Source organism: Mesorhizobium sp. L2C066B000, from assembly GCF_000502335.1.
Classification (GTDB): domain Bacteria; phylum Pseudomonadota; class Alphaproteobacteria; order Rhizobiales; family Rhizobiaceae; genus Mesorhizobium.
The window spans coordinates 111,293-168,645 of the sequence record NZ_AYWZ01000011.1 but is presented as its reverse complement, the minus strand read 5'-3'; the positions used below and the strand labels follow the sequence as shown (position 1 = coordinate 168,645).

Here is a 57,353-nt window from a genome sequence, read left to right as displayed (position 1 = left end):
ATTGTGGTGCCGCCGATCGGCGCACAGTTCGAGACGCCTGAATTCCTCGCCGAGATCAGCGCCCTGCTTGATGAGGCCTATCCCGACTACGATTTCACGATCACCACCATAAGCAAGTTTCGGGATGACAGCTTCGTGTTTATCCCGCTGCTCGGCAGCGTCGGTGGTGAAGGCTCCGTTTTAGCGGCTTACCCGGATATGACGGCAATGCAGGAGATGGGCAATCTCCTGTTCAAGCACATCATCGGCCATCACCATCGCGACATTAGGTGCCGCACGTGGCCCCAATCCGTTCCCGGACCTCCGTCTCACATCTGCCCTGGCGGCTAATCCTTTAGCGCATCCGCGCCGCTATCGTGGTCGCGATGACGTTGACGAAGGCGCTTCAGCAGATCGCGTGAGGCTTGGATCGCCCTGCGCGATTGATCCATGTTCTGGCGAAACGTGGCGCGTTCCTCCATGGACTTCTGCCACTTCAGCAAGGTGGCCGTAGTCGCAGTGGCCGCTTGAGCGNTGAATCGCCCTGCGCGATTGATCCATTTCTGGCGAAACGTGGCGCGTTCCTCCATGGACTTCTGCCACTTCAGCAAGGTGGCCGTAGTCGCAGTGGCCGCTTGAGCGATATCTATGGGCGTTGCAACCATCGCATCCTCCCAAAAAGGCAATGGTAAACGCAATCGTTATAGGCCCAACGAAACCCTTTCTTCAATCAAAAACGAACATACGGCACATGGCAAAATGGCTATTCGTCGGGCCGCTCGACGGAGGCTTCGTCGACCTCGGCTTCCATCTCGTCGTTGACGGTCTTGGTCTATCCAAAACCAGCCATCGGCACACCGTCAAAACCCTGCAGCCACCCGTCGGCATGTTCCTGCCAGTAATGGCACCTCACGCTCCTTGCCATCCTTGCACGCTTGGGCGCCGTACATCCAGGCGTAGGTGGCGCGCTCCTGATCTTTCTTAGGCACGGCGATTTGTGTCATCCTCAGCGAACGCCGGCTTGCCCGCTTCACGCTCGACGCCGAGCAGATCGAACTCGTCGTTCGCAAAGCACTTGGCCTTCAGCCAGTTGGTCGACGGTATTTGCTGTCCTTGCGCTTCGACACCTTGCCTTCAAGTCCGGCCTTGTCGAGCAAGTGAAAGATGGTCTTGGCTTCCCCCCGGCAGAGGCTCGCTGAACTGAATACGCCCGCCGGGCGCGATATAGCGCGGCCTCGGTCAGTCAGCCAAGCGGCATCGCGGTGCACGATAGCACCGAGAATCGCCGCGTACACGCTGCCGACTTCCTCTGCGCAGGATATGCCCAGCTTGTCCGCGCGGTCTTCCATCGCTTGCTCGGCCAGGTCGCTGATGCCAACGCGATTGTCTGCTGCGGAAGGACGCTGACTGTAAAAGCCCGCCCAACCTTTCGGCGGACGGGCTTCCACTGTCGGAACTGGAGAGTGTCATGTCGACAGCCCCGACAGGTCGGAAAGGGGTCGCTGGTTAGCGGCGCGAGATCAGCAAGCAGAGCCGGCGCAGCTCACGATCATAGGTATCTTCGTTGCTAAGCACTTCGACGCAGCGCTTCTTCATCCGAGTGACCTGGGCGTTCGACATATCGCCGACAACNTAGGTGTCTTCGTTGCTAAGCACTTCGACGCAGCGCTTCTTCATCCGAGTGACCTGGGCGTTCGACATATCGCCGACAACGCTAGCCAGATTCGGGTTGCTCGAAGCGGTCGGGTTGCTGGGGTTGGCGGCTGGATTGGTTCCAACGCCGACATTTACGTCGGTACCAACCCCGGTGACGACACCGACATTGGCGCTGCCGGTTCCGATGGAAGCAGTCGCTCCGCCAGTGTCGCCGACGGAGGCTGCGGCATTTGCCCCAGAACCGCCTAGGGACACGCTAGCCGTAGCGCCGCTGTTGCCGCCCACATTAGCGCTGGCGCCTCCGCTGCCGACGGATACCCCNGGGTTGCTCGAAGCGGTCGGGTTGCTGGGGTTGGCGGCTGGATTGGTTCCAACGCCGACATTTACGTCGGTACCGACCCCGGTGACGACACCGACATTGGCGCGGCCGGTGCCAATGGAAGCAGTCGCTCTGCCAGTGCCGCCGACGGAGGCTGCGGCATTTGCCCCAGAACTGCCTAGGGATACGCTAGCCGTAGCGCCGCTGTTGCCGCCCACATTAGCGCTGGCGCCTCCGCTGCCGACGGATACCCCGCCGACGCCTCCGACACTAATTCCAGCTGCTGTCGCTGGCATGCAAAGAGTGACGCACTAGAGTTTAAAAAACAAGCTAACGGCCAGCGAAAGATGCGTCTTCGGTCATTACTTGGTAATAGCAAGAGTCAGATATAATATAATTTTACTTTGACTAGGACGTGATTCCTCTACTTTGTCGTTCAATATCCTTGCCTAAGCACCCCATCGTCAATAATATTGTGCGGTGCAACAAGATTCAGAGATGGACCATGCGACGATCAGTAAGCGGCTAATACCGCCGATCTGACATACAATGCTATATTAGCTCCTCTTGACGAACCCGACCGGCGGGCGGAATCAGAATCCCGTCAGCGCAACCCTACAAAATCGCACTGGTCTGCCTGAAGCATCGCGACGATGGCCGACGATTTCTTTCGGAGATTTGAATGTCGCACAACGTGCTGCCCACCAAGCCGACCGCCGCGCTGAGCTCCGCGCAGTCACCGGTCTTGGCTACGGCCGGATCTATGATCAAAGCCCTGAGCCGGAGCCATCCGGGGTCTACGCCTGCCGCCCCGTATTTATTGTCACAACAAGGGGAACAACGGCAGCTCGGCCGTGTTGGGCCAGTTAAGCAATATTGCAGGAGCACAACATGCATTTCGTCAAAGCGCTTTTGGCTGCGATCACCATCGGTCTCATCAGCCCGGGGGCAATGGCTCAGACCGCGACGACGTCCCCGCAGGAATTTGTCAAAGCAGCTGCGAGTTCAGACATGTTCGAGATCCAGTCGAGTGAGTTGGCGCTGCGGAAATCGAAGACATCACGAGTGAAGGAATTCGCTCGCATGCTGATCAAGGACCACACGACTTCTTCCAAGCGGCTCATTGCGGCGGCAAAGAAGGACGACGTCGCAGTGGCGCCGGAGATGACAAGCAAGCATGCTGCCCAATTGGAAGCGTTGAGCAACGACAGCAGCGGGGCGTTCGATAACGCCTATATCGACGCCCAGGTGGCAGCGCACCAGGAAGCCCTGACGCTGATGACCTCCTATGCAGAAAACGGTCAGGCAAAACATCTGGCGGCTCATGCGAAAAAGACCGCGCCGGTGATCCGGCAGCATTTCAAACATGCCCAGCAACTGAGCAAGAGCGGTTCTCAGGGCTGAGTGGATCTGGCCATGACGTTGGTTCTTCGCGGCGCTGTGGAGTCTGTGGCCAACACTGCCTCCGCCCTCAGGGACGCTGCAACCTTTAAGCGGTGGTCGATGCAGGAACTCTAAAGGTGCGTCGCTCAGGTAGTCCGGCGTGCAAGCACCAGCGTCGTCGAAGTTGCCAAACGAACAGGAGACCTGACATGCCAAAGCTAAACGAGACCTCGCATTCGAGACGAAGTGACTTCGCCAATGATGAACCCATTCGCCCGGAGGATGCCGCCGTGTTGGACAGCCCCGTGGGCCACGAAGACAGGCACGGCGCGGAGCCAGGTTTCGTGGGAGCCGACGATGTCGACCAGCCGCTCGGCGCAAGGCCCCGCAGCGAAATTACGGGTCGTCATGATGAAGGGGCAGGCGCCAATGAGACGATGGACGGCTTAAGCGAAACCGAGGAACTGACCCGCAGCTACGCCGAGGACATACCAACCGGTGACAATGATGAGGACGAGGAAGACATCCCTGTCTTCGAAAGAGGCCGAAGCAACACCGACCTCTGAGCGGCGCCAAGTCTGAACCCACGGTGAGGAACATGACAATGAGCACATTCGCACTTCGGATTGTGTCTTTGGGGCTCCGGGCTTTTTTGGGGCTGGGGGCCTCGCTGATTTTGGGCGCCCAGGCATCTGCGCAGACAAGTCAGCCGGCTCAACAATCCGGCGACTCATCGCAAACAGGCAAGCACGATCGTCTGCCGGCGCAAGGATCGTCGCCGACCGCCAAGGATGATGTCGGCGTTGACGTCTCGCTCGGCCGGCCGGAGGTGAAGCAACAGGTTGCAAGACATCTAGGAGTGGCTGAGACCGAGTTGCCACTGGCGGTGCATGTGCCGATCGCGCTCGCTTCGCAAGTCTGCGGGCAAGAGGTATTTACCGCCCGCGCCAATGTAAACCGAAGCTGCACCGCGACGAAGTTCATTCCGGAAATCGCCGAGGCGGCACGCAACCATCCACAAACCTCCGCGGTACCGGAGCAGTAGCATCGAAATGTCCGAACCCGGCGCGACGGTCGCGCCATGCTTACCCTAGGATAGCGCTCCAACCCGGCGTAAATCAGCCCCACCGCCGTCTGTTGGCGGCATGCATGATGGCGTTCGCCGCCGTCTCTTAACCAATGTGAATGCTGTCGCTCCGCAGCCACGCTACGAGATCCTGTCCGAAGCGGAGGCAGGCAGATGCCACTGGAGTCCCTGATCGATCAAAATCTGAGCAGCCGCAAGCGGCGGGGTCTTTTGTCGACACGGCATGCTCTCGAGGCGTTGAAAGAGGCCCTTCCGGCGCTGTCGATCGGCGAAAGCCATCTTGTCAATATGATCGCCGAGCGAGCGCTCGCCTTTGGCCTCGCCATCCACTTCGATCATTCGGGCGAGAATGCCGGGTAAGACATCCACGAGAGCGTCTGCTGATGCCACAGGACGAGGAACTCGGTGTCGCGTAGTTCCATCTTCATTGCCTGGCGGTCGGGCAAACATTCCGAGGCTGCTCCCATCCGTGTTCTGGGCGGGTGGTGAAAGTCGCCGAAGCGATGCCACGGCGTGCGCCGAGCCCACCCCGGCATTGGACAAGCTCCCCCAGCTTTCGCCAGCTGGAGCTTACTTCTACTCACAGCAGCCCTAGCGAGGCTCGATGGGCCTTCGCGTACGGCGGTTTCGGAACTTTTGCTCCAGCGGGCGGTTCGGGCCGACGAATTGAGGTTGAAGGAGAAGATGATGACGGACAACAAAAGCGAGCGTGATTTTGGCGACAGGAACCGGGTCTCGTCCAACGAACGCAACGAACACTTCCATTTTGCCCAGCAGAACGGCATAACGCCTGAGCAGGCGATGGAGCTCATCATAGCCGCCGGGAATGACCGCGCCTCGTTGCGGCTGCGAAGGAATTGAAGTCAGTTTCCCGGGGCGGCTCGCTTACGGCATGTCGCTATCGAGGAGGACCTTGAGCCGTGGTGAGAATTTGAGTGTATCGTCATGCTGACGCACACGCGGGCAGGTCGAGCGTGAAAGTGACAATTGTACCCTGCCCAACATGCGGCAAGCACTGGAGGTTCGAGGCTGCGCAGATCTCCTATCGTGACCCCGAACCATAATCCACTCCAACCCGAGTCCTGGACGCACGGCGTAGCAACGAGCCTACTTCCTGCCGTCGTTCAATAATAATCCCGCGCCGCAGTCAGCCACGAGATCACCGTCGTCTGCCGGACGCGTGTCGGCTTCCAAACTGACAAACGCACCGCCTTTGTAGCGACGCTTTCCAGCCACGATCACCTGCGCAGCTTTGCCGCGCTCGCTGCGCACCAATAATTTCCATCTCCTTCCCTCAAACTGATCTTGCGCAGGCGGTCGTTTTGCCGCTGGCAGGCGCTGTCCTTCCGCTTCGATCGCGGTAGCGCCCAGTATCAACGCTGGCGGATCAAACCGCACAATCAGCACCTCAAAGCTGATCAGCAGAAGCAGCAGTGAATCAGGATCTTGTCGATCAGGGTCCAAAGGGGCCGAGCACATATGTCTGGGCACGGTGACCGTGGCATAGCCGGCGCTGCAATGACGGCGTCGGCGCCCGGAGCCGGAAAGCCCAACTAAGAAAATCGTCGGCGGTGCCGATCTCGAAGAAATTCTAGCCCGGCACGGTGAACAGGCTGGGGGCCGCATCGCGATATAGGATTCAGCACAGCTCTGGCGGCACCGAGTTGATCGACCCACTCCCGCTCGACGGCCCCGGCTACGTCCATGGTCAGCACGCGCAGCATGGTCAGCTGGCGCTTCATCGCGCGCAGATCGCGACGGTCGGCCTCTTTCGGCTCATGAAAACGTCGCTCTGTGTTTGCTAGACGCGGTGCTGGATCGGTTACCACGCGTCAGATCTGGATCATCACGTTGCCGGCCTCGATTCTCACCGGATAGATCGCGAGATTGACGCAGACCGGCGCGCCCTGGCCTGGCCGGTGTTGTAATTGAAGCGGCCATTGTGCTTCGGGCATCGATGACGTCGTCGATCACCAGCTTTCGGCTAGATGCGCCTTCTCATGCGTCCAATATCCGTCGGTGGCGAAGAACTCGTCATCGGGCGAGCGGCAAACCGGGAGGATCGAAGCAGATGACATCCTCTTTGGAGATGTCGTCCACCGCGCACGCTTCGATCCAGTCAGCAATCTCCGGCTCCGGCAAAATTCGCTGTCGCTATTCAGCGGCCGCCGACATATCCACCTGGTGAAATTCGCCGCGATAGGGTCTGGCTGTCGGCGGCAATTTCCGCTTAAGATAGAAATCCTCATATTTCAGCTGTCGAAGCAGCACCGGCCAGACCTCGCGATAGGCATGCCACATCGACGGGTTCGCCACCGGCAGGTCGTGCTTGATCAGCTCGTGCAGTCTTGGCAGCGCATGATAGGGCACCATCGGGAACATATGGTGTTCGACGTGATAATTCATGTTCCAGTAGATGAAGCGGCTGACCGGGTTCATGTAGACGGTGCGCGTGTTCAGCCGGTGGTCGACGACATTGTCGGCCAACCNGGTAGCCGGCCAGGATCGACGGCGTCGGCGCCGGCAGATCGTGCTTGATCAGCGCATGCAGTTTGGGCAGCGCATGATAGGGCACCATCGGGAACATGTGGTGTTCGACGTGATAATTCATGTTCCAGTAGATGAAGCGGCTGACCGGGTTCATGTAGACGGTGCGCGTGTTCAGCCGGTGGTCGACGACATTGTCGGCCAGGCCGATATGCTGCAGCAACCCTGTCAGCACCATGTGCCAGCTGCCATAGAGGCGCGGCAGGCCGATCAGCACCAGCGGCAGCAGCGACCACGTGAACAACGCCAGCCCGACTGTCGCCGCATAGATGGCGACATGCCAGCGCGCAGCGATCACCGCCTTGTGCTGCTCCATCTCGGGGATATAGCTCTTCTCTTCATCGGACAGCTTGCCGAACGCCTGGCGCACCAGCGTCGGCAGCGAATAGCGGAAATCGAGAATACCGGTGAAGGCGAGCGCCGCCCGCAGCAGATCTGGGGGGCGCATGACGGCGATTTCGGCATCGCGGCCGACGATGATGGTATCGGTGTGATGGCGGGCATGGCTCCAGCGCCATTGCACTGGGTTGCGCATCAGCATGAAGCTTGAGATCTGGTAGACGACATCGTTCATCCAGCGCGTCCGGAACGCGGTGCCGTGGCCGCATTCGTGCCAGCGCGAGTCGCTCGACGAGCCGTAAAGCACGCCATAGACGAACAGGAACGGCACCACCCACCACGTGCCCCAGAACCATACGATGCCGGCGGCCGACACCAGGATCGCCGCGACCCAGATGATCGTGTCGCGGATCGCCGGCCCGTCGGAGCGTTGCATCAACTCCTTGATCGCCTTGCGCGGGACATCGGTGTGATACCATTCGGCCGAAGCCAATCCGGTCTCGATGGCGCGCTTGGTGCTTTCACCGACCAGGCTGTAGTCGCGCTTCCTGCTTGCCGTCATCGTCATCTCCGTTTCCCGCCTGCGCTCCGCAAGGGCCGCCTGGGGTCGGCCGGGCCGCGCCTGCTTCCGTATTCCGGCGCACTTCCCGCCCGCCGCGGCAACCGATCGTGTGTTTCAAGCCGGTCACGCCTGCAGTCTCGCAAAAGCGCCCGACGGCGCAGGGTAATCCTGTTGCGGCTGCCGGGCGATCGACCCTATCCTCGCTTCCGCTTGGGCGATCTGACCGGCACCGTCGAGCACCCGGAACACGGCGTCATAGGAGCGGCTTTCGCCATGGTCCAGCCAGATCATCTCGCCCCGTTCGCGCGCGGCGAGATTGCCCAGAACATGATGCGTCGAGGGTTCGATTCCCAACGCATATAGGCCGGCCTGGAAGTTCTGCCACTGATAGGTGCAGGGCAGCTGATCCTTGCGGGTAACGACCTCGAAGCCGAGGCCCAGGTGGTCATTGACGACGGCCACCGGCACCTCGCCCGCCGCATCGGCGCCAAGCTCGTGCTCCCAGACCTGCTCGCTGAATCCGAGCTGCGGCGCCGGCACGGTTCGGTAGCCGACCTTCTGCGCCTCGTAGCGTTCGCCGGCGTGCGCCGCCCAGACGACATCCCGGATCGGCGCCAGGTAGCGCGAACCCTCGTCGAGCAAGGGATGGCTGACGTTGACGTGATAGAAATACATATGCGGCGTGCGGCTGAAACCGTGATTGACGACGCGGTCCGACAGGCGGATCTCGCTGCCGCCGACATCGGCCTCGATGCGGCGCAGCAACTGGAGATCCTCGCCGAACACGGTTGCCTGCTGGACAATGCCTTCCGCCCACAGCACGCACCGGTCGCCGTCCCAGGCCTCGCCGTAGCCGGTCAGCCGCGCCGGCACGGTGCCGATGCGGCCATGCAGCGAATGCAATACCCGCTTGCGCCCCGGATAATTGTAGCTTTCGGCCGGCACGTCTTCCCGGCCCAGTATATGGTCGAGGCCGCAGGTGACGAGCAGCCCCGAGAACGACCGGCCAAAGGCGAAGCCGTCCTCCCCTTCATGCTCGTGCAGTCCGGGGTGGCGAAAGCCGCTCGGCGAATGCCAGCCGATCGCCTGGCCCCGGAAGTCGCAATCGGCGATATCGAGCGCCCGGTCGACCAGCGCCGTGAAGCGCAGGCCGGAGCCGGTGCGGAACTCGAGCATCCGGATGCCGCGCTCCACGCCGTCGCCGAGCGTCATCAGCCGCACGCCGGCAAACTGCGACAGCATGCCGGACCGCTCGGCCACCTGCCTTCGCGACAGCGTCTTGCCGTAAAGCTCTACCATGCGACGTCCTTCACTTTGCCCTCGCCTCCTTGAGCAAGGCCGACATGTCGGCGCCGGTGATGATGCTTTCCACCGTCAACAGGTCGGTGTCGGCGACCGTCTGTTCCGCGACGATTTCGCCGCGGCGCATGACGATGATGCGGTCGGCGACCTGGAACACGTGGTGGATGTTGTGGGTGATGAGCAGCACCGAGTGGCCGGCGTCGCGCACCTCCTTGACGAAGCGCAGCACGCCGTGGGTTTCCTCGACTCCAAGATTGTTGGTCGGCTCGTCGAGTATGATCACCTTGGCGGCGAACTGCATGGCGCGCGAGATCGCGATCGATTGCCGCTCACCGCCCGAGAGCGTGCTAACCAGTGCATCGGCATCGAGCTTTTTCGAAATGCCGACCCGCTTCAGCAGCGCCGAGGCGGCGTTGCGAAGCTTGGCGAGGTCGAGGGGCGCGAACACGCCGAGCCAGCCGAAATTGACCGGCTCCCGACCCAAGAAAAGATTGCGCGCGATGCTGAGGTCCGGCGCGAGCGATGTGTCCTGATGGATAGTCTCGATGCCGAGGTCCATCGCGTCGCGCGTCGAGCGGATCGACGCCTTCTCGCCGCGCACGAAGATGTCGCCGTGGTCGGCCGGGAAGACGCCGGAGATCGCTTGGATCAGCGTCGACTTGCCGGCGCCATTGTCGCCAAGCAGGGCAACCACCTCGCCTTCGTTGAGGGTGAACGAGGCGTTCTTCAGCGCACGCACGTTGCCGAAGGACTTTTGCAGGTCTTGCAGACGCAGCACTTCCATCCTCAGCTCCTTGCGGCGTTCTTCTGCAGCAAAGCGTGCAGGATGAGCATGGCGAGGATGATGACGCCGACGAAGATGTTGTATGCCAAGCCCGGCACACCGATCAGCACGATGCCGTTGCGGATGGCGCGCAGCATCAGCGCGCCGACGATGGTGCCGAGGATGGTGCCGCGCCCGCCGGTGAGCGCCGTGCCGCCGACCACCACCATGGCGATCACTTCGAGTTCGTAGCCGGTGCCGGCCACCGGCGAGGCGGCCGAAATCCGGAACGCGCTGATCATGCCGGCCAGCCCGGCCACCACCGAGGTCAGGATGAACAGCCAGATCTTGACCGCGTCGGCCGGCACGCCGCGCGCCACCGCTGCGTTGCGGTTGCTGCCGATGGCGCTGATCCAGTTGCCGAGCTTGGCGTAGCGCAGGATGTAAATCGCCAGCAGCGACAGGCCGATGAACCACCAGAGCGAGGTGTAGAACCGGAACGAGCCTACATTGAAGCTGCCGGCAAGCAGCGTGACGAAGAAGCCGGGCTGGTCCCACGACTTCAGGGGGAATCCCTGCGTGATGTAGAGCGCCGCGCCGCGCACGACGAGCAGCATCGACAGCGTGACCAGGAAGGAGGAAATGCCGATCTTGGTGACGATCAGCCCGTTGATGGCGCCGATCGCGATGCACAGCACAAGCCCGGCCAGGAGGGCGACGCCGATGTCGATACCGCCATTCTGCACCAGCAGCATCACCACGACGGGCGCAAGGCCGAACACGGCGCCGACCGACAGATCGAACTCGCCCGCCGTCAGCAGCAGCGTCATGCCGAGAGCGATGATGCCGAGCTCGGGCAGGAACGCCATCATGTTGGATATGTTGAGCGGCGACAGGAAGTTGCCGTCGGCGATGGCGAATACCACGAGCAGCACGATGAGGATGATGAGCGAGGAGAATTGCGGCGAACGCAGCAGCGCAGACCTGCCCTTCGCTCGCTGCGTGTCGTCGTCTGCTGTGATTGCCATATCTGTCAGGACCATGCGTTTCGTCCGGCGCCCGCCATTTCGGGGCGGGCGCCGATTGTCGTCACTTGTTGTAGAGTTTCAGGATCGGCTCGACGCTCGAGGCGTCGTAGAGGCTGAATGTGTGAATGTCGTAGCCGATCGGCTCGCCAGAGGCCGCAAGCCCGAGCAGCGCCACCGGCATGAAGCCCTGCGCCGACGGGTACTGCCAGGCCGCAGCATTGACGAAGCCGGACTTGACCGCCTCGGCCGTCTCCTTTGAGTTGCCCCAGCCGACGACCGGGACCTTGCCGGCCGACACACCGGCCCCGTCGAAGACGCGTTTGATGCTTGCTGCCACGGAATCGCCGAGTGCAATGATTGCCGGCGGATTGTTGGCGACCATGTAGTCGGTCATCTTGGCGATGATGCCGGCCGGGTCGGTGCCGCAATCGACCACGTCGTACTTGATGCCGAGCGGATCGAAGACGCTGGCGATGCCCTCGGTCTCGAGCTGCTGGTAGCTGGCGCCCGGCACTTCGACCGGCAGGAACACCTTGTCGCCCTGCTTCACCATCTTGTGGTCGACGAGATACTTGGCCCAGATGACGCCCGCTTCCCTGAGGTCGGCCCCGACATAGGCCTGCCGCCCGGTCGCCGGATCATCGGTGTTGAAGAACACGATCGGTATGCCGGCGGCCTTGGCGGCCTTCACCTCCTCCGTCCACAGGCCGGGCTGAGCCGAGGTGGTAGCGATGCCGTCCGGCTTGGCGGCGAGCGCCGAGTTGAAAGCCTCCTTCTGCGCCGCCATGTCGCCGCCGCTGAACGAGATCTTGCAGGTCACCTTGAGCTGGTCGCAGGCCTTGGTCGCGCCGGCATTCCAGTCGATCCAGAACGCGTCCGAAGGGCCACCATGCGACAGCAGATAGAAGGTCTTCTGGCCGTCCTGCGCGAATGCCGGCAGGCTCAAGGAGACCCCGGCCACCAGCGTTGCCGCGGCAGCCACTTTCAATGCGAATTTCAACATTCATTCCTCCCTTGGTTGGAGTTGCGCCGCCATGCGCCGGCGGCGCAACCGGCGCTCACAGGCCGTTGGCGCGGAACTTCCCGTCGAGGAATCTCTTCGCGCGCGGCACGTCGTCTTCCGAGAGATGCTCGATGATGACCGGGATGTTTGGGTGCTTTTCCGCCAGCCGCTGCAGATAGAGATCGTAATTCAGCGATCCCAGCCCGGGCGCCGGCAGCTCGATCTCGCCGACGCCGCGGAAGGTGTGGCTCTCCATCGCATCCTCGTCGCCGATGTCGGCATGCTTTTCCGACTTGTCGCTGCCCGAACGCTTGACGTCCTTGGCATGCGCGATCTTGATCTTGTCGGTCAGCGTATCGAACACCTGGTTCAGGATCTGGTCCATCCTGTCGATGTTGTGGGTTTCGAAATAGTTGGTCGGATCCATCAGCAGGCCGAGGCCGGGATGGTCGACGTGGGCGAACATCTTCACCGTCTCCTCGACCGAGCCAACGACGTTGTTGACGTAGGTCTCGAGGAGGAAGACCGCGCCGTGGTCGTAAGCCGTCTGGGCAAGGTCGGCGATCACCTTGCGGCATTCCTCGAATCCTTCCTCGGTCTTGTTCTTCGGGTGATGCACCCAGTCGGATTCGGTGTTGTATGTGCCGGTCTCCGAGATCACGTAGGGCGAGCCGAAGGCGCGCGCATTGCGGATGATTTCCTTGAGATAGCCGACGCGCTTGTCGCGCTCGGATTTGTCGGGATGAANTGTGCCGGTCTCCGAGATCACGTAGGGCGAGCCGAAGGCGCGCGCATTGCGGATGATTTCCTTGAGATAGCCGACGCGCTTGTCGCGCTCGGATTTGTCGGGATGGATGATGTTGGTGTAGCCCGACACGCAGCAGATCGGCAGGTTGTTGTCGCGGAAGACGTCGCGCACCTGCTTGGCCTTTTCCTCAGTGATCTGCCCGGCCGACAGATCGATATCCCTAAAATGCAGGTCGAGCTGCACCGTGTTGAAACCGAGCCCGCGGATCTTCTTTGCCGTCTCTTCGAGGCCGTACGGGAAATAGCCCGTGAAAATACCTGCCTGCATCATGATGTGAATTCCTCCCTGTAAGCGATTCAGTTGGCTGATTTTATCGAGATTTCGGAAAGCTTGACGGTGCGGCCTTGCGCCATCGAGCGATAGCCGGCCTCGACCAGCGCCATTGTCTTGACGTTGTCGGCGACGGAGAGCGCCGGCGGCGCGCCTGTCTTCACCGCATGCTGCAATTGCTCCATCACGCCGATGAAGGCATGCGGGAACCACATCGTGTCCCAGCTCGGGCTGACCCATTCGCCGCCGGTCGTCTTGGTCGACGCATAGGTCAGCGTCGAGGCCACGCCTTTCGGCCAGCCGATCGTGCCTTTGGCGACACCCTTGGTGCCGTCGACGCGCCAGTTGATGTGCTGGTCGTCCTCATAGCCCTCCTGGCGCGGTCCGGACCAGACATCCTCCAGCGACACGGCGAGCACGCCGGAGGGAAAGCGCAGCGTCGAGACGGTGATGCCGTCGCTATGCTCGAATGTCGTGCGCGGGTCCTTGCGCGTCAGCGTGGTGATTTCCGAGGGATCGCCGAACAGAAAGCGCAGCACGTCGAGATGATGCACGCTCATATTGGCGAGCGTCAGCCGGTCGTAGTCCTGAAGGAAAGTCTGCCAGTGCGGGATGGCATGCATGTCGATCTGCGCGAAGACGATGTCGCCCAGCGCGCCGCTGTCGATGATCTGCTTCAGAACGCGCATCGACTGGTCGTAGCGCATGTTCTGGTTGACCGAGAGGATCTTGCCGGACTTTGATGCTTCGTCGCGCAGCTTCACGGCTTCATCGACCGACAGCGCCAGTGGCTTCTGCGCCAGGATCGCCTTGATGTGAGGCTGCTTCAGCGCATGGCGGATCAGCGCCGGCTGCTGGTCGGGCGGAAAGGCAAGGTCGACGATCTCGACCTCAGAATCCTCGATCAGCTGTTCCGGCGTGTCGTGCACGGTCGGGATGTCCCAACGCGTGGCGACCTTCTGCGCATTGGAACGGGTCCGCGAGGCGATCGCCATCACGTTGAACCCCGCTTCGCGATAGGCTGCCAGATGGCACTCGGCCATGATCATGCCGGCGCCGATGCAGCCGATCCGGTATTCGCTGGTGCGGACCTTCACGTCCGGCTCGAAGCCTTCGCTCGCCATGTCTTCCTCCCGCAATTCTGTTTTCGCAGCCGCGATCATCTCGCCAACGCGCCTCCGTCCTGCCCGAAATAATGCACCCGGGCCGGCTCGCAGGAAATCGCTACCACCGCATCCGGCCTGATGTCGGGCTGGCCGCGCAGCAGCGCCTTCAGCCGCGCCTCTCCGGCGGCGAGCGTTACCACCGTGTAGCCGCCAAGCGGCTCGACCTCGAACACGCGTGCCGGGCGGCCAACGCCCCCGTCGACCCAGGGCCGGACCTGGATGTCCTCCGGCCTCAGCCCGATTTCGATCGCGTCGGCCGGAGCAGCGCGATCGGCGATGCTGACCGTGCCTTCTGCGGCCTCGATGCCACCGTCGCCGCGAACGGATTTGAGGATGTTCATCATCGGCGAACCAAGCAGTCGCGCCACATAGGTGTTCGCCGGGCGGTCGTAGATCTCCGCCGGAGCGCCGATCTGCCGGATCCTGCCATTCTCCAGAATGGCGATGCGGTCGGCGATCGACATCGCCTCTTCCTGGTCATGGGTGACGTAGATCAGCGTCTTGCCGAGTTCGCGCTGGATGCGCTTGAGCTCGACGCGCGTTTCCTCGCGCAGCCGCGCATCGAGCGCAGAGATCGGGTCGTCCATCAGATAGGCGTTCGGGTCGCGCACCAGGGCGCGGGCTATGGCCACGCGTTGCCGCTCGCCACCGGAAAGCTGCGCCGGCGGCTTGTGAAGGATGTGGCCGATATGCAGCTTGGCGGCGACGTCGGCGACACGCTTTTCGATCTGGGCCTCGGCGACCTTGCGCTCGACCAGCGGGAAACGCACATTGTCGCGCGCGCTCATATGGGGGAACAGCGCCAGGTTCTGGAACACCATGGCGACATTGCGCTCGGCCGGCGAGACGGTGTTGACCGGTTTGCCGCCGATCAGGATCTCTCCGGCGTCAGGCGTCTCCAGCCCGAGCACGAGGCGCAGGATTGTCGATTTGCCCGCCAGCGGCGGCCCGAAGAAGCAGAAGAATTCGTTGTCATTGACGGTGAACGAGGCGTCGTCGACGGCGAGCGTCGTGCCGTAACGCTTGCTGACATTGCGAAAGACGATATCGGCCATGTCAACCTGCCTTCATCGCAATGCCGCTGCGGGCATCGAAGACACGCACGGACGATGCCACGGGGGCGACGACGGCAAGCTCGCCGATCGACAGTCCGACATTATTGTCGAACACCGCCTTCACGGCGGTCTCGCCATCGCCGAGATGGACGATGGTCCTCGCGCCGATCCGCTCGACGAAGCTCACCGGCATGGCGAGGCCCTGCCCGCTCTGCACCAGCGACACCTGTTCGGGCCGGAAGCCGTAAAGCACCTCAGAGCGCGATCCACGCAAGGTGGCGGCCAGCGCATCCGGCAGCGTCGGCGTGACCCCCAGCTGCCCGAGATCGACCACCAGGCCCCGGTCGCTCTCCGTCGGCCTTCCCTTCAGCAGGTTCATGCCCGGGGCGCCAATGAAGCGTGCGACGAAGACGTTGGCCGGATTGTTGTAGACTTCCAGAGGCGTTCCCACCTGCTGCAGCACGCCGTGATCCATGACGGCAATGCGGTCGGCCATGGTCATGGCCTCAAGCTGGTCATGGGTGACGTAGACCATCGTCTGCCTGAACTGGCGCTGCAGCTGCTTGAGCTCGGTCCGCATTACCGCCCGGAAGGCGGCGTCGACATTGGACAGCGGCTCGTCGAGCAGGAAGATGGCCGGCTCCATGATCGCCGAGCGTCCGATTGCCACCCGCTGCAGGATGTTGACCGAGAGCCGGTCGGCCTTGCGGTCGAGCAGCGGCGTCAACTGCAGCAGCTCGGCGGTGGCGCCGACGCGGCGGTCGATCTCGGCTTTCGCCGCACCACGCATCCGCGGCCCGTAGCCAAGGTTCTGGCGCACCGTCATGTGGGTGAAGATGGCATAGTTCTGGAAAACGAAGCCGACGCCGCGCCGGCCCATCGGCACGCCGGCCATGTCGCGCTCGCCGAACAGGATCTTGCCGCTGGTCGGCTCCTCCATGCCGGCTATCATGTTCATCGTTGTCGACTTGCCGCAGCCCGAAGGCCCGAGCAGCGCCACGAACTCGCCATCGGCGATGTCGAGGTCCATGGTCTTCAGCGCCGTGAACTCGCCAAAGGTCTTGACCAGGTTGCGCAGCTGGATCGCGCTCATGCCGGCACCAGCCTTGCGCGCGCCATGCGCTTCATGGCCAATATCGCAACGATCGAAAGCACGACCAGGATGGCCAGCGCGATCGCCGCCACATAGCCCCAGATCAGGTCCTGCGTCGTGACCTTGTAGATGTAGACGGAGATCGTCTCCGTGGCGACGCCGGGGCCGCCGCCGGTCATGATGTAGAGCGTGTCGAAGATCTTGAAGTTCTCGATGACACGGATCGCCAGCGCGATGATGATGATCGTCTTCATCTTCGGCAGCACGATGGTGACGAAGCGCTGCCACGCATTGGCGCCGAGCAGGGTCGCCGCCTTGATCTGGTCCTGCGGCACGCCGACCAGGCCGGCAAGCAGGATCAGGAACATCAGCGGCGTCCATTGCCAGATGTCGGCGATGATCACCGCGATCAGCGCCAGCGTCGGGTCCGACAGCCAGGCGATGGTGACGCGTGACCCGCTGAGTGCCGACAGGATGTCGTTCAGCGGTCCGCCCGACTGGAACAGCATGAAGAACATGTAGCCGGCCACCGCCGGAACCACCATCATCGGCATCAGCAGGATCGAATAGAAGATCCGCTTGCCCGGAAAATCGTCCGCGAACAGCGTCGCCAATGCCAGGCCAAGCAGGAATTCGACAGGCACGCACAAGACCATGACGATGGCCGTGCGCCTCAGCGCGCTCCAGAAGCGCGCATCGGCGGCAAGGTCGGTGTAGTTGGCGAAGCTGTTCCACATCTCCCATGCGTTCCACCAGCCCAGNCGCATCGGCGGCAAGGTCGGTGTAGTTGGCGAAGCTGTTCCACATCTCCCATGCGTTCCACCAGCCCAGGCCGGATAGCGGCGACCAGTCGGTGACGCTGATGTAGAGCTGCATCAGCAGCGGGAAGACGGAGATGAAGAGCACCAGGATCTGCGCCGGCAGCGTCAGCCGGAATCCCAGCCGCGCTCCCTCGTCCCGCAGCGCGGGCTTGCCAAGCGCGGCCTTTGCGTCCTTTGAGACAGTCACGGTCACCGCGCTCATTGCTTGAGCGCGCCGAAGGTCAGTCCGCGCACCAGATGGCGCTGGATAGCGATGCCCATGATGACCGGCGGCACCGCGGCGACAAGACCGAGCGCGGCCTTGGCGCCATAGAGCTGCCCGGTCATCGAGGAGGACAGCGAGGCCATGTAGACGGGGATCGTCACCCATTCACGCGTCGTCAGCAGCAGCGCGATCAGATAGTCCGACCAGTTGAGGATGAAGACGAAGAGGGCGGCGCTGGCCAGCGGTGCGCGCATCATCGGCAGCGTGATGCGCGTGAAGACGCGCAGCCGCGAACAACCTTCGACAAGCGCCGCTTCCTCGATCTCGCGCGGCATGTCGTCGAAGAAGGTCTTCATGAGCCAGAAAGCGAACGGCAGGGTGACGATGCCGTAGATCAGGGCCAGGCCAAACCAGCTGTCGGTGAAGTTCAGGAAGGCCCACATGATCATGACCGGGATCATCACCGCCATTGGCGGAAACAGCCTGAGCTGGATCAGCGCCAGCGGCAGGTTCTGGCCCGAGCCGAAACGCGACAGCCCGTAGGCCGCAGCCGTGCCCGCCGACATTGCGATCGCCGTGCCGAACACCGAAGACAGCAGCGACGACAGGATCGGCTTCAGCGCGGTGCGGTCGAGCGCCACGATCAGATTGTTGTTGGACTCGCCGAAGACGAACTGGAAATTGCCCAGCGTCGGGTTCTTCGGCCACCATGTCAGGTCCGCGCCGGTCGCCGACCATTCGGCGATCGGCTTGAAGGCCATCGACACCATCCAAAGGATCGGCACCAGCGTCACCGCCATCGCCGCGAAGATCGCGGCGTAGCGGAATATCTCGAAGGGGACGGAACGCTTCATCTGGCTGCTTTGCTGGTGGCGTTGACTGCGGCGGGGAGGAACAGATGCTCCTCCCCTCCAGCGCTGATCCAGGGAGACGGATCAGCTTATTGGATCGAGAACAGTCGGCCAGGCCTCCTTGTTGGTCCTTATGGCTTCAAGCAATTTGTCCTCGCCGATGCGGCGGGCGATCTTCTTCCACTCCGCTTCCGTGTCGGCCATCGCCTGTTCCGCCGTCTTGGCCTTGGTCAGCGACGCCATCAGGTTTTCGTCCAATGCGTTGTGGAAGGCGGTGGCGCCGGGATAGTTGATCGTCGGCACCGTGCGGGCGACGGTCTCGCGCACCACGTCGATGTGGTAGGCGTGGTAGGTCTGGCGCACCAGCGGATCGGAGAAATCCGAGAGCCGAAACGGATCGAGATAGCCGCCCGGATTGGCGCTCATCCAGGCATATATGCGGGCGGAGCCCAGCCACTGCAGCAAAAGGTAGGCGACCTCCTGGTTTTTCGACTGAGACGAGACCATGCCGGTCAGCGAGAACCACAGCACGGAACGGCTGATCAGCTTGCCGCCGACTTCGCGGCCGGGCGGCAGCATCGAGCCGATCTTGCCGGTGACGGCTGAATCCTTGTTGCCGGCATTGTCGAGGAATTTCGGCAGGTTCGAGAAGGCGCAGGTCATCGCCGCGCCGCCCTTGGCGAAATTTCCATACTGCTCCGGCCAGCCCCAGGAGATCGCGTCCGGCGAGTGATGAACGAGCGAGCCGACATATTCGTTGGTGGCGGCAATGCCGTGCTCGGAATTGATCAGCGGCTTGCCGTCGTCGCCGAACAGGAACTGGTTGGGCGATGCCATCGAGACATAGCGCTGATACCAGTTGGTGTAGCCCCAGCCCTGGTTGCGCAGGTCGGTGGAGCCGAACAGGCCCTTGTCGGGGCGCTGGAAGAAGCCCGCGATGTCACTGTGCTGCTTCCAGGTCTTCGGCGGCGCCAGATCGTAGCCGAATTTGTCCTTGAACGCCTTCTGCTCGGCGGCGTCGCCGAACAGGTCGGTGCGGTAGACCCAGGTCTGGAAGTCGCCGTCCAGCGACACGCCATAGTTGGACCCGCGATATTTGTTGAGCAGCGACACGCCCTTGGCGCCGTCGACATAGCCGGTCTTGGGATCGTCCCATTCGGGCTTGTACTGGGCGACGAAGTCGTCGAGCTTGGCGATGCCGCCGGTCTCGGCAAGGTCGCCGAGGCGGTTCCATTCCGTCGAGTAGATGTCATAGGCCCCACCCTTGGTGGAGATGTCCTGCATCGTCTTCGTGAATTCCTGGCCGTTCGGCAGGCCGACGATCTCGATCTGGATGCCGGTTTCCTTTTCCCACAGCTCCTTGATCGACGGCGCACCCGCCGGGAAAGGCTGTGTGAGTTGACCAATCGAGCCATCCGACAGGCCAAGCACGATCTTGGCCGGCGCCTTGCCTGCTCCCTTCAAGGCCTTGGCCGCCTCAACGGCACGGCCTTCCGGCGTGTCGGCGCCATATTGATAGCGCTCGGCGCCCTCGAAACCGGTGGGGCCGCCTACCATGCCTGGCGCCAGCGCGTCGGCCGCAACGGCACGGCCGGGACGGATGAATTGCGGTGCGATACCGGCCGCAGCCACGAACGCCGCCGCCTTTCCTCCGGACGCCAACAAGCCGCGTCGCGATATGCGGATCAAATCAGACATTGGAATTCCTCCCTCAGGCCCGATGTTTCCTCCACGAGCCCATTGAGGGATATTGACGGCAGCACCGGAAGGCTGTCAACATCATAAATACTCAAAATACATCGTAACACCGCAACTGCGGAGAAAATACGTCATGCAAAGGTCGACACACCGGCTCAATGCCTCGATTTGATGGGAAATCTGCCTTTCTGGCACGCGACTATCACGCCGGGCGACGCGATTTAGCCCAACTTCCTTGCGCATCGGCTTAGGCTGGATACATCATTTCCCATCAGAATCGCTGATGGCTGGCAGCTGTGGCCGTCGGACGGGCTAGCGGCATTGTGCGATCTTATACATTGAGGAGATGAAGACGGTGCGTTCCACCTTGACTGACATAGCCCGGGAAGCCGGCGTTTCCGCCGCCACCGTCGACCGCGTGCTGAACAACAGGCCCGGTGTGCGGGCGCGCACGCGTGAGATAGTGCTCGAAATGGCGCAGCGCCTCGGCTACATCGCGGAGGGCCCGAACGGAGCGCCGCCCAGGCCCTCACCTGGAGAGGTCATCCGTCTCGACTTCGCTCTGCCGGCCGGCACCAATTCCTTCATCAAGATGCTGCATCGACACATCGAGGCGCAGGCCCTAGCGCGCCCCGATCTCGACGTCCACATCGCCACCATAGAGGGCTTCAACCCCGACCGGCTCGCCCGCCTGCTGCAAGAATTGCGTGGACAGACACAAGGCGTCGGCGTGATCGCGCTCGATCATCCAACGGTGCGCGAGGCGATCCGCTCGCTGTCGGCCAATGACGTCAAGGTGGTGACCATCGCCTCCGACATCCTGCATGTTCCGAGAGTGGCCTATATCGGCATCGACAACCGCGCCGCGGGGCGGCTGGCCGGCTATCTGCTCAACCGCTTCATGGGATCGGAACGCCCAAGCAAGGTGGCGCTGTTCGCCGGCTCGCTGTCCTATCGCGGCCATGAGGAACGCGAGATGGGATTCCGGCACATCTTGACCGAGGAGTCGCCCAATCTCAAGATCGTCGAGATGCGCGAAATGCTGGATGACCGAGAGAAGGCTTATTCAGAAGCATCAGCGCTTCTGGACCGGCACCCCGATCTTGCCGCGATCTACAATGTCGGCGCCGGCAACACCGGCATCGCTCGGGCGCTCAAGGAGCGTGGACGCGCCAAAGACATTCTCTTTCTCGGCCACGAGGTGACAGACGGCACCAAGGAACTTTTGTTGGATGGGACGCTCGATGCGGTCATAGATCAAAATCCGCGCGTCGAGGCGCGGGAAGCGCTCAACATTTTAAGCCACTCTGTCAGGCACCTGAACTATGAACCGCATCAACCACGACTTCAGGTGATCTTCAAAGAGAATATACCTGAAATCTGATCAATGGATCCGTGATCTTATCGCAAAGCACAGCGTTGGCGTCGCCACCGTCCCAAATACGAACGAGAGCCCGAATGATCTCGTCAAAGCCGCCGATCTGGCACTATTCCGTGCGAAGTCGGAGGGCCGAGATCGGGTCGTGGTTGATGGTGCATGAGAAGGCCGTCGCCCGTTGCAACTCGGTCAGCCTTTCCGAACCTAAAAAGACCAAGTCCACTCATAGCACCGAAGTCGCGAACGATTGGGGCGAAGAGGGTTCTGGATGTCGGCACGAAGCCGACGAATGGCATACGCCCGACCGTCCGCGACGATCACCTGAGGCATCGTCCCGGCCCCAGGCGCACGAGCAGATATGTCGCAGGCAACCTCGTGTGTTATACACGCACGCTGACTTTTTGGGTCGGACACGAGATCGATGGACCAGGAAACGCTTCTTGCCGCAGTCCTCTTAGCTGTGATGTCGTGGGCAGCACGCCACTCTATGAGCGGATCGGAGACGATGCCGCTCTACAGCAGGTCTCGGATTGCCTGGACACGATGCGCGAGATCGTCGCCAAGCACGGTGGTGATTTCATTTACTCGAAGGGCGATGACATACTCAGCCTCTTCGAGAGCCCGGAAATGGCGCTGAGGGCCGTCTGCCAAATCAGCCACCAACTGACTAAAGGTCCGTTAAGCGCCCGTATCGGATTGCATTTCGGGGCGGTCATTCGCGCGCGGGGCGCGATATTCGGTGACGTTGTCAATGTCACCGCAAGGTTGTCCACCACGGCGAACCCCGGAGAGGTGCTGATCAGCCAGAGCTTCTGCGAAGCCCTTTCCCCGAGAAGCCGCAAGGGCCTGCGGCTCCTCGACAAAATGGCCTTGAAGGGGAAGCAAGAGTTCTTCGATGTCTATACGCTGTGGAGCGACGATGGGGCCCCCGGTACGCAGATCACCAGCCATGGCGCCACTACAGATAGACGCTCGGTCCTGCCGCGGCAGATTCATCTGGTCATCCGCTACAGAGATCAGCTGCGATCCTGTCGAAACGGCGAATCCGTGACAATCGGCAGATCGGCGGAATGCGATATCATCGTCGAGCGGCCCTGGGTATCGAGGCGCCACGCCGCCTTCACCATATTGAATGGCAGAGCTCGGCTTCTCGAACGAAGCTCTTCGGGCACATTTGTGTCCATGGGACTCGGCCACGAAGTATTCGTACGCCGTGAAGATATTATTGTCTTCGGCTCCGGCGTCATCTCGCCTGGAGTGAAGTCGGCCCTCGACGAAGCCCAGCTTCTTCACTACGAAATTGTCTCGGATTGACCCGGCCCGGATACTAGCTCGACCGGTTTCGAGCTGGTTCGCTGGCGCCTCAATGTCGCGCCGTACTCTTTGACAGCCATTGGAATCGACCGTTCACAAATGTGCCAAGGCCAATCCAGGAACGTCTGCTCTCGAAGTTGAACTGCGAAGAGCTGACTTCCGTTTCCCTCGCTGAGTTCGACGGAGCCGCGGCCGGTGCATCTCCCTCGCGGGATGCGGAGTTCTACCTGCTCCGAGGCCACATTCTGCAGGTGGATGGTTTCGGCAGCAAGCTGGCCCGCTCGATCGATGACGCGCTAGGTCTTGCCGCGAAAAGGCCGGTGCGTGGGAATTGTGCTGGACTGTCGTCAGACAATGAGCTGGCGACGGGAGCGGCCGGCTGAAGCGGGATGCCCGGACCAATTCCCTGCCCTGTGTCGCCTTGATATCCCCAGGCGCTGGAAGGTCAGCACCGGCTGTTGCAGCCCGGGGTCGATGAACGCTTCATCAGACCACTTGCGCCGCAATAGCTCCTCGACCACCTGCGAAGGCTCGCGATTGGGCTACCGTCACGAAATTGGCGCAGAAGCGCAGACCACTGACATATCGCGACGTCGAGATGGAGCTCGATACGACCGTGTTTGCAGCACCCGGGGGGAGATTCCTCTTGGGCCGATCGAGTTCAAGTTGGTGCGCCACATGCTCGAGAATCCTGAAAGGTGATCAGCCGTGATGAATTCATCGCAGCTGGCTGGTCGCAGAAAGCCAGTGTGAGCGCCCAGGTGGTCGACGTTCACATGAGCCAGTCGCGAAAGTTGTTGAAGCAGTCGTCGCGCAGAGTTGCCATTCGCGCCGACCGGCTTGCCGGCTATTCTCGAAGACACTGCGGGCTGACGATCTCGGCGATTGGGTTCAGAAAGGTCGCTGCGTGACGCCGCAAGGGGACCAACGCGATGGGAAAGGTCTTGGCAGCTAGGGGACTTAACGCCACCGACATTGCAGCCGTGGCGCTGCTCTAATCGAGAGAAAGTCTGGGCGTATAGAACAAGCGACATGAGCGTGTCGGATTGTTTGCATTCAAACGACCTTTGCGACGTTATCCGTGCCTTCGCCTTGCTGGTGCCGGAGGAAATCATGACGTCGCCCGACAATTCAGTCGAACTCGTTCGCGACAAGAAGTGGACGGTCCGCATCACCGCCTACGGCAGCACCCTGACGTTTCCGTTCGAAGCAGAAAGCTATGCACGTTCTTATGCCGATGGTCAGGCATTCCGTCTCGGCGTTCAGGTGGCGGAACTGAAGCGATGCGGCTGACACTTTGTCGACGCGTTGGCGGATAGCCTGCATCGCGATCGGAACGAATAGGTCGCTGATTGCAGCCTCGCGATTTTTCCATCAAATCCCGCCTGCAATCTTTACAGCAACTCGGCAAATCCCTCGCCGACTAGTGTTGTCATATGAGCTGGAGCTTTCCTCGCCGCCGGTGGTAGGCGGGATACGCTGCCGGGAGAGCCCTCTTTTCGCATAGACGAGAACCTTGTGCTTTTCCATCTCAAGGCTGATTGGCGGCTGGATGCGCGCGCCGTCTTTCATGTTCTGCCATCAGCCCGCGCGGAGCGTGGAATCAACGGCGGGGAAGCGGATGATGTTTCCTGTTTGCGCTCGCGTAGCGCAAGAAACGCTGCGAAGAGCATGATAGCCATGCCCATGATGTCGATCAGGCTAACCTCCTCGCCGTAGGTGATGATGCCAAGCACGACGGCAATGACGGGTGAGACGAAGGCAAATGCTCCGGCGCGCGAGGCGCCGATTTCGTGCAGGAGCCGGATAAATAGAGTGTAGCCTATGAACGAACCGAACAGCACGAGGAACAGCCACCCGACCCAGGCCGGCCAGCCCCAATCGCCTTTTAGAGCCGCGGCCGCGCCTGGCTCCACAACGAGTGAGATGAGAATTAGGAATGCGCCCCCCAAAAGGGTGGTGAAGCCGGCGATGAAGTCCGATGAATATACCTCAAGAAGCGGCCGCGCGAGCACCGAACCCCATGCATAGATTACAGCTGCCGACGCCACCGCTGTCATCGCCAGCAGCCGGAGCCCCCTGCCCTGCTGGTCTGCGTGTGTCCAACTAGCATAGGCCTCGGGCCCGAACAGGATGCACAGACCGGCCGCACCGAGCAAAATGGCAAAAAGCCTGCGGCCGTCATAGCGTTCGTCCCCCAGAAGCAACGCAAACCCAAGCAGCGTGACGGGGGTCAGCGAAAGCTCAAGAACAGCCGCGGTGCCCGTATCGATGTAGAGCATGCCCCAAAAGAGTGGGCCATAGCAAAGCGGAATCATGAACAACGTAACAACGAAAAGGCGCGGCCAACTCCTTTTCGCCACCCTTGGTAGAGCAGCGCCCCTTAGGCGCGTCGCACTGAGGATCAGCAAGCCGGCTACTGTAAAACGCGTGCCTGCGAACATCAGAGGCGGCACGGTGGCGATCCCTGCCTTGATACCGATCCACGTGGTGCCCCAGATCACACACAAAACCAGAAATGTCGCTGTGTTGCGGTTCATCGGAAGCAGCCTTCGCTGGGCGTTGTTGGTTTGTAACGGCCAAAAGACATTTATTTCGTTACAACGGCCTCTTGCCAATACGGTTCCGCCAACCGATGTTTCCGGGATGGATTTTGCGAAGACTATCGTCGACATGCGCATGGTTGGCGGTCACGCCTGCCTGGACTTCGTCAACACGGTCGACGCGCGACGCGATGTATGGGGGCCAGACCTCTTGCAGACCTATGCCGACCTGGTCGTCTGGGCTGGACGTGCCGATTTGATCGACGTCGATGAGGCGCGAGCACTGCTCGTGGAGGCTTCCGCCCGCCCGCTCCTTGCGGAGGCGGCATTGGAAAAGGCCAAGATTTTGCGCGAGGCCGTTCACGCGGCTCTCCAGGCCGAGGCGGCAGGCGCCCGGGTGCCGGACGATGCCTTGCAAATCGTGCGCGATGCAGTCGCCCTAGCCCTGCCGAAGCGCTCGCTTTTCCCGTCCGGCGACCGCCTCGCTTGGCAGTGGACCGACGCAGCCAGTCTGAACACGATCGGCCACCGCGTGGCCTTTGAGACAGCCGAGTTTTTGGTGTCCAGGAATGACCGCCGCCGCGTGCGCGAGTGCACCGGGCCGAACTGCGGTTGGCTTTTCATCGACACCTCGCGTGGCGGCCGCAGGCGGTGGTGCTCGGATGAGAGCTGCGGCACACGCAGCCGGGTAAGGCGCTTCAGGGCAAAAGCCGCAGGGAACATGGCTCCCAACAGAAAGAATTAGTATCTGACGCCAGGCTTGGATGAGGAACGCAGCATAGTTGGCTTCACGCTATCCCTGTCGGTGTTTGTCCAACGAAGCTGGTCTCGCGAGCGACTGTGGCCAAGACGGTGGAGAACACGGCCGGCGCGGCAAGCCATCATCGCGTTCCAGAGCGGGTTGCTTCGGGGCCGCCTACCTCGCCACGCTTCGATCGGTCGATCTGCTCAAACTTGACGGGAACTCCGCTAGCCTGACGGCGTTTTTCTCAGTCCGAAACAAACAAGGATAGGTGCCATGGACTGGAACCGTATCGAAGGCAATTGGAAGCAGGTAAAGGGCAAGGTCAAGGAACAGTGGGGCAAACTCACAGACGATGATCTGGACCGTATTGCCGGTAACCGCGATCAGTTGGAAGGCAAGATTCAGGAGCGCTACGGCATTGAGAAGGACCGCGCTCAGCGCGACATCGATGACTGGTATGGCCGGCAAGGCTGGTAGGTCGCCGGTTCCAAACTGAACTTGAAAAAGGAGTCCGAGAGTACGGCGCCCTTTTTTGCCGCGTTTCCTGTCACCTTTTCGTGAGTCTCACGACAAGAGCGCTCACCGAGAGACGTGGAACCGCCAAAGGTGCCCGTCGTTATCTGGTTCTCGAAATTACATTGGGGGATTAGTTGGACAGAGACGACGCCTCAGCGATCGCAACTGGAGTTAGCGGGCTCGACTACATTCTTCGTGGCGGCTACGCCAGGAACCGCTCCCATCTCATCGAAGGGAAACCAGGTTCTGGAAAAACCACTCTTGGCCTCCAGTTTTTGATCGAGGGCGCCAAAAAAGGCGAGACATGCCTTTACATCACTTTGTCAGAAAGCAAGCGCGAACTGCTCTCGGTTGCTGGCCGTCACGGCTGGGACCTGAAGGGGGTGCAAATTCTTGAACTTGTGCCGCCGGAGCTCAGTTTCGATCCGGCGCAGCTACAGACATTGATCCATTCCTCGGAATTGGAACTCGGCGAAACCGTACAGTCTGCCATGGCCGAGATCGGACGTGTCAGACCCGATCGCGTGGTGTTCGATTCGCTCTCTGAAATTCGACTTTTATCGCAAGGGTCATTGCGGTATCGGCGCCAGGTGTTGGCATTGAAGAGCTTCTTCATGCTCAACAATGTGACGGTGCTTATGCTCGACGACCTGACGGCTGAGCAGGATGACCTCAATTTGCATTCGATCAGTCACGGCGTCATACGGATGGAGCAGCTGTCGCCCGTCTATGGTGGAGAGCGCCGGCGGCTACGCGTGATCAAAATGCGCGGCGTGCAGATCCGGGGCGGCTTTCACGATTTCGTAATTCGCCCAGGCGGCGTTATCGCCTATCCGCGGCTCGTTGCAGCCGAGCATGAGGTGGCCGAGCATGATACGCCGGCCATGAGCAACAACCGGATCGACACCCTGCTTGGCGGCGGGCTGGCCCGTGGTACCAGCACGATGCTGATGGGGCCGTCTGGCGTTGGCAAGTCTACCATTGCCTGCACCTATTGCTATGCCGCACTCGAGCGTGGCGAGCGTGTGCTGGTGCTGTTGTTTGACGAGACAAAGCGCATCTTCTTGGCGCGCGCCGCCGGGCTCGGCATGCACCTGGAGCCGTTTGTCGAGGACGGCACGCTGATGCTTGAATCTGTCAATCCGGCTGAGCTTTCACCAGGCGAATTATCTTCGCGCATCCAAGCGGCCGTCGAAGAATCCAATGTGCGGATCGTCGTGATCGACAGCCTAACCGGCTATCTCAATGCCATGTCCGAAGAACAGCATCTGGTGCTTCAGATGCACGAGATCCTCACCTATCTCAATCAGAAGGCAGTGGCGACCATCCTGCTGTTGGCCAATCACGGGCTGTTTGGGCAAACGGCAGCGCCGGTCGACATGACCTATCTCTGCGATTCCATCATGCTTCTGCGCTTCTTCGAGAACGCAGGTCAGTTGAGACGCGCGATTTCGGTTGTCAAGAAACGTGTCGGCCCCCACGAAGAGACGATTCGTGAGTTTAAAATCGGCGGTAACGGCGTGGCCGTAGGTGAGCCACCGGAACAATTCCGCGGCATCCTGATGGGATCTCCGGAATTTGAAGGCAAGCCGACAGACCTTCTGAGGGATAAGGCGCTGTGATGTCGTCCAGCCCCGCCGTTCTCGTGCTGGCGCCGCTTGGCCGTGACGCGAGGATCGCGGCCTCCATCCTGGCTACAAACCAGATTGCCTCGCGTGTGTGCGGCAGCTTGGAAGAGGCAGTGCCGCTTCTCGACGAGGCTCAGTGCCTTGTCGTGGCCGAGGAGGCCCTGCTCAGTTCCGATCGAACGCAGTTTGCGGCCTGGCTTGAAGCCCAACCCGCATGGTCGGATTTTCCGATCGTGCTTCTGACGATGCGGGGGAACGAAGTCGACACGCGGATGGCATTTCTGGACCGCTATCTGATCGTGCTTGAACGGCCATTTCTGGCTTCGAGCCTCGCCAACTCGGTGCGCTCCGCCTTGCGTGCCCGCGCCCGCCAGCGTGAGGTCCAGTCCTACATCGAACAGAAGCGGGAGGTCGCCGATCGGCAGAAATTGCTCATCCGCGAGCTGCATCACCGCGTCAAGAACACGCTGGCCAACGTTCGCGCCATGATGGGCGCGACGGCCAAGTCGAGCGGCAACGTCGATGATTTCGTACGCGATTTTTCAGCCAGGCTCGTTTCCCTGGCCGAGACCCATTCGATGCTTACCGACGATTATTGGCAGACTGCCTCCCTGCACAAGCTGCTTGAAAGCGAGCTTGACCACTATGAGACGCGCGACAGGCCGCGTATCGTTCTGGAAGGCCCGAACGTAGCGCTAGTCGCCGACATTGCGATCCCCGTTGGGATGGCTTTCCACGAACTGGCCTCCAATTCGTCGAAGTTTGGCGCGCTTTCGCAAACGGGAGGCCGCCTTGATGTCCGCTGGTCGTTAGGCGGGTCCGGCGACACACAGATCGTCAATCTTGACTGGCGGGAACGAGATGGGCCGAAAGTCGAGCAGCCCAGTCGCCGGGGGTTTGGCACGACACTTCTGGAAAAAGTCGTGACCGTGCAATGCAACGCCAAGATCGAATTGAACTACCATCGTGACGGCTTGCAGTTCACCATGGCCTTGCCGTTGCGAAACACGCGCCTTGTGCCGGCCTACTGAGCGGCAACGGAGAGGCAGGCTGGGCGCCGCGATCGGCATTAACTGAGCGTCACTCGGCAGGCTGGTCTAGCGCTCTGGCCGAGCCATCAGTTCCGAAAAGACCGCCTCTCGATCTCCCATATGCCTCTGCAACATTGCGAGAGCTCCGGCGTGGTCTATGCGGCCGACCTTGGTGATGAAGTCGAACACGTGCCGCGGCACTGTGACCCGGGTCATGCGTCCTAGACGAAACTTTGGGCTTTCCCGGAGCGCAGCTTTGTCGCCTTCGTGGTCACCCCCCGCCATTTTGCTCACGATCCTCGTTGATAGCCCGGATGCGCATCTGAACCATCTGCGACCCGTCGGGGTTCCGACTGGCGTCGTAAAAAAACAAGAGGCCCGCAGGCAGGCTCGATCGACGGTCAGCTATCCCGAACAGCAAACGAAATCACCCTCGCCTTTGGCCAACCAACTTTCGCCAGATCACCTTCGCAATGCCTGCGGCCCCAGTACGGTCAGACAGCCCGCGCATCTGGCGGCCGAAGTGAGGCGCCGGGAACATACAACGTCGGTCGTTGTTTCTCTGATCAGGAGGAAAGATAATGGCAGACGATAAGAGCAAGCGTGATTTTCGAGATCGCAATCGTGTATCAGTCGATGAAGATTATGAGGTTCGCTATTTCGCCAAACAGCATCGTATCACGCCAGAACAGGTCCGCGAGCTAATCAGAGAACACGGCAACGACCGGAAGAGGCTCGAACGCGAGGCAAGAAAACGGGCTGATATCGGCTGATGGTCGCGACGCATCACGCGGCTTTTCGACGAGCGGGTCTGAAAGGCTGCGCGAGCGTGAAAACGTCTGGCCGGATGCCCGCCTCGACTTGCTTCCATGTGACCGGGTGGGCAATTGGGAAGCCGGGCCGCGCTCGCGGGGAAAAAGCGCCTATTGCGGTATTGCCCCGTCCGTTGCGGAGATAGTCGAGAAAGATCCGGCCTCCTCGGGCTGCGGGGTCAGCTGACAACAGGTATCGGTCAGGATCGGTATCAACCAGACGGTGGGCGAGCGACTTGGCCAGTTTCCGGGCGCTGTCATGGTTCATCGTCGCAACGAGCGGGGCCATCAAGTGGATGCCTTTGCCGCCAGTGACCTTTGGCCAGCTCTCCAAGCCTGCCGCTTCCAAGATGCCCCGTAGCGCCAGCGTGGCCTCGATCACAGCGTCCCATGGCACGCCTTCTCCGGGATCGAGGTCGAGGACGAGCCGGTCCGCATGTTCGATGTCTTCAATCGTCGCGTTCCAAGGATGAAGCTCAACGGCATCCATCTCGACCAAGCCAAGCAGACCATCCATGTCATCTATCCATACCCGAATGCCTTCGCCGCCTTCGCGCTTTTGAACGCGGAGCTGGTGCACGGACGCCGGTATCCGAGGTAGCGGTCCCTTGTGATAGAAGGTTGCGCCAGAGGCGTGGCGGACCAGCTTCAGCGGTCGCCGAACGAGATGAACTAGAACTTGATCAGCGACCCGCCGCCAATAGTCTGCCAGCTCTTCCTTGGAAGGTGCAACCGCATCGGGTAGCAGCTGGAGAATGTTCTCGCGCGGGACGCCGTGTTGTCCTTCCGACCTCCGCTTGGAGGGCGATGGAGGCTTGGGCGGGATTGCCTTAAGATCCTCGCGTAGTCCCTTGAAGACCGCCTCCCGCAAGATGCCGCGGTCAGACACGCCACTGAATTGTACCTCGGCAAGAACGTCTGGTTTGACCCATGTCGCCTTGGGCTTCTTGATCGGCTCCGACAGCGGTGACTTGGCGACAACAAGCGGATTAAGCCGCTCCCTAACGCGCCGGGCTGCGTCCAGCGTATAGCCGGTCTGGGCCTTCCCGGCATAAAGCAGCCGGTCGCCCTCTCGCCTGCCGATGTACAACGATGCGATGCGGCGCGGCTGCGCGCCAAGTTTCTCGACGAAAGCCACGATTGGAAAAGTGTCGCTCTTGACACATTTGACCTTGACCCAACTGGTCTGGACGCCCGAGCGGTAGTGAGCATCCGCTCGCTTCGATACGATTCCCTCTATGCCCATCCGGCAGGCATGGTCGAACATATCCTTGCCGTTCACCTCCAGATGCTCGGCATAAGTCAGGGTTGGCTCGGTTTCGGTCAGCAGCTTCTTCAGCGCAGCCTTGCGCTTCACTAACGGTTGTTCCCGTAGATCACGGCCATCGAGGTACAGGAGGTCGAAGGCGTAGAGAGTCATCCGCAGCGAACTTGGGTTGCCCAGCTCACGTTCCAGGGCTTGATAGTCCGGCAGGCCGGTGTCGCCCAGGACGACAGCTTCACCATCGATGATAGCGGATTTGACCGGCAAGCTTGCCGCGGCCTGAACAATCCTCTTGTAACGGTGGGACCAATCGTAGCCGCGACGCGTGAATGCTCGCGCCTTTCCGCCTTCAACGACCAGCTGCGTCCTGTAGCCGTCATATTTGATCTCGTGAAGCCAATCTCCGCCTTCGGGAGCTTTCTCGACCAGTGTGGGCGATTGGAACTCGATGAACGAAAGCCGGTCAATGGCACTGGTCATATGCTCGCGACTCCAGGAATCGCGACTCAAGCCCCAGCGCCCCTGTCGGTTCCGAGCCTTTTAGAAGAATTGCATCGCGACGATTGGTTATCCGCCTCACTTGTTGATGTGGCGGCGCAGCAGAGTGATGTTGCGATTGTTCGCCTTAAAATAGACGTCGAAGATCGAGCCGAGAATTGGGACACTTCCTACGAGCGTATCCAGCAGCACGTTGCCTAGCATGCGGGCGACCAACCCATTTCCGGCACCGACGTTTCGAGCTCGCAAGACGATGTAGGCCGAGACAATGCCCGTCGCCGCATCTCCGAGTACGGGGACCAGACCTACGAGCGCATCCAGTCCAAAACGAATTGATGTGCCTGGAATGCGCCAGCGGGAATCGAGTAGCGCGGCCAATAGATCCAACTCGGCAAGTACGTTTGCTGTATCACCACCGTGACCGCCCTGCCCGATCATGCCAACTCGCGCGCCAGTACGATTTAGTATCTCTCCCTGATGGATAGCCGTCACCTTAGATATCGCTTTGACCGCCTGAATTCGCTTGCGTCCTGTGCGATGGCACGTCGTCGAGCAAGGTCGTCTCACCGGAGCTTTTCGGCGCCTCAACGGGCAATTCACCAGTAGGCGTCATTTTGCTGACGGCCTCAGGCAAATCTCGCGTGATCCGGCTTATGAGCTCCTCGCGCGAAAGGCCGGTCTGCATCGAGAGGGAAGTCAGGGTGTCTTCGTCTATGGCTGCTTCCACCTCGCTTGGCTGGATCGGCTCGTTCGGCCCGGTGCCTACCCACGAATCGACCTTCGATCCGGCGCCTGCCCCTCTGAACCGGTCGAGAATATCGCCAAGCGCGGTCCCCGAAACGCCTTTTGAAAGCTGATCCAGAATCCCGCCTTGCGGATCATTTGGGTTGCGATCACCCGCTCCACGGATCATGTCGCCGATCTTGTCGCGATTTTGGTATGCCAAGACGCCGAGCATCGCGATCGCCAATTTTCCCAGGTTAGCCATTGGTACCTCCACTGTTCAATGGACAAGGGCTCAACATCACAAAAGTTCCGACTGGCGACGATCTAATTGAATAAGGGCTGGCGTATCGACACAGACATGAGCGGTGCTGCCTAACCGGCTTGTTTCCGTTTGCGGTGCGGCTTCGGCCTCGCAGACGTTGATCGTGCAAAGCTCGTTGCCTGCCTGATCGCGCATGCGCACTAACCATCCGGTCATATCGTCATCGCCCAGATCAGCCAACAGGCCGATTCCGCAACGGATCGCTTCGGCGCGAGCGTCCTCAAAACTTGGCGTCTCGGCAGGCGGAACCTAGCGAGCCTGGTCGCCGTCGCGATAGTACAACGTATAAGCGAGATGGATTCCACGCGCTGCCTTAGAGTATGGAACTACCACCCTCATCTTTGACGGGGGTTTGGCCAAACAGCGAACATCACTAGGCCTAAGACGATCGATCGAGGTCGACTCGCGCGACGGCGTAGGCGCCAAGCGAGATGCTTTGATCATCCAGCGGTCTTGCGGAACTTTCCATGAAGTCGGGATCGGTTGCCGCCCGCTCGAACTGCTCGGCGCCGAGAAGAGCAATGCGGGCGCTGCTCGGCGAATCCGAAAGCCGCACAGATTGCGTCTTGGCGGTAAGGTTAGCGACCCACAGGGTCACGCGGCGATCTTTTTCAGCCGCGATCGTGGCGACGCCGTCAGCGCCGGCAGTTCCTACCGACAGCAAGGTGGCTCCGCCGAGCTTTGAGAGACCAGCCAAGACATGGAAAGCGGGATAGACCGTTGGGCCATCCTGCTGATCATACCATGGCTGCACGAAATCAGCCTTCCTATGGATTTGGCCAAAGGGGCCGGCGAAGTCACCGAACGCGACGGCCTCGATTCCTTCGCGAGCGCAGGCCGCGAAATATCCGACAGTCCAAGCCGCATTGAACAGCCCGCGCTGACGAGGATCAATGCGCGATAGACAGACGCGAGCGTTCGCTTCATTCGGCGCAGTGGATTTTCCGTATGGGTTCTCACGGCAGCCGAGCTGGATGGGACCGATACGCAGTGGCAAGCGTTCCCCCATGAAAGCATGCGCGGAACGGATTAGATGGGGGATTGCCTGAAGTGTCTCCATCACCGAGACATCATCTACGGCGTGCACGCTTGGACAGGTGGTGAAGGTCACGTAGTCGAGCGCTTCGGCTGGCGGACGCTTGCGGTTGAGTTCGGTGAAGTAAGCGGCCATGCCGCCGCCCAGCGCGATGCCCGGGAAAGCCCGGCGAGCGGCGGAGTAGCTTTCGTGGAAGCTGGGCATAGTCGGCCACGGTGCTCCCGGCTGTACGGATGTCATGTCCTGCGCCGGAAAGACGGAGACAGCTTCTAGTTTGAGGCCGAGTGAGTGGACAGCATCCGCGACCGGCGCCAATTCGCCGAATGGATCGCGCGTGCCCTTGGTGATAATCTCGAGGACCACTCCAGCGCCGGTCAGCCGTGCGAGCGCGGCGTAGCTTTCTAGTTCGTCCTGGCCGTGTGCGATCCGGAGATCGACCTGGCAGACCATCCACTGGGGAGCCATTCGTCGTAGGAGCTCGGGGGTTTCGAGCGCGTGCTTTGCCTCGTCGGCGGCGACGCCGACGCCAGTGCGGGGCACTCGGCCGACCGGTCCGCCGATGGTCAGGTTGATGAGTGGATTGCGATTTTCAGACGTCCCGGTAGGGAGCGTTCCTGATACGTGAAGCCGGACGGCCTGCGTGAATTTCTGGCCCTTGGGCAGTCTGTAAGGCCACGGGCGACGCAGAGGGCGGACATATGTTTTATACGAGGCGTCAGACCAATTGCGTTGGTCCTCCATCTCATAGGCATCACCCTCCATGGCGCATGTCGCCCAGATCCCAGGCGCGATCTCGTGCGACAACGCCCGGATGTCGGTGAACGGACATTTTGGATCGATGTGGTCCGGAAAGAACGATAGCTCGTCGTGACCATCCTCATGCAGCACCTTTATCGGCTTGCCGGCTAAGCCCTCGATCGGATGAAGGACGACGAAGCCGGTCCGATTCGTCAAAACGTCAGTCTCGGGCTCTGCCTCCGCCACAAACGACAGCGCACCATCGCCACGGCCTGAGACGCGCGCCCGGTAAACCAGGCGGCCGGATGTTGCGGCACATGTTGCACGGTATTCAATGGCGAACGCATCCGGCCTCTCGTCGATCCGCAGATCATCGAGAACGGGGGTACATGTTCCCCAGTTTTCGTCCCGTACAAGAAACGAGATTCCGCGCAAGACCTCGATCGTCCCGATGCGGATGTAACGCAAGGCGCCATTGTCGAACGCGACCGACAAGGATCCGGCGCGCAGCGTGCGCAGCGGTGCCTCGAGCTGTTCGGTGCCACACAAGCGGACTGCCAGGGAAGCTGTCGAGGTCAAATTGCCCGCTCCGTCGTGGCGTCGAAGATCGAGGCCCGGTTCATGTTGATGTCGATCGCAAGCTTCTCGCCCGGACGGCTGACATCGTGCGCCTGCAGCTCAGCCATCACCGGCGCGCCGGCCAGTCGGAATGTCGCGTAACTGCGCGAGCCGGTCGGCTGCAGCAGGTCGATCGTTGCCTCATAGCGAAACGTGCCCTGCTCCGGCGTTGCAGTGTGCGCACGAGTGAGGTGTTCTGGCCTTAACCCGAGCAGCACCTGCTGTCCGTCCGCGACGCCCTTCAGCCCCCTGCCGGGCGCTAAGGGTAGCAGTGCATCTGCGAGCCGGATGGCAGCGGCGCCTGCGTCCAAGGCAAGGGTGCCTGGCAGGAAGCTCATCCGCGGCGAACCCAGGAACCCAGCGACGAACGTTGAGGCCGGGTGCTCGAACAACTCGAGTGGCGCGCCCTGCTGCTCTATCGACCCGTCGCGCATCAGCACGATACGGTCAGCCAACGTCATCGCTTCGATCTGGTCATGGGTGACGTAGATCATCGTTGTCGCAATGTCCTGGTGAAGGCGTTTGATTTCGCCGCGCATTTCGTCGCGAAGCTGTGCGTCGAGGTTGGACAGCGGCTCGTCGAACAGAAAGATGCGGGGGTTGCGGACTATGGCGCGGCCGATGGCGACGCGCTGGCGCTGGCCACCGGATAATTGGCGCGGAAAACGCCCCAGCAAGGGAGTGATGCCAAGCATGCGTGCCGCCTCGGCCACGCGCACCTCGACCTCTGGCTTCGGCATCTTGCGAGCCTTGAGGCCGAAGCCAATGTTCTTGGCCACGCTCATATGCGGATAGAGCGCATAATCTTGAAACACCATTGCCACGTCGCGATCGCGCGGCCGGAAATCATTGACCACCTCGCCGCCGATCTCGATCGTGCCTTCCGATATCTCCTCCAGGCCGGCGATGGTCCGGAGCAGCGTGGACTTGCCGCAGCCGGACGGTCCAACCAGGACGGTGAACTCGCCGTCGCGTATGTGGAGGTCAATGCCGCGCACGGCATGGAACGCGCCGTAGCGCTTGTGCAAGCCGGTAATTTTGACTTCGGCCATGCGGGAGCTTTCCTAACCGCGAACGGCGCCGAGCGTCAGCCCGCGCACCAGATGACGTTGAGCAAGGACCCCGAGGGCGATCGATGGCACAAGGGAGACGATGGCAAGGGCCGCGGCTTCGCCATATTGCGCGCCCTGGAAGCCGATGAAGGCGCGGAAGACCGTTGGCAGTGTAAAGGCAGTTCGGCTGGTCAAGATCAGAGCGAAGAAGAACTCCGTCCAGCATGCAATGAAGGCGAAGACAGCCGCCGCGACGATGCCCGGTGCTGCGAGCGGCACGGCAACGCGCCAGAACGCCTCCCATCTCGTGCAGCCATCGACGAGGGCCGCCTCCTCCATCGACTTCGGCATGCCGCGGAAATAGGCGAACATCATCCACACCGAGACCGGCAGCGTGAAGACCGTATAGGCGATGATCAGGCCGACATGAGTGTCGTAGAGCCCGACCTGGCGATAGATCAGGAACACCGGCAGCACGATCCCGATCGGCGGCAAAAAGCGCTGCGACAGCACCCAGAAAGACAGATGCTTGCCGCCGGTGTCGTAGCGCGCCAGGCTATAGGCCATCAGCGTGCCGAGCAGCGCCGAAAGCACCGTGGCCGAAAGCGAAATAATCAGGCTGTTGATGAGCCCGTCGAGACCACGATAGGCGAACAGCGCAGCTTTGTAGTGGACAAGCGTCGGAGCGGCGGGGAACCAGACAGGCGGTACGGTGAGGTAGTCGTCGCTGGGCTTGATGGAGGTGTTGAACATCCAGTAGAGCGGCCACAGCACGAACACCAGGAAGAACCCCAGCAGCAGAATTCGGCCGATCGGCAACGACCGGCGTTTCCTGCGGCGGGCGGGCGCGACGGCGGCCATCAGACCGGTTCTACCTTCAAGAGCCGACGCACCAGCAACGTCACGATGAGCGCCGTAAAGATCAGGAACAGCCAACTTCCTGCTGTTGCCTGCGACAGATGAAACTGTGTGAAGCCGATGGTATAAAGATAATAGGAGGCCGTGTAGGTTTGTGTTCCCGGGCCACCCCCTGTCATGATGAAAATGGTATCGAACATACGGATTGCGTCGAGCAGACGGAAGGTCAGCGCCAGCAGCATCATCGGCCCGAGATGCGGGAGCGTGATCGCCCAAAAAACCTGCCAGGCGTTGACGCCGTCGAGTTCTGCCGCCTCATAGAGATTGGGTGGGATTGCGGTCAGCCCGGCGAGCAGGATGACGAACATGAACGGCGTCCACTGCCAGACATCGGCGATGATCAGCGAGACGTAGAGCCACGGGCGCTCCGTCATCCAGCCGATCGTAACCTCCTGCCCCAATAGTTGCGTCAGGATATAGTTCGTCGGTCCGAAAGGCCGCTGTAAAAGCAGCGTCCAGGCTTGGCCGACGATGACCGGGCTGATGAACAGCGGCACGATCAGGATCGACATGATCACACCGCGGCCCGGAAAGCTGCGCACCATTGTCAGCGCCACCAAGAGGCCGAGAACGAATTCTATAGCGACGCTGATGCCCGACAGCGATGCTGTCAGCAACAGGGACCAACGTGCTACGGGATCGAACACGACCCGCTCGAAGTTCTTCAATCCGACAAAGGCGTGGCCCGGCACCTGGAAGTCGTAGTTGATGAAGGATACCACCAGCGAGAACAGAAGCGGATAGATCGACAGTGCCAATATCAGCAGCACAGCGGGGGCGACCAGCAGCCACTTGAAATGACGGTCAGCCCATTGGGCAAAGGCAGACAGCCGGGGCGGTGCGCCGGCGGCCTTCAAATGGCGGATCGTGGCTGTGGGCTGCATAGGCGTATCCAATCGCCGCTTAGCGGGGAGGTGTTGCGAGCCAAGCGCCCGCAACACCAATTGCTCCAGAGAGTCCGCCTCCCTTCAGAGGGTGACCGCCATGCCAAGTTTTTCCACCGTGTTGTCGGCGGTGGCGCCAGGCAGTTTCAAGAACTCGGTGTAGAAGCCCTTCTGCGAATCCACACCCAGTCGGTCGGTCGTCTCGTTCCACTCGGCGGCCGCCGTTTCAAGCGACGCCTTCGGATCCGCACCAGCCCACACCGCCGTGCACATGCGATCGATGCTCAAGAAGTAGTCCTGCGCGCCTGGCATGATCGGGTCGAGCAGACCGACGTTTGCCGAGTTGTTGAGGTTGGCAAGGTACTCCTTGGCACTCGGGAAGAGCGCGCCGTAGAGCTCGGACTTGAAGTGCGAGATGCGGTACGGGTCGCGTAGCGCGTAGGGCAGCATGCAACGTGCCAGCGAGACGGGTGGCGAGCATACCCACTGCATGAACAGATACGCCGCCTCAGGGTTGGGCGAGTCGGCCGACAGTGCCTTGTTGTAGCCGGTGGCATGTTCCGGATTTCCCGGAACCACGGCATAGCCGACCTTGCCGGCGATTTGGGACTGCGGAATGAAGTTGATTGCCGTGGCCGACTGCGAATAGTTCGCCGCCATACGGCCGCTAGGAGGCCAGGAATAGATCATCGCGACTTTGCCGGTCAGGAAAGCCGCCCACAAGGAGACGGCGTCGAGCTCGTTGTTGCCGGGGATCGAGGCCTTGTTTGCGGCGAGCATGTTTGTCAGCGTCTTGACGCCGGCATCCGAAACCAAACCTGCCTTCATGTCGTCGCCGAAGAGTTTTCCGCCGTTGGCCCGGTACTGCTGCAGAAAGTCGAACTGATTGCCGGGGCTGCCCGCCTTGCGGAAATGTCCCGCGCCATAGACCTTTGGCGCCATCTGGTCGGTGATGAACTGGGCGATCTGGGCATATTCTTCCCATGTCTTGGGCGGTCCAAGCTTGGCGTTGAACTTCGCCTGGTAAGCCTCCATCATTTTCGGATCCTCGAAAATGTCCTTGCGGTAGTAGAGAGCGAACATGTCGCCGTCGTCGAAGAATCCCCAGATCTTGCCCTTGTAGGTCGGCAGCGCCTTGTACAGGGGATGATAGTCCTCGAGGTCTGCCGGGTTCATGTATTTGGCGATGTAGTCGTCTAGCGGGGCGATGACGCCGCCATCGGCAAGCGACGGCGTCCAGGCCGGCGAGATGTCGAGGACGTCATAGGCACCCGAGCCGGCGATGTGCTCGGCGACCGCCTTGGAGTACTGGTCCGGGTTCGACAGCTCGACGACATTCGACTTCATCCCGGTAAGCTGCTCCCACATCGGCCCGCTGAAATTGCGCGGGTCGAGTGCCTGCAGGCCAGCCTCGTAGGTCATGTTGAGGGTGACGCCCGAATGCGCCTTGGCCGCCTCCGCCGCGCGAAAGGCGGAACCGTCCGCAGGCCCTTCCTTCGATGCTTTCAGGGCTGCGGCCTGCGCCTGGCCGAGCGGCGACGTGCCGTCCGCCAATTCCAATGTTTGCTGCGCCAGCGCCCAATCGGTCATCATCCCCAGCAGCGGGCCGGACACGGCCAACATGCCGGTCATCTGACCGAAGCGGGTGATGAAAGTTCGGCGGGTGGTTTCGCCGCGCATGAAGGCGTCGACCTCTGCTTCGAGACCTGCCTGAAAGTCACGTTTTTCACGATCGTTCATAGTGCTTGGTCCTCCCATTTTCCTTTTGCTTCACTCGTCCGCCGGCGCAGCGGTCAAGCATTTCCTCCCGTAAGGTCGCCGCAAACAGGCCGCGGCGGCGCGCCGAAAATCAGTGTCCTCCTAGGTTCCAAAGCGGGCGGCGAGCCCAGACAGCCTGGTCTTCCACAGCTCGCTCGAAAGCACCTCGCGATTGACCACGCCGCGCGGCTCGCGACCGCGCTGCACCTCCATTACCGCTTTGACGTCCGCGGCACCGTTGCCGGCAAAGCACTGGTCGGTCCAGCAAAGCGCGTGCGGCGCCAGGATGACATTGTCGAGTTTGAGGATCGCATCGTCTGCGTCGGGAGGCTCTTGTTCCAGCACGTCTAGACCGGCGCCGGCGATGCGGCGCTCCTGCAGTGCTTGCGTCAGCGCTTTCTGGTCGACGATCGGGCCGCGCGCGGTGTTGATCAGGTAAGCTGTCGGCTTCATCAGGGCGATCCGCTCGGCATTGACGATGTGGTGGGTCTGGGGCGACAGGGGGCAACTCACCGACAGCACGTCGGCGCGGCGAAACAGATCCTCCAGCCCTACCAGCTCGACGCCCATGTCGGCAGCGACCCCCTTGTCGGCAAACGGGTCATGGGCGATGAATTGCATGTCAAAGGGCTTCGCCAAGCGGAAGACCTCGGCACCGATGTTGCCGATGCCCAGCGACCCAAGCGTACGCCCGACGAGGCCGACCCCCATATGTTCGGAGCGCTTCTCAAAACCAACAGACCCTTTGCGGGTGAGCGCGTCCTTTGTCAGCAGCTTGCCGGTCAGCGCCAGCATGAAGGTGACGACGGATACGGCGACGGGCCGTCGCACGCCATCGGGCGTGATGACCAAGGCAATACCGGCTGCGGTGCATGCCTCAACGTCGACAGTGTCGTAGCCGACCCCGAAGCGGGCAACGACGGCCAGGCGGCCGCTCCTGGGGACACTCGTGGCATCGAAACGATGGGCGAGGAGGATCAGCGCATCGAAATCCTCAAGTTGGTCGGCGCGAAGCGGACTGTTTGACTCCAGGAACACCATCTCGACACCTGTCGCATTGCGCAGCGGCTCCAGATCGAAATCTGGGTAGGTCGGCGAGCCGTCCGGCCTGCGGAAATCACCGGAAAGCGCCACCCTGAATTTCACGCTGTCCATCGTCTCCTCCGCTCCTATTGGCACCCGGCCCGGATCTTGGAAACCGCGTCGGCGATCGCGTCGTGCAGGACCCAAACGTCGCCTGAATAACAAATGAAATCGAAGCCCTGTGCGTAGAACTCGTGTCCCTGGGCGACGTTGGGCACCAAGCGTCCAAGCGATTTGTTGTGCTTCTTGGCGGCGGCAACGATTTTGGCCATTGCAGCAGTGAAAGTGGGGTGGGCGAAGCCGCCAGGAATGCCGAGCGAGACGGACAGATCGAAATGTCCGACCCACAGACAATCGACCCCGTCCAGTCCCGCGATGCCGTCAATGTTCTTGACGCCGTCGGCGGTCTCGATCAGGCAGATGAACGTCGAGCGCTTGTTGGCGGCCTCGAATTTGTCAGCGACCGCGCCCGGACGGTAACGGTCATGAGCGATCTGCAGCGCCACGCCGCGGGCGCCGGCAGGGTGGTATTTCATGGAGTTGATGATGTGCTGCGCCTGTTCGACGCTGCTCACCATCGGCGCGATCAGGCCTTCGGCGCCCATGTCCATGGCGCGGGCGAGGAAATGGTAGTCCTGCGACGGCACACGCACCATGACCGGCAGATCGGCCGCCTCGAAATAACGGATCGCACTCTTCAGCGTTTCCAAGCTAAATCCCGAATGCTCCATGTCGAAAAAGACGAAATCGCAGCCAGCGGACTTCAGGATGTGACCGATTCCCGGCGTGGCGAACTCGGCGACGAGCGTACCGAGCTTGACCCGCCTGTGAGAAGCTAACGCCCTGAGACTTGGCTCCGACATGCACTTCCTCCCGTTCGCCCCAATGGGCCAATCCGCCTTTGTTCGCTTCAATGCGTGGCTTCAAGAACGAGGTCGCAGGTCGTCACCAACTTGGTCACGACGAGCGGCGCGCTCTGCGTATTGAATTCGTCGAAATGAGCGGTGCGGCAGTGGTCCTCGAATGCGGCCTCGCTATCGTAAATCTCATAGAGCAGGACCCGATCCAGTTCGCCGCGCGCCTCCGTCACGTCAAAGCGGCGACAGCCGGCCTCGGTGCGCATCGAGGCGGTCGCATTGGCGTCGACAAGTTCTCGGAATCTGTCCCGGGCACCAGGCCTCAGGCGGAAATCGACCCAGACGACAAATCCGGTCATCACTTGGGCCTCGCAAGTTGCAGATACCGCTTGGCCACATATTCGAGATGGCTGCGCATGGCCGTCTCTGACGCGTCTGGATCGCGCGCGGCGACGGCCTCGAAGATTTCGCGATGAGCCTGGTAGGCCTTGCGGTCTTCACCCTTGGCCAATGTGGTGCGACGCTGTTCGAGCAACCATTCAGCCAAGGCCGCGTGAATAGCTGTAAAGATCCGATTGCGGGTGATTACCGCCAGCACGTAATGGAAGTCTACGTCCGTGCGCTCGAAGCGCGCCAGATCGCCGATCGACTGCCGGTTGAGTTCGAGCGCCTCCTTGAGGCTGTCAATGTCTTCCGGGGTAGCATGCACAGCGGCGTTGCGGGCAAGACCGACCTCGAAAAACAAGCGCGCGCTCTGGAAGTCGTGAACCCCTCCCGGCGCCGAAATCATGTGCCGAGCCGGCCCTGAAAGGGCGTCAATCACGAATTGAGGAGTGGGTCGAGTGACGCGGGCACGCTCCCCCGATTTTACCTCGACAAGGCCCATTTTGCTCAGATGCAGCAGCGCCTCACGGATGGAAGGCCGCCCTACCCCGAACTGCCGCATGAGTTCCCGTTCAGATGGGAGACGGTCGGCTTCGGCCAACTCTCCCTCTCGGATCATCCGTTCGAGGTGCGCTGCCACCTCGTCCGAAAGCTTCCGCTGCTTGATCAGAACTCCGATCATGTGGCATACCTGTTATACCAATCAGGTACGTTATGATCCCATAGCACCCTTGTCAACGATGTCTAAGCATCCGGTAGCCGAGCCGTTTAATCACTCCGCCGAGGCGTCCTTTGCACACGCCTTCAACGTCTTCACCAAGGATATCGGTGACTTGAGGAGCGCGAGCACACTCTGCTCGGTGTTCCGATCGGGGACCGTCTTCGAACCCTGGGTCGGGTGGTCAGTTTCAACTGCGGTGTGGACCGCAGTGAGTGCCACCGGACCGTGTGCTGGCCGAGACCTACCCAACCGCCTGCTTATGAGCTGCAACATGAGCCCTCGATGGCAAAGTAGACCTCGACCTGAGCAAGACCCGCGAATGGAAGTGGGGTTCACAGCCGAGGCGGAAAACGCGAACTCTCGCTGGTGGACCCATTTGGCAATACGCCTGCTCCATCTCGTAATCTTTTTGCGCCGCCGCAATGCCGCAAAGGAAGGTGGTGTCGGGTCAGTTCTCTCTAGGCTCCAGAGCGCTCGTCACGTTGTGCCCATCCTCGTGCGGTGGGCGGCCGCCGCTTGAGGATGCGCATTTGAAACTGGTTTTCTCAAGATCTTTTAGTCCTGAGGGCCTCAGGCGGGGGCGCTTGCCATTTAGTTATCGTCACCTGCAAATGCCGAACCCGCACTCGACGCCAATCTACGCGCTGGCCAGTTTGCGACATCTGGTTTCGGCGATTCCGCTTTCAGTAGCGACGATCATGCTGGACGGCTGATATGAGGCGCGTTCCCGCCTGGCAGCTTAGGGGCAGCAAGCAGGACGTCGGCTTTCTTGCCTCGACCTGGCCTAAGCAGTCATTCAATTCGTGGCCTCAAGCAGCTCATCCACGCTCCTCCTGACGCGGCGTGCCATCCAGCCGATGTCGGGCTGATGTGCGTGGACGGCAGTCGTCCTTTGACCACCGCTTCTGGCGGCGCCGATTGGCGAGCCGCCTCGCCATCATTAGCTATGGAACGGAAAAGAAACCATTCAGCATCAGACTACCGCTTTTCGACGCACCTTTTCGAATATGTCGGAACGAGCGCTTGTCGCGCAGCCCACGATGCCCCCCATTGGTGAACCGGTTCCATGAAGAGTCTGACAATACGCCACCGCATCCTCGTCAGTTTCGCAGCCGTTCTGGTGGTCATGTCCGTGATAGCCCTCATCGCGTACGCCTGGTTTCTTCAGGCGGGGGAGGAGGCGACTGAGGTCGAGAAGGGCATCCTTCCGGACCTTTATCACAGTACCGAGATCATGACGGGCCAGATGGCGGCCCATAGTCTGCTTCAGGAATATGCCCTTCAGGACAACCCGTCAGACAGAAGCACGGTTGAAAACGCGATCACGACCAATCGCAACCAGGTGCAGCGGTCGATGGACGACTATGAGGCAACGATCGTCTCCGATATCGACAAGCAGAATTATGCAGCCGTCAAACAACTCGCCAACCAATTCCGTCTGGCTGAAACTGCTGTGCTGGAAACAAGCCGGGCTGCCTTGTCGAAAGGTGAAACTCCCAATGAAAGCCCAGCTATCAAGAACGAAGTAGAGCCGATCTTTGTAAAATTGCAGTCCGCTCTGCAGGCCATGGTTGAGGATCACAGAGGCGAGGCAAACAGCGCGACGCAGCGGATCAGCTCGATCGTCAGAACGGCCGAAGTCGGTTTGAGCGTTGGCTTGTTGATAGCCCTCGGGCTAGCCCTTCTTTTGGGTTACCAGCTGTTTCGCGCCATTACAGGTCCGCTCACCCGTTTGGTCGACGCGGTTCAATTGATGCGGCAAGGCGACTTCAGCGAACGGCTCGATCTGAGGCGCCGAGACGAATTCAGCGTGCTTGCCGACGGCTTCAACGCAATGGCGGACGATCTCACAACCCTCATTGGTCAGGTTCAAAGGTCCAGCATACAGGTCGGCACGTCGATAACTGAGATCGCCGCCACCTCCAAGCAACAGCAGGCAACTGCGACTGAAATCGCAGCGACCACAACAGAAATCCGAGCGACAGCCAAGGAAATCTCCGCCACATCAAACGAACTGGTCCGCACGATGAACGAGGTCTCCACAGTTGCCGAACAAACCGCTGCCGTGGCTGGCGGGGGGCAAGCGGGGCTGACCCGTATGGAAGAAACCATGCAGCAGGTCATGGAAGCGGCTGGCGCGATCAATTCCAAACTGGCGATCCTGAGCGAGAAAGCCGGCAGCATCAATCAGGTGGTGACGACCATCACCAAAGTGGCCGATCAGACGAACCTGTTGTCGCTCAACGCTTCCATCGAGGCGGAGAAGGCAGGCCAATATGGCCGGGGTTTTGCAGTGGTGGCGACGGAAATCCGAAGGCTCGCGGACCAGACAGCTGTCTCCACCTACGATATCGAGCAAATGGTCAAGGACATCCAGTCGGCAGTCGCGGCCGGGGTGATGGGCATGGACAAGTTTTCCGAGCAGGTCCGTCGGGGTATGCAGGACATCCAGCAGGTCGGCGGGCAACTCTTCGAGATCATTCAGCAGGTTCAGGGGCTGGTGCCACGTTTCGAAGTCGCCAATGAAGGCATGCAAGCACAGGCGACCGGCGCGGGGCAGATCAGCGACACGCTAACCCAGCTAAGCGAGGCAGCTCAGCAAACAGTCGAGTCCCTTCAGCAATCGACGCTCGCGATCGAGGAGCTCAATCAAGTCTCAGGCGGCATGCGAAGTAGCATATCGAGGTTCAAGCTACGAGCATAGCGAGCCGGCAGTAGGATGTGACAATGCTATTCCTCGCCTTCAGCATGGGTCCGGATCGCTACTTGATCGATGTCCACAAAATTGAAGAGGTGCTGCCCTATATCGACGTGAAAGTTCTTCCGGGTGCGCCAACTGGTGTGGTGGGTTTGGTCAGCTATAACGGAATACCCATCCCCCTGATCGATGTCACCCTTCTTGCGCTTGGCCGACCATCGGAGCGCCTGTTGAGCACCCGGATCGTTGTGACGCGCTATCCGGCGGATGATGGCGAGCGACGCCTGCTGGGGCTGATCGCGGAACGGGTGACGGATACGATCGAGCGAGACCCGGCCGATTTCGCGCCGTTCGGACTGGAACCAGGAACCCCGCCCTATCTTGGGCCGGTGGCTTCCGATGGTTCGGAGATCATTCAGTGGGTCAAAGTGGAAGCGCTGCTTTCGGAAGAGATTCGTACCGCATTGCTCCGCCAGGCGGCAATAGGTGATCAATGACCGGAGCAATAGAAAAGCTCCTGACGGAAACGATTGGACTGGACAGTGCCAGCGTTGGTCCGACAGTGGTTCGTCAGGCGGTCAGAGAACGGATGGAAGCATGCCGGATAACCAACCCTCAGGCCTATAGGCAACACTTGGCCGGTTCCTCGCAGGAGCTGCAGGAGCTGATCAATGCGGTGGTGATCCCAGAGACCTGGTTCTTTCGCGACCGAGAAGCGTTCACGATGCTGGCGCGGCATGCGCGCGCGCACAAGCCTGCTCAGCCGATAAGAATCCTGAGCCTGCCATGTTCAACCGGCGAAGAGGCTTACTCGGTCGCCATGGCCATGTTCGATGCCGGCTTTGAGGCGCATGAGTTCAAGATCGATGGCGTGGACGTCAGCAGCCGCAATATCGCGACGGCTGAACACGCCATCTATGGCCGCAATTCGTTTCGCGGCAGCCATTTAGAATTCAAGGATCGCTATTTCGAAGCGGCCGAGGGCGGGTTGCGGCCTGTTGCTGGGGTGCTGAAACAGGTTCGGTTCATGGTAGGAAACTTGTTCGGTTCTCACGCGCCTTTCGGGCAAGAGGTCTATGACATCCTGCTTTGCCGCAATTTGCTGATCTATTTCAATCGAGAGCTGCAGGATCGCGCATTGATCTGCCTGAAGGACCTGCTGGCCAAAGATGGACTTCTTCTGGTCGGTCCGGCGGAAGCAGCTCTTCCAAGGGTGCATGGCTTTCTTTCCGCTGAATGGCCATTGGCCTTCGCCTTTCTTAAATCGGAGCCCGTCAAGACCACGGCGCCGAAGGTTTCGGCCGCCGTCCCGGTGCGGACGCCAAGCCCTAAGGTCAAAAAGAGCGAGCCTCTTCGTCCGTTCCGACCGACAATTGGCAATGAAGGCCGCGGGCAGGCTCAGGCCAAGCCGCTTGCACGCGCCTCGGAAAGCCTCATCGCGGTTGAACGGATCGCCAATGCAGGACGCGTAAAGGAGGCACAGGAGGTCGCCCTGGCGCATCTCAGGGAGTTCGGTCCTTCCGCAGAAATCTTCTACCTGCTGGGCCTCGTCCAGGATGCGGATGGTTCTGCACCCGAAGCCGCGCAAAGTTATCGCAAGGCGCTCTATCTCGCGCCAAATCATCGAGAAGCTCTTGTCCATCTGGCCTTGCTGCTTAGCAAGCAAGGCGACCATAACGGCGCCGAGGCGCTGGCCAGCCGGCTGGGTCGGGTCCAGAAAAGGAGCGGCAGTTGATGGCGGCTTCGACAAGGATCGCTCAGCCGGTGGAGGAGATCGAAATCAACGACTGCTGGCGGCAAATAGGCGTACGGGGTGACAAGTCATGTCCGCTACTAGAGCAGCATCTCCACTGCCGCAATTGCCCGACCTACAAGAAGATCGCACGACGCCTCCTCGACCGTGCAGCTCCCTCGGCGTCTCGCGACGAATGGCCTGACAACGCTGGTCGTGCAGGGATCGATTCGGCAGACAGCGACGCGCTGCAGACGGCCGTTCTCTTCCGTTTGGGGGAGGAATGGCTGGCACTTCCGGTCGGTATTTTTCATGAAGTGGCTGAATCTCGTCGCGTTCATTCACTTCCACATCGCAGGAACAGTGCACTGCTCGGCATTGCGAATGTCCGTGGTGAATTGCTCATTTGCCTGTCCCTGGCCGAATTGCTCGGGATAGACGAGCGCAAGGAAGGGGAACAAGGCACACGAACCAAGGTATTTCGCCGCCTTGTCGTGGTAGGCGAGCGCGACAAGCGGGTTGCTTTTATGGTTGATGAGATCCACGGCTTACATCGGTACCAGGAACGCGACACTCTCGCTGTTCCGGCCATGATTGGCAAGGCACTGTCGGCCGCTACGGTTGCCGTGCTGCCATGGCAAGGACGAGCCGTTGGCTGTCTCGATCCACGACAACTGCTCACGATGCTGGATCGGAGCATCGCATGACAGATGAAGACTTCAGCCAGGTTTCGATGCTCAGCCTCTTCCAGGCCGAACTGGAGACGCAGTCACGGGCTCTAACCTCTGGACTTCTGGCACTCGAACGCGATCCTATCGCCGCCGACGCCCTGGAAGCATGCATGCGTGCCGCGCATTCTCTGAAAGGAGCTGCCCGCATCATCGACCTGATGCCCGCAGTCAAAGTTGCAAATGCGATGGAAGACTGCCTGGTCGCAGCGCAACGCGGGCATCTGAGGGTGCGACGGGAGCATATAGATGCGCTTCTGCAAGGTTCTGACCTTTTGAAATTGATCGCATCGGGATCATCGAGCGAGAGCGCCAACTCAGAAGTCGAAACCTTTCTCGCGAAGTTCGAGGGGTTGTCCCTCCCCCAGGCAAAGCCCGGGCCCCAAGATTCTGCAGCTGATTTCGCAACTCATCATGCCCAGGAGCAACTGGCGACGACCTCTTCAGCGAACCTCCTCGTTGGGGCGGTACCGCAAGCCCACGGCAGCATCGGCTCTGATAGAATGGTTCGGGTGACGGCAGACAGCCTGAACCGATTGCTCGGGCTGGCTGGCGAGTCGCTGATGGAAGCTCGGCGGCTCAGGCCATTCGCTGACGGGCTGCTACGGCTGAAGCGACTTCAATCGGACCTCGCAAGTGCATTCGACAATCTTCATGCAGTGCTGCCGCCGGTTTCAAACGATGCGGCGGTGGTGGAGGCGCTGGCTGAAGCGCAGCGAAAGCTTCGGTTGAGCCAAGCGTTCCTGGCGCAGCGTTTCGATGAGTTGGATTCAGTGGATCGGAAAGCGACCGATCTTGCCAACAGATTGTACGACGAAACGTTGGCGAGCCGGATGCGGCCTTTTGAGGACGGCGTGCGACACTATGCGAGAATGATCCGCGACCTCGGTCGTACCCTTGGCAAGCGGGTGCGACTGGAGATCGTAGGCGGCTCGACCGGCATCGACCGCGATATCCTCGAGCAGCTCGATGCCCCTTTGGGGCACCTTCTGCGCAACGCTGTAGACCATGGGCTTGAACCGCCTGAGGAGCGCCTCGCGATGGGCAAACCCGAAGAGGGGCTCATCAGGCTCGAAGCGAGGCACAATGCCGGGCTGCTGCAGATAGCCGTGGTGGACGACGGCAGGGGGATAGAGCTCTCGAAGCTGCGCGAGGCCGTCGTCGCCCGGCAACTTGCAACCAGGGAAAGTGCTGAAACACTCAGCGAAAGCGAATTGCTCGCGTTTCTGTTTCTGCCAGGCTTTTCCATGAAAGCGGGCCTTACCGACGTCTCAGGTCGCGGTGTGGGGCTCGATGCAGTGCAAGCCATGACGAAGGAAGTCCGGGGAGTCGCAAGCGTCTCCTCAGAATTTGGCCACGGAACCCGATTTCAACTGCAATTGCCGCTGACACTGTCGGTCCTCCGCACGCTGCTCGTCGATGTCGATGGAGAGCCCTATGCTTTTCCACTCGCTGCCATTTCCAAGACTTTGAAACTGCAACGGACGGAGATCAACGTCCTGCAGGGCCGGCCGCATTTTCGATTGAACGATCGACAGATCGGGCTGGTCACCGCTCGCGAGGTGCTCGATCGAGGTGAGCCCGGATCGGAACCGAACGAACTATCGGTCGTCGTCGTGGATGCGGGTCGGGGCGATGCGTACGGCCTGATCGTTGACCGTTTTCTCGGGGAACGCGAGTTAGTGATCAGACCTCTCGATCCACGGTTTGCCAAGATCAAGGACATCAGCGCAGCGGCCCTGATGGAAGACGGTTCGCCTGTTCTGATCTTCGACGTCGACGATCTGATCCGATCGGTGGAAAAGCTTGCATCGTCCAGCGGATTTCGAGCTCTTCGGCGCGCCGCGGGCGGTCCCGAAGCGAGCAGGCGCAAGCGCGTGCTCGTGATTGACGATTCACTGACGGTTCGCGAACTCCAGCGCAAGATGCTCGGCAATTACGGTTATGAGGTCGAAGTGGCGGTAGACGGCATGGACGGGTGGAATGCCGTCCGGTCTGGTCCTTTCGATCTCGTCGTCACCGACATCGACATGCCTCGCATGGATGGCATCGAGCTGGTGAGTTTGATCAGAAAGGATGCTGATCTCAAGAACACACCCATTATGATCGTTTCATACAAGGATCGGGAAGAAGATCGCGCGCGCGGGCTCGACGCAGGTGCGGACTATTATCTGACCAAGAGTAGTTTTCAGGACGAGGCGCTGATCCATGCCGTCGTGGACATGATTGGCGAGGCGGCTGAATGAGATCGAGATTGGAAGCCAGCGAATGAGAATCGGCGTAGTTAACGACATGCCGATGGCGGTTGAACTTCTGCGTCGACTGGTTCTGTTGACCGGCGAACATCAGGTCGCGTGGATCGCGACTAATGGGCGTGAGGCGGTCGAGGTCTGCAGACGTGATCTGCCGGATCTGATACTCATGGATCTAGCGATGCCAGAGATGGACGGCGTGGAAGCGACCCGCAGAATCATGGCGGAAACCCCGTGCTCAATCTTGCTGGTGACCGCCAGTATCGAAGCCAACCTCGCCGGCGTCTACGAAGCAATGGGTCATGGCGCGCTTGACGCAGTCGATATTCCGTCAGTGGGCATCGAAGGCAACGCGTCCTCGCAATCCGCCCGGCTTTTGACGAACAAGATACTAACGATAGGCAAGCTGATCGGTGATGCGCCTACCCAGGCAAAAAGGCGGATGTCACGTGCGGCTGAGCCGTCAACTCGACGCCTGATAGCAATCGGCGCCTCTGCGGGCGGGCCGGCTGCCGTTGCCGCAGTCCTGAGCGCGTTTCCCGTTGATTTTGGCGGCGCGATTGTGCTCGTCCAGCATCTCGATGCTCAGTTCGTTCCAGGCCTTGTTGATTGGCTAGGGCAGCATACGCGTCTCCCGATCCGTCCGGCGGGGGAAAGGGATAGCCCTCAAGCGGGCACCGTTCTCGTTGCCAGTTCTGCGGATCATCTGGTTTTCAAGTCAGCTCAGCAACTTGGCTATACGCCCAGCCCCAAGGACAATGTTTATCGGCCGTCCGTAGATGTGTTCTTCGAAAGTGCGGCGCAATGGTGGCCTGGCCCGGTGATTGGTGTTCTGCTCACAGGCATGGGCAGGGATGGTGCGCGCGGGCTGAGACAGCTCCGTGACAAGGGGCATCTCACAATCGCGCAGGATAGAGCAACCAGTGCCGTCTATGGCATGCCGAAGGCCGCCGCCGACATCGGCGCGGCTGTTGATATTCTTCCTTTGGGTGCGATCGGCTCACGTATAATCGAAGCCTGCGAGCGCTCCACGTGAAAGGCCCCTTCCGATGACGCAAGAACCAGAGTTGGTCCCGCCACTCGCAGATAACTATTCATCCATGGTTCTGCTCATCGATGATCAGATCATGGTTTGCGAGGCGGTCAGGCGCGCTCTAGCCAACGAGCCCGATATTTCCTTACACTTCTGCACCGACCCGTTGAGAGCGATGACGGTCGCGGATGAGGTAAAGCCAACCGTTATCCTGCAGGATCTCGTGATGCCAGGGGTCGATGGGCTGCATCTGGTGCGAGAATACAGGAAGCATGCGTCGACACGCGCGGTGCCAGTCATTGTGCTGTCGAGCAAGGAAGATCCAGCCACCAAGGGCGAAGCCTTCGCTGCGGGCGCGAACGACTATCTCGTCAAACTGCCGGATCGTATCGAGTTGATTGCACGCATTCGATATCACACGCGGGCCTATCTGGATCACGTCCAGCGAGACTCGGCACACCGAGCGCTGAGGGAAAGCCAGCGACAGCTGATCAGTGCAAATCTAGAGCTTGAACGTCTGACGCGGATCGATGGCCTGACGGGTCTCGGCAACAGGCGCTATTTTGACGAATATCTGGCGGCTGAATGGAAACGCGCTTTTCGCGCACAGTCCCCACTGTCGCTGTTGATGATCGATGCCGACAACTTCAAACGATACAACGATACCTATGGCCATATGGCCGGCGACGATGTGCTCAAGCAAATCGCCCGCGTAATCCAGAGCGGTTCCGGCCGCTCCACCGATCTCGCTGCGCGGTACGGAGGCGAAGAGTTCGTCATCGTGTTGGTCGACACTATACTGGAACAATCCAGTGCGATCGCCGAGCGGCTCGTCCAGAGCGTGCGGGAGTTGAACATACCCCACGGCCCGGATCGCGTGACCATCAGCGTCGGCGTCGCAACAGCGGTGCCCACCGAGAACGAGACGCCAAACGATTTCGTCAATGCCGCCGATTTGGCTCTGTTTCGTGCCAAATCGGAAGGACGAAATCGTGTTGCGCTTCATATGTCCCGCAGCTAGAGAAGCTCACATCTCAGTCAACGAAGCGCGCCCTGTTCGATTTGAGGACGACCTTGGCAAAGTCGGGCACTTCAAGACCTTGGCGCACGAGCGCATCAAGTGCCTGCTCGGACGCCCTGATGGCGGCGAGCCGCGCCAGCACAGTCTCAGCCTCCAGGCGGGGGACCACGGCGATACCGTCCCGGTCGCCGACCAGTATGTCTCCCGGCGAGATAGTCACTCCTCCAAGCACCACCGGGAATCCGACCGTGCCTGGACCATTGCGCGCAGGCGAATTCGCAATGACCCCGGCACAGTAGACCGGCAACCCGACAGCCTCGATCCCGACAACGTCGCGCACGAGGCCATCAGTGATGAAGCCGGCGACGCCCTTGTTGCGCGCCATGCCGAGCACGAGATCGCCAGTTACCGCCGTACCGGCAAAGCTGTCGGTGGAAGCGACGATGACGTCGCCACTTGCTGCGGCATCCAGTGCTCCAAACAGGGCGAGGTTGTCGGCGGGGCCGCAGTGACAGGTCACGGCGACGCCGACCATCGTCGCAGTAGCTGGCGACAGTGGCTTGATCGCATAATGCAAGGCGCCGCGTCCCCCCATCGCGTCTACGACCTGGCTAACCGGCACGCCCGCAAAAGCACTGATGATTTCTGCTGCGGGCCGTTCGAAACGGCGCTTGATGGTGAGCAGTGGTGGGTCTTCAATCATGTAGCGGCCCCATTCCCTGAACGAACGAAATACAGTCCGGCCCGAGGTCGCGCAGGCTCCGCGCGCCCATCAGTCCCATGACGCGGTCGATCTCCTTGCGGTAGAGTTCGAGCACGTGGCGTACCCCCTCCTCGCCGGCGACCGCGAGCCCCCACAACTGCGGCCGCCCGATCAGACAGCACGAGGCGCCGAGCGCCAGCGCCTTGACGACGTCGGAGCCTCGCCTGATGCCGCCATCGATAAGCACCGGTATGCGGCCTGCGACAGCCGCGACAACCGCCGTCAACGCGTCCAGCGATGCGGCGGCGCCGTCAAGCTGACGGCCCCCATGATTGGATACGATGATGCCGTCGATTCCCCGCGCTACAGCCTCGGCGGCTTCGCTGGGATGCAGGACGCCTTTCAGCAACAACGGTCCGGACCAGACAGTGCGCAGCCAGTCGACATCGGCCCAGGAGAGTCCGGGATCGAGCATTGCGGCCATGCGGCCCGCCAATGCACCGACCGTCGCCGTATCCCCGGGGCGCGCGTAGTTGCCGAAGGTCAGTTTCGGGAGTCGGGTGCGCATACGAAGAAGCCACGCCGCCTTGGTGGCGGCCGCGAGGGTTCCGGCCAAACCGAAGCGCGGCGGGATGGCAAAACCGTTGCGGATGTCGCGTTCACGGTTGCCAAGCATCTGGTTGTCGATGGTGAGCACCAGCGCGTCGTAGCTTGAGGCACGCGCCCGATCCACCATTTCTCGGGTGAAGCCGCGATCGGTATAGACGAACACCTGCATCCACCGTGGGCTACTTCCGGTGGCTGCTATATCCTCCAGCGTGCAGACGGATCCGTGGCTGGCGCAGTAGAATGTCCCTGCGGCCGCTGCGGCTCGGGCGGCTGCGCGCTCGCCGTCGGGCCAGAACAGCCCAGCCAGGCCGGTTGGCGCGATGCCCAGCGGGATGGCAAGTTTCGCGCCGAAGAGGTCAAGGGAAAGGTCTCGCGTCGTTGCACCGTTGAGTGGTCGCGGCAGAATGGCAACCTCGTTAAAAGCTTGCTCGTTCCGGCGCAGCGTTCGCTCATCCTCGGCACCGCCATCGGCGAAGTCGAACACCGGGCGTGGCAAAGTCCGCCGCGCGGCGACGCGGACCGCGGCCACGCTGTACAGGCACTTCAACGCCGCCATCGAAGCAGACGATGCCCCACCGCCGGCACCGCGGTCATCGCCTGTGTTTGAGGCAGACGAGGAGCTACTCACGGTTGCTTTCCGCCGATGCGACCATGATGCGTCGGTCCACCGCCTCCCGGAACACGCACGCAGGAGAGTGTTCCCTCAAAGGAGGGATCGCTGCCGGTCGCCAGCACGCCGGCATTTGTCACCCAAAGCATCTCGCCCGAGAAGACGCAGTTGGTCGTTGCCTTGCCGCAGACGAAGAAACCCTCCGCTGTCCCGTTGGGCTTCAGAACGTGAATGCCGTTGGCGGCAATATCCGTGACATAAAGGCGGCCATCGGCTCCGACCTTCAGCCCGTCCGGGATCGGATTGGCCCCAGGCAAGCGGCCCAGGTCTTCGACGCAACCATCCGGACGCTGCCGCTTGACGCGACCCGTATAGGACTCCCCCCAAATGATCGAGCCGTCGGCTTCGATCGCCACACCATTGGGGAACGTCGGCTTGTCGAAACCGAGAGCAAGGTACGCACTGCCGTCGGGGTTGACGGCAAAGATGTAGCTTGGGTCCGGGTTCCCCGGGTTGTATGTGCCGGGATCGCTGAAGATGAGCCGGCCGTCAGCAGCAAATACAAGATCGTTTGGCCCATTGAGCCGAATGCCTGCGACTTCGCTTAGCAGGATTTCCGGCTTTCCGCCTTCGGCAACCCGCTGGATGGATGGTGTCGTCATCTCCGCGGCCCGCCAAGGTCCGGTCGTGCCGCCGTTTTGGCAGACATAGAGCAGGTCATCCGATCCAAGAACACAGGCGTTGGGCGCTCCGGCAACATACGCTAATTGGCGAGCACTTCCGTCGCGATCTATGGCCGTCAGCTGGCTTCGATAGCTTTCGACGATGACAATTCGGCCATCGGGCAGCACCGTCGGGCCCTCGGGCCAGCCAAGGCCGGTCGCGACAACCTCGACGGCCAGCTTTTCAACCTCGTTCATCGTGCGACCCCCAGAACGGCAGCCTATCAAGATTTGTCGGGTATAATCCAGCCTGGCGGTCTCCGGACCCGGCGACTCAAAGATAGCTTGGCTGACGTGCGCGTTGCTGGGGCCCCCCTAAGCCGCCCCCCCCGGCGCCGGTGAACCCCGACGGGCGGAGGCCTATGGCTACAGCGCGAGCCGATCGGTGTCTACATAGCTCGGTAGCATTGGCTTGCTCCTCCAGGTCGCGTGGCAGGATTAGGTGCTGCTGAGGCCAGCGTGCACGAACAAGTGCAGGTGGAGAAGGTTGATTCTCAGTTCCTCTCCCTCTAACACTCACAAAGTCCAACAATTCTCTGCTCCGCTGCCAGGCGCTCTGGAGCCGAGCGTTTGCAGGGCGTGCGTGTGGCCAAAAGCTGGGGAGCGCCGCAGCGCCCAGGCGTGCAAATTGCTCTCTGAACGCCGATCCTTCTCCGAAGCTGGGGAGTAGCCCCAAATCCAACAGCAATATCATGCCTCAACGGCGGTTTTGCCACTGCCAGTTTTGCGGTTCGCTCGCCTGTCAAAAGGGACAGTCTTTCGGGTCACGATCCGGAGTGGGTTTGCCAAGGCTCCCGGAATCGAGGTGGCCCACTTTTGCGTCGGGGCTCCGCCACTCTTCAGATCAACAGCAACCAGCACCAATACGCACCAATCACCATTTGCACAGCGAACGCGGTGAACCTGACACTGACCGCGAGTTGGCTGGTTGAGACGAGGTGGATCACCGACTGCACTATACGTGCGCCTAACATCGTGGAGGCCAAGGGATCCGTGACATCTGTCTTTGAAATGATGATCGCGACTCCGAGCAGACCTCCGAAGATTGGAAGCCCTTCAATGCAGTTGGCGTGGGCACGGGCTAACCTCCGCATAAACGGGGAGAGGGCCCCGTTATCTGGCGTAAAGCCGTTTGCCGGGACTTGCCCAGAGATCACCAGGTAGCTCCGGATAACTTCCATCACGATCAGCAGGGCCAGCGCCCAGGAGATGAAGCCAGTCAATGCGTAAGCACTCGCCGACATGTGCCGTCCCCGTTGCTAGCACTCTAGGTCGTTGTAGCCGATCAACTAGTCTAACGCTATTCGACGAGGAGGGGCGGCGTGTAGGGGGCCGGGACCAGTAAGTCCGCTTGTGGCCAGTTAAGAACGACAGAGGCCGATCTCGACCCACATCAGCCATGCGGCAGCATCCGGTTTCGCACAAGGCTAAGCCATGAGGGCAATGTCTTGAAAACGACGTGGTTGCATTATCGCTGTCCAGTAGGCCAAGCATGCTCGCATTCGAAACGCCAGTCGAATACGCTCAGCGAAGCTTTGAGCTAGGGAGGCAGGACAACCGCACATGGAGCGAAGGCTTACCGCGATCCTTGCTGCCGACGTGGTCGGCTACAGCACGCTCATGGGCGAGGATGAGGTCGGCACGCTCGAACGACTGAAGGGTTGCCGTCGAGAACTGGTCGACCCCGCGATCAAGGAATTCCACGGTCGGATTATCAAGCTCATGGGAGACGGGGCGCTGGTAGAATTCGCCAGCGTCGTTGATGCCGTCCAGTGCGCTGCCGCGATTCAGCGCCGGATGGCTGTCCGAGACCAGGGCACCTCCGACCCCCGCCACATCCGGTTTCGCATCGGCGTCAATCTCGGTGATGTCATCGTTGAGGAAAATGACATCTACGGCGATGGCGTCAACATCGCCGCACGCCTCGAGGCTATGGCCGAGCCGGGGGGTGTATGTATCTCCGGAACCGCATTTGATCATGCCGTTCACAAGGTTNGGCGATGGCGTCAACATCGCCGCACGCCTCGAGGCTATGGCCGAGCCGGGGGGTGTATGTATCTCCGGAACCGCATTTGATCATGCCGTTCACAAGGTTGATGTCGGCTTTGCCAGTCTTGGCGAGCAGCGCCTCAAGAACATCGCCGATCCGGTTCGCGCCTATCGACTGCTGCTGGATCCCGCAGCATCGGGAAAGGTCACGGCCGCGCCACACCGGCCGAGCTCGCGCGTCATCATCCTGGCAGGCGCCGCCGCCTTGGCGATCGCCGCGATTGCGGGCATTTTTGCATGGCAGAAGTTCTCAGTGCCATCGCGGCCANGGTTCGCGCCTATCGACTGCTGCTGGATCCCGCAGCATCGGGAAAGGTCACGGCCGCGCCACACCGGCCGAGCTCGCGCGTCATCATCCTGGCGGGCGCCGCCGCCTTGGCGATCGCCGCGATTGCGGGCATTTTTGCATGGCAGAAGTTCTCAGTGCCATCGCGG

General features: G+C 60.9%; 55 protein-coding genes and 5 pseudogenes (1 of these 60 cut by a window edge). 25 read left to right on the top strand and 35 right to left on the bottom strand.

Annotation, left to right across the window (positions count from 1 at the left end; translation table 11 throughout):
* Positions 1-330, top strand: the 3' portion of a protein-coding gene (locus X733_RS144780) for a hypothetical protein (RefSeq protein ID WP_155924248.1). The gene continues 21 nt to the left of window position 1, outside the view; 330 of the gene's 351 nt are visible here — the last part of the coding sequence; the start codon falls outside the window, past its left edge; its stop codon occupies positions 328-330.
* A gap of 731 nt (positions 331-1,061) precedes the next feature.
* On the opposite strand, the gene X733_RS1000000170935 is transcribed toward X733_RS144780, so the two are convergent.
* Positions 1,062-1,427: a hypothetical protein gene (locus X733_RS1000000170935; RefSeq protein WP_245274476.1), complete on the bottom strand. Its 366-nt coding sequence runs from the start codon at positions 1,425-1,427 to the stop codon at positions 1,062-1,064.
* A 1,418-nt stretch (positions 1,428-2,845) separates the two neighbouring features.
* Between X733_RS1000000170935 and X733_RS144800 the strand changes: the two genes are divergently transcribed.
* The 5 genes from X733_RS144800 (at position 2,846) to X733_RS01000000166445 (ending at position 5,285) form a co-directional block, all read left to right on the top strand.
* Complete coding sequence (locus X733_RS144800) at positions 2,846-3,358, top strand: DUF4142 domain-containing protein (protein ID WP_023819393.1); 513 nt, start codon at positions 2,846-2,848, stop codon at positions 3,356-3,358.
* Positions 3,359-3,546: 188 nt separating this feature from the next.
* Positions 3,547-3,903, top strand: coding sequence for a hypothetical protein (locus X733_RS144805; RefSeq protein ID WP_023746331.1), 357 nt, complete (start codon positions 3,547-3,549; stop codon positions 3,901-3,903).
* A 38-nt stretch (positions 3,904-3,941) separates the two neighbouring features.
* Positions 3,942-4,382 carry a hypothetical protein gene (locus X733_RS144810; RefSeq protein WP_155924247.1) on the top strand — a complete coding sequence of 147 codons (441 nt, stop codon included), beginning with the start codon at positions 3,942-3,944 and terminating at the stop codon, positions 4,380-4,382.
* Positions 4,383-4,577: 195 nt separating this feature from the next.
* Complete coding sequence (locus X733_RS144815; RefSeq protein ID WP_023819391.1) at positions 4,578-4,784, top strand: hypothetical protein; 207 nt, start codon at positions 4,578-4,580, stop codon at positions 4,782-4,784.
* Positions 4,785-5,108: 324 nt separating this feature from the next.
* Complete coding sequence (locus tag X733_RS01000000166445) at positions 5,109-5,285, top strand: DUF3606 domain-containing protein (RefSeq protein ID WP_245274475.1); 177 nt, start codon at positions 5,109-5,111, stop codon at positions 5,283-5,285.
* Between the two features lie 246 nt (positions 5,286-5,531).
* On the opposite strand, the gene X733_RS1000000170315 is transcribed toward X733_RS01000000166445, so the two are convergent.
* From X733_RS1000000170315 to X733_RS144875, 16 genes and pseudogenes are all read right to left on the bottom strand, one after another.
* Positions 5,532-5,888: a hypothetical protein gene (locus tag X733_RS1000000170315; RefSeq protein ID WP_156932493.1), complete on the bottom strand. Its 357-nt coding sequence runs from the start codon at positions 5,886-5,888 to the stop codon at positions 5,532-5,534.
* Positions 5,889-5,918: 30 nt separating this feature from the next.
* Positions 5,919-6,204 (bottom strand): annotated as a pseudogene (locus X733_RS1000000171525) (3-methyl-2-oxobutanoate hydroxymethyltransferase); the annotation flags it as partial.
* A gap of 52 nt (positions 6,205-6,256) precedes the next feature.
* A pseudogene (locus tag X733_RS01000000166440) lies at positions 6,257-6,551 on the bottom strand (Rieske 2Fe-2S domain-containing protein).
* Positions 6,552-6,578: 27 nt separating this feature from the next.
* A complete protein-coding gene (locus X733_RS1000000168440; protein ID WP_245274473.1) occupies positions 6,579-6,830 on the bottom strand; it encodes a fatty acid desaturase in 252 nt (83 codons plus the stop codon).
* A 97-nt stretch (positions 6,831-6,927) separates the two neighbouring features.
* Positions 6,928-7,878, bottom strand: a pseudogene (locus X733_RS0135265) (fatty acid desaturase family protein); the annotation flags it as partial.
* Between the two features lie 117 nt (positions 7,879-7,995).
* Positions 7,996-9,171: an aldose 1-epimerase family protein gene (locus X733_RS144830; protein WP_023819389.1), complete on the bottom strand. Its 1,176-nt coding sequence runs from the start codon at positions 9,169-9,171 to the stop codon at positions 7,996-7,998.
* Between the two features lie 10 nt (positions 9,172-9,181).
* Entirely contained in the window at positions 9,182-9,958 is a 777-nt protein-coding gene (locus tag X733_RS144835; protein WP_031193677.1) for an ATP-binding cassette domain-containing protein, read from the bottom strand.
* A gap of 2 nt (positions 9,959-9,960) precedes the next feature.
* Entirely contained in the window at positions 9,961-10,965 is a 1,005-nt protein-coding gene (locus X733_RS144840; protein ID WP_050586906.1) for an ABC transporter permease, read from the bottom strand.
* Between the two features lie 61 nt (positions 10,966-11,026).
* On the bottom strand, positions 11,027-11,968 hold the full coding sequence (locus X733_RS144845) for a substrate-binding domain-containing protein (protein WP_023689426.1): 942 nt from the start codon (positions 11,966-11,968) through the stop codon (positions 11,027-11,029).
* 55 nt (positions 11,969-12,023) lie between these two features.
* Entirely contained in the window at positions 12,024-13,046 is a 1,023-nt protein-coding gene (locus X733_RS144850; RefSeq protein ID WP_023819387.1) for a sugar phosphate isomerase/epimerase, read from the bottom strand.
* 26 nt (positions 13,047-13,072) lie between these two features.
* On the bottom strand, positions 13,073-14,170 hold the full coding sequence (locus X733_RS144855) for a Gfo/Idh/MocA family oxidoreductase (RefSeq protein ID WP_023819386.1): 1,098 nt from the start codon (positions 14,168-14,170) through the stop codon (positions 13,073-13,075).
* Positions 14,171-14,205: 35 nt separating this feature from the next.
* The gene (locus tag X733_RS144860; RefSeq protein ID WP_023819385.1) at positions 14,206-15,267 is read right to left on the bottom strand and encodes an ABC transporter ATP-binding protein; all 1,062 of its coding nucleotides are present in this window, start codon (positions 15,265-15,267) and stop codon (positions 14,206-14,208) included.
* A 1-nt stretch (position 15,268) separates the two neighbouring features.
* Positions 15,269-16,360 carry an ABC transporter ATP-binding protein gene (locus X733_RS144865; protein WP_023819384.1) on the bottom strand — a complete coding sequence of 364 codons (1,092 nt, stop codon included), beginning with the start codon at positions 16,358-16,360 and terminating at the stop codon, positions 15,269-15,271.
* Positions 16,357-17,383, bottom strand: a pseudogene (locus tag X733_RS01000000166435) (sugar ABC transporter permease). Before X733_RS01000000166435 ends, X733_RS144865 begins: the two are co-directional and overlap by 4 nt.
* Positions 17,380-18,240, bottom strand: coding sequence for a carbohydrate ABC transporter permease (locus X733_RS144870; protein WP_023819383.1), 861 nt, complete (start codon positions 18,238-18,240; stop codon positions 17,380-17,382). The pseudogene X733_RS01000000166435 and the gene X733_RS144870 overlap by 4 nt, the downstream one beginning before the upstream one ends.
* Positions 18,241-18,321: 81 nt before the next feature.
* On the bottom strand, positions 18,322-19,935 hold the full coding sequence (locus X733_RS144875) for an extracellular solute-binding protein (protein ID WP_023819382.1): 1,614 nt from the start codon (positions 19,933-19,935) through the stop codon (positions 18,322-18,324).
* A 355-nt stretch (positions 19,936-20,290) separates the two neighbouring features.
* Here X733_RS144875 and X733_RS144880 point away from each other — a divergent pair, with 355 nt between their 5' ends.
* From X733_RS144880 to X733_RS144895, 5 genes are all read left to right on the top strand, one after another.
* Positions 20,291-21,319 (top strand): LacI family DNA-binding transcriptional regulator, encoded by a 1,029-nt coding sequence (locus X733_RS144880; RefSeq protein ID WP_023669472.1) that lies wholly within the window; start codon positions 20,291-20,293, stop codon positions 21,317-21,319.
* Positions 21,303-21,476: a diguanylate cyclase gene (locus X733_RS1000000168435; protein ID WP_081740715.1), complete on the top strand. Its 174-nt coding sequence runs from the start codon at positions 21,303-21,305 to the stop codon at positions 21,474-21,476. Before X733_RS144880 ends, X733_RS1000000168435 begins: the two co-directional genes overlap by 17 nt.
* Positions 21,473-22,627: an adenylate/guanylate cyclase domain-containing protein gene (locus X733_RS144885; RefSeq protein ID WP_081740707.1), complete on the top strand. Its 1,155-nt coding sequence runs from the start codon at positions 21,473-21,475 to the stop codon at positions 22,625-22,627. Before X733_RS1000000168435 ends, X733_RS144885 begins: the two co-directional genes overlap by 4 nt.
* A gap of 698 nt (positions 22,628-23,325) precedes the next feature.
* The gene (locus X733_RS1000000168430; protein WP_050588486.1) at positions 23,326-23,538 is read left to right on the top strand and encodes a helix-turn-helix domain-containing protein; all 213 of its coding nucleotides are present in this window, start codon (positions 23,326-23,328) and stop codon (positions 23,536-23,538) included.
* A gap of 121 nt (positions 23,539-23,659) precedes the next feature.
* Positions 23,660-23,920: a hypothetical protein gene (locus X733_RS144895; RefSeq protein ID WP_245260004.1), complete on the top strand. Its 261-nt coding sequence runs from the start codon at positions 23,660-23,662 to the stop codon at positions 23,918-23,920.
* A gap of 275 nt (positions 23,921-24,195) precedes the next feature.
* Here the strand turns inward: X733_RS144895 and X733_RS144900 are convergent, their stop codons facing one another.
* Complete coding sequence (locus X733_RS144900) at positions 24,196-25,167, bottom strand: EamA family transporter (RefSeq protein ID WP_023819380.1); 972 nt, start codon at positions 25,165-25,167, stop codon at positions 24,196-24,198.
* Here X733_RS144900 and X733_RS1000000170930 point away from each other — a divergent pair.
* From X733_RS1000000170930 to X733_RS1000000168425, 5 genes are all read left to right on the top strand, one after another.
* Positions 25,154-25,915: a CGNR zinc finger domain-containing protein gene (locus X733_RS1000000170930; RefSeq protein ID WP_155924246.1), complete on the top strand. Its 762-nt coding sequence runs from the start codon at positions 25,154-25,156 to the stop codon at positions 25,913-25,915. The genes X733_RS144900 and X733_RS1000000170930 overlap by 14 nt on opposite strands.
* Before the next feature lie 273 nt (positions 25,916-26,188).
* Positions 26,189-26,392, top strand: coding sequence for a CsbD family protein (locus tag X733_RS144910; protein ID WP_023819378.1), 204 nt, complete (start codon positions 26,189-26,191; stop codon positions 26,390-26,392).
* A 173-nt stretch (positions 26,393-26,565) separates the two neighbouring features.
* Positions 26,566-28,053 (top strand): ATPase domain-containing protein, encoded by a 1,488-nt coding sequence (locus tag X733_RS144915; protein WP_023819377.1) that lies wholly within the window; start codon positions 26,566-26,568, stop codon positions 28,051-28,053.
* Positions 28,050-29,090, top strand: a complete 1,041-nt coding sequence (locus tag X733_RS144920; protein ID WP_023819376.1) for a sensor histidine kinase — start codon at positions 28,050-28,052, stop codon at positions 29,088-29,090. The genes X733_RS144915 and X733_RS144920 overlap by 4 nt, the downstream gene beginning before the upstream one ends.
* 581 nt (positions 29,091-29,671) lie before the next feature.
* On the top strand, positions 29,672-29,863 hold the full coding sequence (locus X733_RS1000000168425) for a DUF3606 domain-containing protein (protein WP_023715431.1): 192 nt from the start codon (positions 29,672-29,674) through the stop codon (positions 29,861-29,863).
* 13 nt (positions 29,864-29,876) lie between these two features.
* On the opposite strand, the gene ligD is transcribed toward X733_RS1000000168425, so the two are convergent.
* The 13 genes from ligD to nanR form a co-directional block, all read right to left on the bottom strand.
* Complete coding sequence (ligD, locus tag X733_RS144930; protein WP_023715430.1) at positions 29,877-31,646, bottom strand: DNA ligase D; 1,770 nt, start codon at positions 31,644-31,646, stop codon at positions 29,877-29,879.
* A gap of 96 nt (positions 31,647-31,742) precedes the next feature.
* On the bottom strand, positions 31,743-32,102 hold the full coding sequence (locus X733_RS0135250; protein WP_032911339.1) for a DUF4112 domain-containing protein: 360 nt from the start codon (positions 32,100-32,102) through the stop codon (positions 31,743-31,745).
* A 55-nt stretch (positions 32,103-32,157) separates the two neighbouring features.
* Positions 32,158-32,652, bottom strand: a complete 495-nt coding sequence (locus X733_RS144935) for a YidB family protein (RefSeq protein WP_023682271.1) — start codon at positions 32,650-32,652, stop codon at positions 32,158-32,160.
* A gap of 36 nt (positions 32,653-32,688) precedes the next feature.
* Positions 32,689-32,892 carry a hypothetical protein gene (locus X733_RS1000000169705; RefSeq protein ID WP_155924245.1) on the bottom strand — a complete coding sequence of 68 codons (204 nt, stop codon included), beginning with the start codon at positions 32,890-32,892 and terminating at the stop codon, positions 32,689-32,691.
* Between the two features lie 199 nt (positions 32,893-33,091).
* Positions 33,092-35,065: a hypothetical protein gene (locus X733_RS144940; protein WP_023682272.1), complete on the bottom strand. Its 1,974-nt coding sequence runs from the start codon at positions 35,063-35,065 to the stop codon at positions 33,092-33,094.
* The gene (gene ugpC / locus X733_RS144945; protein ID WP_023682273.1) at positions 35,062-36,156 is read right to left on the bottom strand and encodes a sn-glycerol-3-phosphate ABC transporter ATP-binding protein UgpC; all 1,095 of its coding nucleotides are present in this window, start codon (positions 36,154-36,156) and stop codon (positions 35,062-35,064) included. The genes X733_RS144940 and ugpC overlap by 4 nt, the downstream gene beginning before the upstream one ends.
* 12 nt (positions 36,157-36,168) lie before the next feature.
* The gene (locus X733_RS144950) at positions 36,169-37,017 is read right to left on the bottom strand and encodes a carbohydrate ABC transporter permease (protein ID WP_023827582.1); all 849 of its coding nucleotides are present in this window, start codon (positions 37,015-37,017) and stop codon (positions 36,169-36,171) included.
* Positions 37,017-38,012, bottom strand: coding sequence for a sugar ABC transporter permease (locus tag X733_RS144955; protein ID WP_245264397.1), 996 nt, complete (start codon positions 38,010-38,012; stop codon positions 37,017-37,019). The genes X733_RS144950 and X733_RS144955 overlap by 1 nt, the downstream gene beginning before the upstream one ends.
* A 30-nt stretch (positions 38,013-38,042) precedes the next feature.
* Positions 38,043-39,698 carry an extracellular solute-binding protein gene (locus X733_RS144960; protein WP_023682276.1) on the bottom strand — a complete coding sequence of 552 codons (1,656 nt, stop codon included), beginning with the start codon at positions 39,696-39,698 and terminating at the stop codon, positions 38,043-38,045.
* Positions 39,699-39,818: 120 nt separating this feature from the next.
* Positions 39,819-40,871, bottom strand: a complete 1,053-nt coding sequence (locus tag X733_RS144965) for an NAD(P)-dependent oxidoreductase (RefSeq protein ID WP_023819375.1) — start codon at positions 40,869-40,871, stop codon at positions 39,819-39,821.
* A 14-nt stretch (positions 40,872-40,885) separates the two neighbouring features.
* Positions 40,886-41,713 carry an aldolase/citrate lyase family protein gene (locus X733_RS0135245; RefSeq protein ID WP_245263055.1) on the bottom strand — a complete coding sequence of 276 codons (828 nt, stop codon included), beginning with the start codon at positions 41,711-41,713 and terminating at the stop codon, positions 40,886-40,888.
* Positions 41,710-42,015, bottom strand: a complete 306-nt coding sequence (locus X733_RS144970; RefSeq protein WP_023669450.1) for a putative quinol monooxygenase — start codon at positions 42,013-42,015, stop codon at positions 41,710-41,712. Before X733_RS144970 ends, X733_RS0135245 begins: the two co-directional genes overlap by 4 nt.
* Entirely contained in the window at positions 42,015-42,722 is a 708-nt protein-coding gene (gene nanR, locus X733_RS144975) for a transcriptional regulator NanR (protein WP_023682279.1), read from the bottom strand. Before nanR ends, X733_RS144970 begins: the two co-directional genes overlap by 1 nt.
* A gap of 569 nt (positions 42,723-43,291) precedes the next feature.
* Here nanR and X733_RS1000000169700 point away from each other — a divergent pair.
* The 8 genes from X733_RS1000000169700 to X733_RS145015 all read left to right on the top strand — a co-directional run bounded on the left by X733_RS1000000169700 (position 43,292) and on the right by X733_RS145015 (position 52,225).
* The gene (locus tag X733_RS1000000169700) at positions 43,292-43,474 is read left to right on the top strand and encodes a hypothetical protein (RefSeq protein WP_155923174.1); all 183 of its coding nucleotides are present in this window, start codon (positions 43,292-43,294) and stop codon (positions 43,472-43,474) included.
* A gap of 353 nt (positions 43,475-43,827) precedes the next feature.
* Positions 43,828-45,465: a methyl-accepting chemotaxis protein gene (locus X733_RS144985; RefSeq protein WP_023682282.1), complete on the top strand. Its 1,638-nt coding sequence runs from the start codon at positions 43,828-43,830 to the stop codon at positions 45,463-45,465.
* 23 nt (positions 45,466-45,488) lie between these two features.
* On the top strand, positions 45,489-45,956 hold the full coding sequence (locus X733_RS144990; RefSeq protein WP_023669446.1) for a chemotaxis protein CheW: 468 nt from the start codon (positions 45,489-45,491) through the stop codon (positions 45,954-45,956).
* Positions 45,953-47,194 (top strand): protein-glutamate O-methyltransferase CheR, encoded by a 1,242-nt coding sequence (locus X733_RS144995; RefSeq protein WP_023819374.1) that lies wholly within the window; start codon positions 45,953-45,955, stop codon positions 47,192-47,194. Before X733_RS144990 ends, X733_RS144995 begins: the two co-directional genes overlap by 4 nt.
* The gene (locus tag X733_RS145000; protein WP_023819373.1) at positions 47,194-47,898 is read left to right on the top strand and encodes a chemotaxis protein CheW; all 705 of its coding nucleotides are present in this window, start codon (positions 47,194-47,196) and stop codon (positions 47,896-47,898) included. The genes X733_RS144995 and X733_RS145000 overlap by 1 nt, the downstream gene beginning before the upstream one ends.
* Positions 47,895-50,165, top strand: a complete 2,271-nt coding sequence (locus tag X733_RS145005; RefSeq protein ID WP_023819372.1) for a hybrid sensor histidine kinase/response regulator — start codon at positions 47,895-47,897, stop codon at positions 50,163-50,165. Before X733_RS145000 ends, X733_RS145005 begins: the two co-directional genes overlap by 4 nt.
* A 22-nt stretch (positions 50,166-50,187) precedes the next feature.
* Positions 50,188-51,207 carry a chemotaxis response regulator protein-glutamate methylesterase gene (locus X733_RS145010; protein ID WP_023705673.1) on the top strand — a complete coding sequence of 340 codons (1,020 nt, stop codon included), beginning with the start codon at positions 50,188-50,190 and terminating at the stop codon, positions 51,205-51,207.
* A 64-nt stretch (positions 51,208-51,271) separates the two neighbouring features.
* The gene (locus X733_RS145015) at positions 51,272-52,225 is read left to right on the top strand and encodes a PleD family two-component system response regulator (RefSeq protein ID WP_023669440.1); all 954 of its coding nucleotides are present in this window, start codon (positions 51,272-51,274) and stop codon (positions 52,223-52,225) included.
* Between the two features lie 13 nt (positions 52,226-52,238).
* Here X733_RS145015 and X733_RS145020 read toward each other — a convergent pair whose 3' ends face one another.
* From X733_RS145020 to X733_RS145035, 4 genes are all read right to left on the bottom strand, one after another.
* The gene (locus X733_RS145020; RefSeq protein ID WP_023715423.1) at positions 52,239-52,928 is read right to left on the bottom strand and encodes an aldolase; all 690 of its coding nucleotides are present in this window, start codon (positions 52,926-52,928) and stop codon (positions 52,239-52,241) included.
* Entirely contained in the window at positions 52,921-54,093 is a 1,173-nt protein-coding gene (locus X733_RS145025) for an alpha-hydroxy acid oxidase (protein WP_050588691.1), read from the bottom strand. The genes X733_RS145020 and X733_RS145025 overlap by 8 nt, the downstream gene beginning before the upstream one ends.
* A gap of 68 nt (positions 54,094-54,161) precedes the next feature.
* Entirely contained in the window at positions 54,162-55,067 is a 906-nt protein-coding gene (locus tag X733_RS145030; protein WP_023819371.1) for an SMP-30/gluconolactonase/LRE family protein, read from the bottom strand.
* A 641-nt stretch (positions 55,068-55,708) separates the two neighbouring features.
* Positions 55,709-56,113, bottom strand: a complete 405-nt coding sequence (locus tag X733_RS145035) for an MAPEG family protein (protein ID WP_023819370.1) — start codon at positions 56,111-56,113, stop codon at positions 55,709-55,711.
* A 319-nt stretch (positions 56,114-56,432) separates the two neighbouring features.
* Between X733_RS145035 and X733_RS1000000168420 the strand changes: the two are divergent.
* A pseudogene (locus X733_RS1000000168420) lies at positions 56,433-56,861 on the top strand (adenylate/guanylate cyclase domain-containing protein); the annotation flags it as partial.
* Between the last annotated feature and the right edge of the window lie 492 nt (positions 56,862-57,353).

Coding starts and splice junctions, on each gene's coding strand:
- ligD (WP_023715430.1), bottom strand. CDS start 31,646: ATGACCAGTGCCATTGACCGGCTTTCGTTCATCGAGTTCCAATCGCCC.
- X733_RS144870 (WP_023819383.1), bottom strand. CDS start 18,240: ATGAAGCGTTCCGTCCCCTTCGAGATATTCCGCTACGCCGCGATCTTC.
- X733_RS01000000166445 (WP_245274475.1), top strand. CDS start 5,109: ATGATGACGGACAACAAAAGCGAGCGTGATTTTGGCGACAGGAACCGG.
- X733_RS1000000168440 (WP_245274473.1), bottom strand. CDS start 6,830: ATGAATTATCACGTCGAACACCATATGTTCCCGATGGTGCCCTATCAT.
- X733_RS145010 (WP_023705673.1), top strand. CDS start 50,188: ATGAGAATCGGCGTAGTTAACGACATGCCGATGGCGGTTGAACTTCTG.
- X733_RS144995 (WP_023819374.1), top strand. CDS start 45,953: ATGACCGGAGCAATAGAAAAGCTCCTGACGGAAACGATTGGACTGGAC.
- X733_RS144895 (WP_245260004.1), top strand. CDS start 23,660: ATGAGCGTGTCGGATTGTTTGCATTCAAACGACCTTTGCGACGTTATC.
- X733_RS144910 (WP_023819378.1), top strand. CDS start 26,189: ATGGACTGGAACCGTATCGAAGGCAATTGGAAGCAGGTAAAGGGCAAG.
- X733_RS144855 (WP_023819386.1), bottom strand. CDS start 14,170: ATGGCGAGCGAAGGCTTCGAGCCGGACGTGAAGGTCCGCACCAGCGAA.
- X733_RS144885 (WP_081740707.1), top strand. CDS start 21,473: ATGAGAAGGCCGTCGCCCGTTGCAACTCGGTCAGCCTTTCCGAACCTA.
- X733_RS145025 (WP_050588691.1), bottom strand. CDS start 54,093: ATGGCGGCGTTGAAGTGCCTGTACAGCGTGGCCGCGGTCCGCGTCGCC.
- X733_RS144860 (WP_023819385.1), bottom strand. CDS start 15,267: ATGGCCGATATCGTCTTTCGCAATGTCAGCAAGCGTTACGGCACGACG.
- X733_RS1000000168425 (WP_023715431.1), top strand. CDS start 29,672: ATGGCAGACGATAAGAGCAAGCGTGATTTTCGAGATCGCAATCGTGTA.
- X733_RS145020 (WP_023715423.1), bottom strand. CDS start 52,928: ATGATTGAAGACCCACCACTGCTCACCATCAAGCGCCGTTTCGAACGG.
- X733_RS144960 (WP_023682276.1), bottom strand. CDS start 39,698: ATGAACGATCGTGAAAAACGTGACTTTCAGGCAGGTCTCGAAGCAGAG.
- X733_RS144965 (WP_023819375.1), bottom strand. CDS start 40,871: ATGGACAGCGTGAAATTCAGGGTGGCGCTTTCCGGTGATTTCCGCAGG.
- ugpC (WP_023682273.1), bottom strand. CDS start 36,156: ATGGCCGAAGTCAAAATTACCGGCTTGCACAAGCGCTACGGCGCGTTC.
- X733_RS145015 (WP_023669440.1), top strand. CDS start 51,272: ATGGTTCTGCTCATCGATGATCAGATCATGGTTTGCGAGGCGGTCAGG.
- X733_RS144815 (WP_023819391.1), top strand. CDS start 4,578: ATGCCACTGGAGTCCCTGATCGATCAAAATCTGAGCAGCCGCAAGCGG.
- X733_RS145030 (WP_023819371.1), bottom strand. CDS start 55,067: ATGAACGAGGTTGAAAAGCTGGCCGTCGAGGTTGTCGCGACCGGCCTT.
- X733_RS144830 (WP_023819389.1), bottom strand. CDS start 9,171: ATGGTAGAGCTTTACGGCAAGACGCTGTCGCGAAGGCAGGTGGCCGAG.
- X733_RS144935 (WP_023682271.1), bottom strand. CDS start 32,652: ATGGCTAACCTGGGAAAATTGGCGATCGCGATGCTCGGCGTCTTGGCA.
- X733_RS144810 (WP_155924247.1), top strand. CDS start 3,942: ATGAGCACATTCGCACTTCGGATTGTGTCTTTGGGGCTCCGGGCTTTT.
- X733_RS144875 (WP_023819382.1), bottom strand. CDS start 19,935: ATGTCTGATTTGATCCGCATATCGCGACGCGGCTTGTTGGCGTCCGGA.
- X733_RS145005 (WP_023819372.1), top strand. CDS start 47,895: ATGACAGATGAAGACTTCAGCCAGGTTTCGATGCTCAGCCTCTTCCAG.
- X733_RS144800 (WP_023819393.1), top strand. CDS start 2,846: ATGCATTTCGTCAAAGCGCTTTTGGCTGCGATCACCATCGGTCTCATC.
- X733_RS144985 (WP_023682282.1), top strand. CDS start 43,828: ATGAAGAGTCTGACAATACGCCACCGCATCCTCGTCAGTTTCGCAGCC.
- X733_RS144990 (WP_023669446.1), top strand. CDS start 45,489: ATGCTATTCCTCGCCTTCAGCATGGGTCCGGATCGCTACTTGATCGAT.
- X733_RS145000 (WP_023819373.1), top strand. CDS start 47,194: ATGGCGGCTTCGACAAGGATCGCTCAGCCGGTGGAGGAGATCGAAATC.
- X733_RS144805 (WP_023746331.1), top strand. CDS start 3,547: ATGCCAAAGCTAAACGAGACCTCGCATTCGAGACGAAGTGACTTCGCC.
- X733_RS144840 (WP_050586906.1), bottom strand. CDS start 10,965: ATGGCAATCACAGCAGACGACGACACGCAGCGAGCGAAGGGCAGGTCT.
- X733_RS145035 (WP_023819370.1), bottom strand. CDS start 56,113: ATGTCGGCGAGTGCTTACGCATTGACTGGCTTCATCTCCTGGGCGCTG.
- X733_RS144835 (WP_031193677.1), bottom strand. CDS start 9,958: ATGGAAGTGCTGCGTCTGCAAGACCTGCAAAAGTCCTTCGGCAACGTG.
- nanR (WP_023682279.1), bottom strand. CDS start 42,722: ATGATCGGAGTTCTGATCAAGCAGCGGAAGCTTTCGGACGAGGTGGCA.
- X733_RS144900 (WP_023819380.1), bottom strand. CDS start 25,167: ATGAACCGCAACACAGCGACATTTCTGGTTTTGTGTGTGATCTGGGGC.
- X733_RS144865 (WP_023819384.1), bottom strand. CDS start 16,360: ATGAGCGCGATCCAGCTGCGCAACCTGGTCAAGACCTTTGGCGAGTTC.
- X733_RS144845 (WP_023689426.1), bottom strand. CDS start 11,968: ATGTTGAAATTCGCATTGAAAGTGGCTGCCGCGGCAACGCTGGTGGCC.
- X733_RS0135250 (WP_032911339.1), bottom strand. CDS start 32,102: ATGATCGGGCAGGGCGGTCACGGTGGTGATACAGCAAACGTACTTGCC.
- X733_RS144950 (WP_023827582.1), bottom strand. CDS start 37,017: ATGGCCGCCGTCGCGCCCGCCCGCCGCAGGAAACGCCGGTCGTTGCCG.
- X733_RS144970 (WP_023669450.1), bottom strand. CDS start 42,015: ATGACCGGATTTGTCGTCTGGGTCGATTTCCGCCTGAGGCCTGGTGCC.